Source organism: Sphingobacterium sp. SRCM116780, assembly GCF_021442025.1.
GTDB lineage: Bacteria > Bacteroidota > Bacteroidia > Sphingobacteriales > Sphingobacteriaceae > Sphingobacterium.
The window spans coordinates 634,385-692,055 of sequence record NZ_CP090446.1 but is presented as its reverse complement, the minus strand read 5'-3'; the positions used below and the strand labels follow the sequence as shown (position 1 = coordinate 692,055).

Sequence of the window (57,671 nt, the reverse complement as noted above, 5' to 3'; positions counted from 1 at the left end):
TTACAGCTAAAATAATAAAGAAAATAGCTCAAAATTATGCTAAAAAAATATGACAATTCAAACACAAAAAAGTCTTTGTTTATTTTATAAACAAAGACTTTAAATTATTTCTCTATATCTAACAATTTTTACATTAAAAATTATCTACAGGTACTTCTTTCCTAAATAGTTTATATTTTTTTATTTCCTCTGAAAGTTTAGAGATGGCGTACCCCACAATTGTAACATCGTCCATCCATCCCAATACAGGTATAACATCTGGTATTGCATCTAGAGGAGATATGACATAAACAATCGTTCCTATAATGACTGATAAATTCCATTTATTCATTTTATACTTACCTGAGAACGTATCTCTACACATAGCAAGCAGAAGTTGAAAGTCTTCTTTTCTTCCATCTAAATCTTTAACCTTTTCTTCTGCCTTATCCAAATCCTCAGCAGTAATTTTTTGTGTTTTAAATCTTTCAAATAAAGCCAAAGCTTTACTCAGAAAATGTTTCTTCATTTGATAAAATTTATAAAATTCAGTACTAGGACTACGCTACTTCAGTAAAGTTTAATCTTTAAAGCAATATACCTATTTTATTACATATGTCATTTATTTTCAGTAGCTTTATATGGAAACATTATTTTCACTTAAAGACAACTACCATGGCAAAAGAACAAAATGCGGTAAAAAATGATAAAAAGAAAGCTGAAAAAACATTAAAAGAAAAAAGAGCTGAAAAAAAATCAAAAAAAGCAAGTAAGAGCAAATCAGAATAAAAAGAAAAATCCCCTTTATTTGATAAAGGGGATTTTTCTTTTCAAGAATTTATTAAAGATATTTTTTCATGGCTAATTTTAATCGTTGGTCATACCCATAAATATCTGGAAATTGTTGAATTTCTTTATTTTCATTTAGCCAGGTCGTATAATACGATAGATAAACGGGTATCCCCTCCTTCATTTTAACCCATCTCGAATCGTTAGAAGAGCCTTTTATTTCACTAGCAATCTTAGCCGCCTCCTTTTCATTATTTACTAAAAATGAAGCTAAGTCAGTTGGATTTTCGACACGAACACATCCATGACTTACTGCCCGATTGCTCGCCTTAAATTTTCCTTTAGCAGGTGTATCATGTAAATAAATCGCATAAGGATTAGCAAAGATAAATTTAATATTCCCCAATGAGTTATCATAACCTGGATTTTGTTTGAATTTAAAATTCTTAACAGAATCAGCTTGCCAATTGATGTTATAAGGATTCACAAGTTGTCCTTTTAAGTTATAAACCACCATATTTCGGCTTTCAAGGTAACCTGGATTAGCCCTAACGCTTGCTAGTAATTCTTTTTTAACGATACTTTGTGGAATATTCCAAACAGGATTTACCTGCATTCTATCGAGTATTCCACTCATTATTGGGGTTTCATGATTTTCACTATTTGTTGTATAAGCTTTATTCTCCGTTTCGCCTACACATACATTCATGCTATTAAATAAAGTCCCCTCATCAATCATTTGCAATTTCATCTCAGGAATATTTACAAAAACATATTTTTCAGGAAAATCTTTACCCATCCACCGCAATCGTTCCATGGTTAACAGTACCTTCGTACGATCGTCCTTGGTCAGATTTCCTTTCGCAAGTAATTGCTGAAACTTTTTGTAAAAAGAATTTTTTGGTTGTGCATGTTGAAGTACCTCAGACACGTTCAACGTACTATCTAATAGTTTCCTTACTTTTGGCAACGTATAGCGACTATGCGCAACAAAATATCTTCCATAAAGTCGTTTAGGGTTTACAATGCCATTTTCAAGCATGTTCACATAAGCAACCATAGCATCTGAAGAAAGTATTTCTACCTTAGCCAATAAGGTATATGCTTCATTTAAATCTGCTACTTGCTTACTTTTTAATTGATCTAATGCTTGCTGGATTTTTGCTGTATGGAAAAAAGAAGGATTGATTCCATGCTCATCCGCACGGTTCAAATAATTCAACAAACTATCTGTCCCTCCTGTTAATAGCTGATGTTGTATCCAATTAAATCCTTTAGCAGAATCTGCTATTTCGATCATCCATTTTGGATTAAACAAATTCGCATTTTCGTTTTTAAGTTCTTTTTGAATAGCGACAAAATAAGCAGCACTATCGAAATCTTGATACAATTTTTGGTCAAAAGATGCGGATAACACATCTCCATACGTAGGAGCTTTTGATTGACAAGATGTCAAAAATAATATGGAAGAAAATAAAATAAGCGCTAAATATCGCATAGTATGATTAAAAAATTGCTCAAAAATTCAAAGATAGCAATGTTTCAAACTATATTAAAATTAGTTATTAGAACCTCGTATATTGTCGCGATATAGCCACAATTATTCCATCTAGATAGTACGTTCACTTATTGACTATAATACCTATCTTTTGTGTATTCCGGTCGATAACACTATCGTGGCATCTGTTTAGAAAACTCTTTTGTATATTGTATTAGTTCCTCGCGAATGTTCATATTTCCAGAGAACCTAGTCAAGAAACAACAAAGCCTAAAATAAAATTATTTTAGGCTTTGTCAAAGATTATAGAATTACTTAAATTGATTGCAAATATTGTGCATAACAATATCCTTCTTCATTATCATTTGTGCGAACCAACCACCATTGGTCATTTGCTTTACTAATCAATGTGATTATTTCGTCTTTAGCTGCTTTACCAACAATAGGTTGATCAGTACCTGGTCCTTTACGAATATTAAGATTTGAACTTTCAGTCACCACTTTCACTTGACTGCTTGGAACTTCAGTTGCTACTTCAACGTCCATGACAACATCACCTGTCGCGAAGTTTGGATCGATATTACCATAGGTTTCCCATAGTTTATTTTTAACATCCGCTGTAGGAGCAGTACCTCTAATTTGCAAAACACCATTTTGCTCTGCATAATTTAAATCATTAATACCTGATGATTTAGCTGTATCTAATAATACTTTATATTTTTCTTCTAAAGCCATAATATTCTATTTTTGAAATGATTATTTAGTTGTAACCGCGCTTAAATCCACTTTCTTAGGATGTAAGTTATCCAAAGCTTGTTTTAACGTAACTAGTTTAGCTTTTTCGATTGATCCTGTTACCGAGATAATACCATCTTTTACAGTAGCTTTTACAGTAGGGAAATCTTTTGTTGCATCTACAATACCTTTTGCTAACGATTCATCAACTGTATTCACAGTAATCTGAGCTGGGGCAACTGTTTCTACAACGATGTTATTGACAACAGATTTGATAGACTTGTCTGCTGCTTTTACATCAGTCTCAATTTGAGTTTTCTCTGTATCAGAAGATGCAAAACCCTCCAATGTCACAACGCCATCTTTAACTGAAGTCGTAATACCTTGATGACTACTAATAATTGTTTCAACTTTTGCTTTTAAATCAGCATCCGAAACTTTTGAATTACATGAAGGCATTGCTACAGCCAAAGTGCCTGCCATCATTAACATAGGAAATACTCTTTTTAATTTCATAATTACCGCTTTTTTTTATAAATCTACATAATTCAATAGACAACTCATAGTTAACAATAAAAACACCAAATAGTTTCAAAACACATGATTAATTTATAGAAAGTAGCTTTTGTTCTACAGAATTAAACATAAAGGACTCATCAACTTTCTTTTTCAACAACAATTTTCCTATTGGCGATTGATTGGAGATAACAAATACTTTTCCGTAAGGTGTTTGGACAATCCCTATACTTATAGCGATAAAATAAATTCCTTTGTTTGTTTCTACTATACTTCCATCTTGAACAAAATCGGATTGATAAGGTTCAACTAGACCATTCAATGTTGATTCATCTTTTTTTGCTTCAGCCAATTGCATCTGACATCTTGCGATATCTTGTTGCATCATCTCCCTTGTGGTTTCATATTTATCCCCTGCACTACTTTTAGTATCATCTGTACTGGCTTCATGAGCTGATTTTAAGGCCAATATTAAATTTGCAATTCGATCTTCGACATGTTGTTTACATGCTTCCATTAATGTAGATCGTAATAACGTATAATCCTTCTCCATGATTGCAAACTAGGGATAAAGATTTAAAGAAAAAAATCAAAATTAAAGTAACTAAAAAACAGGCATGTACAATTTAAACAAGGAAAATGAGGTGATAAATCCAAAATAAATTTGGCAGGAAGGCTAAAATTCGTACTTTTGTCGCGGAGAGCTGGCAGAGTGGTCGAATGCGGCAGTCTTGAAAACTGTTGACTGTCACAGGTCCGGGGGTTCGAATCCCTCGCTCTCCGCCAAGCGATAGAAAGTCCAACTGTAAAGTTGGACTTTTTTTGTTTATACTTTTTGTAAGCTTGCTTTAACAAAATAGTATAAACAAAAAAAGAATGAACGAAGTGAATGACTTTCTATAGCTTGAAGCCTCCCCCATTTGGGATCATGTAAATAATCCTCGCTCTCCACCAAACCATATTTCGAATTATAATGATAATAGTATTATATTTCCGAGTTACCTCTTGAAATAGATTGTGTCTATACTGTGGACAGATTAATAAGCCTAATTAATGGAAAATACTCATTATTTTACATCTTTCCTCCTAGTCAATCTTCTTTTTTCCTTCCATCAAATTATATTCTGTTATTAATTTAATATCTTTATGTAAAATAATTTAACATGAAATTATATAAAATAACCATTTTACTCTTTTGTTTATTTGGGACGATTAGCTTTGTTCGAGCGCAAGAAGAAGACAGAAGGAATGTAATTGATACCATAAAGTTATTTGCAAAAACACCTTTCGATGCAGATGCTGCAAAAGTAGCATTGAAAGAAGGCAATAGTACCATAAAAGGAAAAGCATATCTTTCAGCCAGTTCCGGAGAAACAATTACAGGTAATCAAGTCACTGTAATACTTTTCCCTGTTACACCCTACTTAGAAGAATATTTAAAGTTGAAGAAGCAAGAAAATCCTCAAAAATTAAAGTTCGCCTATATAAATCCCGATGCATGGAAAAACAGATTAGAAGTTAAAACTAATGAATATGGAGACTTTGTTTTTACTAAAATGAAACCTGGTGACTACTATTTGGAATGCTATATACCTTGGCAGGTTAATGGTTATAAAGATAATTATACAGGTTCTGACTACAACACAGATTACTACCAACGTGGATATTATACTCACAACTATAATGATTTAATACATGAATATGTCTCAATAAAAAAAGATGGCAGTATCAAAAAAGTATCACTGAGTAAAAGAGTATATAGTAAATAAAGTTTTCTTAAATTAAACTATGTTGATTTTTTAATTAGCCTATACAAACAGCATTAATTAAAAAACACATTCAACAACTATTATCAGTATCAAATTAAATAATATTACATTTGTAGAAAATCAAAGTAAATGAAAAATATAATTATTTTACTATTTGTCACCTTTTCATTAATGAGTTGTAATGATTACACAATAAAAGACAATAAAGTATATTTTACCTCCTGGAATGAAGGCTCTGGGAAAAACAAAAAGTTGATAGAAGGAGCTGATTTTTCTACTTTTGAAGAGCTAAAATATGGTTTTGGAAAAGATAAGAGCAACGTTTTCATTGGTGGAAATATGATTGTGGGGGCAGATCCTCAGACTTTTGAAATTATAAATGAAATTTTCAGTAAGGATAAAAATTATGCTTACTATAGTGGAGAGATCATAAAAAATGCTGTTGGTAAAAATTTCAAACCAATTGATGAATATTTTTCTACGGATGGAAAAGATGTTTTCCTGAAGACAGAAGCTTTACATGTTTGTTCAGTAAAAAATTTCAAGTTTGTTTTCAATGATGAAGAAAGCTATACCAACAGATGGATAACAGATGGGTGCAATTATTATTTTGGTACTGAAAAAATTCCTTCTAATGATTACAAAAGCATTAAAATTTATCGTCACTTGTTAGGATTAGCAAAAGACAAAAATTGGGTTTATTTAGGAAATAGAAAGTTAAATTTTGATTTAAAAGGTGACAAACTTATTGATACTATAGATGCCCAAAGTTTTGAAGTGGTCGATAAAAAAACACTTACTCCTCTGAAATATTTGGCAAAAAATGAAAAAGGAGAAAATATTGATTTTACCCTAAAGGATAAATTTGGCTGTATTGACAATAATGGAAATGGCCTAGATGGATTCAAACGAGTAAACTGTACTACTAAATAAGAATAATATGTAGGCTAAAATTAGCTCTAATATAGAATGTATAAGAAATCTTTATTTGAATCTATATATTCTTTTCAAGACATTCCACTAAATTTGACACTTTTCTTTCAAATCCTTTTCACCCCATTTTTGAATATCTAAAATGACAGACATCATTGAATTGCCGTATTCGGTAAGCGCATATTCAACGCGAGGGGGCACTTCTGCAAAAATTTGACGCTCTAACAATCCATCATCTTCCAACTCACGCAATTGGTTGATGAGCATTTGCTTACTGATATGTGGAATGGTTTTTTGTAACAAACTAAAACGGTTACATTTTTTACTAACTGCATAAATCACCAATACCTTCCATTTACCGCCAACAATATTTAGAAAGTGAACGACTCCGCAATTAAATGGATTAAAATCTTTGTTTTTTCTTTTATTTTCCAATCGTCTATAATTTTGTACTAAGCAAACTAATACGTACTAATGAAGTAATTGAGACAATTATAGTAATTTTAGATTATAAAATTAATTTAACTCAAAAAAAATGACGAATTCAGAATTAGTAAAAACAGCAATCACCGCAGTCTTTAAAAATAAGGACATCACCGCATTCGACAAATATTTTAGTGAAAATTACATCCAACACAATCCACAATTACCGAATGGTACAGCGGTATTGAAACAGTTCATCCCTACGCTTAGCGATACATTCAGTTACGAACCAGGGATAGTTACTGAAGCTGGAAATATAGTAATGATACACGGGCGTTATGAAGATTGGAACGGTAAAAATATGATTGCCGTAGATATTTTTCGAATAGAAAATGGAAAAATTGTGGAACATTGGGATGTAATGCAAGAAGAAGTTACCGCCGACAAATCAGCAAATGGCAATGCAATGTTTCCTATTTTAGGGAATTAAGAAAATAAGTCTATTACAATTGGACAAAGAAAAATGAATTGGAATTTAAAAATATTAACCGTATAAATTGCAATTGGAATTAACAATGATTCATTTGCCCAAACAAAAACTAATCCTAAAAAATTATAGACAATGACAATAGAACAAACGAAACAAAAATCATTAGGAAACTGGGAAAGTATAACAACAGAAATTCGCCCAAGCAATTCTAAAAATCCGGACGGAACGCTGAAGCCATTTTACTTAACCAGAGCATTTACATTTCTGCCCCATGATAAATTCGAATTGACGGTAACCAATTTTGCTGATCCTTACGGAAAAATGCCTTTGGCAAAAATGGAAATTAAAGGACACACTGAATGGAAAGGCGAACATCTTATTACAGCTGGAGCTCAAAAAATAGATTTCATAGCGGATGAAAAATATGCTGTAACACCTTTATTGCAAGGTTTTGCAGATGTACTGAACAAATATACCCAAGGTTTTAACGAATGGAAAGTAGGCGAAACACAAAATATTTTGGGTAAAGCTTTTGCACCATTTGGTTTGGCGACAGGGCAGATATTTAAAGAGTATGATTAATTTACTTGAATAATGATATGATGTTTTGGGGAGCTCGAAATATAGATGGGCGTGGCTTTGACACCGAAGAAAATCGCCCTACTAATTTACAAATACCTATGATAAGACGAAAATAGTATTAACCATAAGAAGAATGTTTCATAGAAGTACTTCAGAATACTACCGATCACCATACGAGTCTCAACGGTTTGATAAATTGATCCAATTTTATTTAAGAACTGAACCCTGCACCAAATAAAATTTGAGCCTTACACCAAATAAAACCCCTCAATAAATATTCATCTTTGCTATATAGAAACTTAAAAAAAACAAGATGAACAAGACAGTTTTAATTACAGGTACTTCGAGAGGAATAGGTTATATCACAGCAAAACTATTTGCCGAAAATGGTTGGAATGTAGTCGCTACAATGCGTAACACAGATAGTAAAAACAATCTAAATAATTACAAGAATATATTTGTAACAACATTAGATATCACACAACCCGAAACAATAGCGCAATCCATTAACCAGGGAATTGAACGTTTTGGAAAGATTGATGTACTAATAAACAATGCAGCATTCGGACAGTTTGGGTTGTTTGAAGCCACTACAGTAAAACAAATAGAGGAACAATTTCAGGTTAATGTTTTTGGAACAATGCATGTGACCCAAGCGATTCTACCTCATTTCAGAAAAAACAAACAAGGAACAATTATAAACATCTCATCGGCGGCAGGAAGAATAGGAATGCCTATGGTTTCTTTGTACTCATCGTCAAAATTTGCCATCGAAGGCTTCTCGGAATCTCTTTATTATGAATTAATATCTCAAAACATTAAAGTAAAGCTCATCGAACCTGGAGGTGTCGACACAACTTTTCATAAAACCGCAGAAGAAAAATTTGCTTTTAATGAAGACTTAGCAGATTATAACAATTTCACTCAGAAATTCTTACAAAAATTCGAAAAAATGCACGACGGCATTGCTACGCCTGAACAAGTAGCCAATCTTATTTACAATGCTGCTATTGATGACACAGATAATCTTCGATACATTGTAGGCAATGATGCAACCACCTGGATTGGAGCCAGAACCACACTTAAAGAGTTTGATTATATTGCGTATATGAAAAACCTTTATGAAGTATAAATTGTTAAAAATATTATGGGTGACAATTGGTCCATCTTAAAAAAAATAATAAAAAATGGATATTTTAAAAATGAGTATTGATTGGGCAAAAGCCGAAATGTTTTCTGCAAAAATAATTCTATTGCTTAGTTTATTGTTTTTCCTAGCCGCATTCGGTTTTTGGCAATTAGGTAAAACTGCTATGGCAAAAGCTTTTGTATTACCTATGCTGATTGCAGGCATATTAGTGGTAGTTGTTTCAGCAGGATTATATTTTGCTAATAAACCACGAATTGAACAATTTGAAATAGCTTTTAAAACTGATCCAAAAGCATTTGTTCAAAAAGAAATAGCGCGTACCGCAAAATCTCAAAATGATTTCATCATTGTTTTCAAAGTATTGCCAATCATTATTATAGTAGCAGCATTGTTAATTATGTTTTCTAATGCCCCACTTTGGAGAGCTGTTGGTATTACTACTATTGCTTTTATGACCATTTTGATGTTCATTGACAGTAATACAGAAACAAGAAATGCTGCTTATCAGCAACGTTTATTAACCGAAAAATGATGTCTGAAGAGATAGTACCTGTTACAAAGTTCTTAGAAGACAGCTTCGTCTATACCTGTACTTTTGAACACCAACGTGGTCATGAACAATTTATACCTCAACATGTTTTGGCATTTCAGTTTTCGGGAGAAACACATATTCAAAATGAGAACGGAAAATTGATTTTGAAGAAAAATCAAATCCTTTTAGCTCAAAAAAATCAATTGGCGAAAACCATAAAAATTCCTGATTCCAATGAAGTGTACAAAATTATTTCGGTAATTATTACTGATACTGTTTTGCAACAGTATGCAATGAATAATTCAATTTTAAAAGACAAAAATTATACAGGAGAAAAAACATTTTTGCTAAAACCAGATATTTTGCTGAAAAGTTATTTTCAATCCTTATTACCATACGTTGAGCAATCAGAAAAAATAAGCAAACAATTGGCAACCATAAAAACTTATGAAGCCATCGGATTATTATTAAATTTAAAACCCACTTTAAAATCTTTTTTGTTTGATTTTTCTGAACCCTATAAGATTGACCTTGAAAAATTTATGCTACAAAACTATCATTACAATGTACCCCTAGAACAATTTGCAAAACTCACAGGAAGAAGTTTGGCAGCATTTAAAAGAGATTTTACTCAAACATTTAAAACTTCACCACGCAAATGGTTACAGGAAAAAAGACTGACAAAGGCTTATCATCTCATTCAAGAAAAAAAACACAAGCCAACCGAAATATATTTAGAGGTAGGTTTTGAAAATCTTTCTCATTTTTATTCGGCCTTTAAAAAAATGTATGGGGTAACGCCGGCTTCCATTCAATCATCAAGTTAAAACAAAATACAATGAATATCGAACAAGAATTACAACAAAATGCAGATAGATTAGCTATTCGCGAACTGATAGACCAATACGCTTATTGTGCAGACACTCGTAACGCAAGAGGACAAATGGCACTGTTTACAGAAGACACTAATTTTGAAGTTTATTACGACCCAAAATCAGAAACCCCAAGTCAAGTAATTTCTAAAAATGAGGACTTATTCCCAGTTTTTGACAATCTCAATTCTTATGACGCAACAATGCATTTTAATGGGCAATCTACCATAAAAGTGACAGACAATACTGCTTTGGCAATTACCTATTGTATGGCTCATCATTTGAATGTGATTGATAGTAAACAAAAATTGATGATAGCTGCCATTCGATACCAAGACAAATTTGAAAAGCAAAATAACAAATGGCTTTTTGCCGAACGAAAATTATTGGTAGATTGGATTGAAAATAGAGAAACAATTTAATTGCGTAGCATGATATATGGAATTTAAAGGAAAGGAAACCAGACCTCTGATAGAAGTAGTGGTCAAAAAAAGACCAGATCTTTTTATTCGAAAATGAGGAATAAAGGCTTTCGTTACCAATATTGCACCGAGTAGATTGGTGTTCATCTGCTTTATAATTTGCTCTTCCGAATACGATTCCAACGGTTCTGTGAGCGCATAACCCGCACTATTGAAGACAATATCTACATGGCCATTAGAAGTAACTTGGGTTATTACACTTTGTATTTCCTGTGGGTTGGAGACATCCAACTGTAAAAGTGTTACATGAGGCAAATTAGAAAGTTCTGTTTCTTTGTCCAGATTTTGCATTGTTGCAATCACGTTCCAGTTGTTTGCTAAAAAAAACTTTACTGTTGCTTTCCCCAGTCCACTCGATGTTCCTGTGATAAAAATTGTTTTCATTTTATTATTTTTTGTAATTAAGTTTTAGAGAGATGTAGAATCTCTTAGTGCAAAGGTTCAAATATCTAAGACATAAAAGTTTTCGTGAGAAGCTCATTTTTTTAATCGTTAGATCGTTTAATTAGGAACAAACAAATTCAAAAAAATAAATATCCGTTCACAGGATTCTGAATGGATATTTATTCATCATAAGGATGACCGATTGTCTGGATTATTGTTTGAATGTGATTGGTGGCAAACAAAAATTGATAATAGCTGACATTTGGTAACAAGACAAATTTGAAAAGCAAATAACAAATGACTTTTGTCGAACGAAAATTATTGGTAGATTGAATAGAGAAACCAATGCTTAACATTGCATTGGAGGTATTGCGACCAACGCATATATGCAGAATTTTTGTTTTTTTTATCTTTATGTTTCGATTTGACTTCGTCGAACTTATGTTTTCTATTTGAAAACAAAACGATAAAATGTTAACGGCAACCCTACCCTATCCTACAAGATCAACACTTCAAAAATTTAACATTTTTTATAGATAACTTGTCAGACAGACAAAGTTTACCTTTCTTTGCATTTCATACTAATTAGTATCTTTTATGACAAAGGCATCTGCAACTCGACATGCAATTCTTGAAAAAGCTTTTGAGATAATCTACACCAAAGGTTATCAAACGGCAAGTATTGACGAAATTATAGCTACAACAAAAGTAACAAAAGGTGCATTTTACTATCATTTCAAGACTAAAGACGAAATGGGTTTGGCAATAATTAATGAAATTGTAAAACCAACAATGCAAAACGCTTTCATTAAACCTTTAAAAGACGCTAAAAATCCAATAAAGGAAATTTATGATATGACGAAAGCATTACTTCTCGACAATCCATTTTTAAAATTAGAATACGGTTGCCCAGTAGGAAATTTGACACAAGAAATGACACCTTGGAATATAGATTTTGGGAAAGCATTATCTGAACTTATTTTAGAATGGCAACAAACAATGGAGAATTGTATAAAAAGTGGTAAAGCAAATGGAACTGTAAGAAAAAATGTAAACCCACAACAAGTTGCGTATTTCATTATGTCGAGTTATTGGGGAATTAGAAATTTTGGCAAAGCATACAACAATGCAGATTGCTATCATGCTTACTTAAAGGAACTAAAAATCTACCTAAACAATTTAGCTTAAAATATTTTCAACAAAAACATACCAATTAGTATGTTTTTGTTATCTTTGCATCGTTAAGCAAAATTTACGATGTATCAGGCACTTATATTTTACCATTCAATAATGCGTTGGCTTGTTTTAACAAGTTTACTTTACGCTATTTATAGGGCATATAAAGGTTATACTTTAAACACTCAATTTTCCAAAACAGAAAATGCTATTCGTCATTGGACAGCAATAATTGCTCATGTTCAACTTATAATTGGGATCATACTATATACTCAAAGTCCGATAGTCCAATATTTTTGGCACAATTTCAATGAAGCAATTCAAAATTTAGACATAGCTTTCTTTGGTTTACTTCACATCATTTTAATGCTAACAGCGATCCTTTTAATTACCATTGGTTCTGCATTATCAAAAAGAAAAACAACCGACAAAGAAAAATTTAAAACAATGTTGGTTTGGTTTTTAGTTGCACTCATTATCATTTTAATAGCCATTCCTTGGCCATTTTCACCATTATCAAACCGACCTTATTTTAGATAATATGATAAATTTATTCAAAACAAAAATCGGAAGATTAAGAATTATTGGGTTTCTTGAAGGTATTTCATTATTAGTTCTCGTATTCCTGGCTGTTCCTATGAAATACTACTTTCATAATCCAAGTTTAAGCAGCGTATTAGGACCAATTCACGGAGCAATTTTTTTACTATTTCTCTTCCATACATTAAGTGTGGGTATTGAGCAGAATTGGAAATTTAAAGCCATAACTTGGAAAATTATTTTGGCTTGTTTTATTCCATTTGGAACATTTTATATTGACAATAAAATTTTAAGTAAACTATGAAAACAATATACATTATTTGTGGTATAGTTCTGTTAATTTACATTTCTTATCGAACATATCGCTTTGCTACGCTTGATAACGGACTTGATAAAAAAATAGAGAATGGTGCAATTCTTTTAGATGTTCGCACAGAGAAGGAATATAAAATGGGACATATTGATGGTTCAATAAATATTTCATTGGGAACAATTCGAGAAAGATATAAGGAACTCGACACAAGTAAGACTTATATAACTTGCTGTTCACACGGTGTAAGAAGTGTAAAAGTTGAGACAATATTAAAAGAAAAAGGTTTTAGACATGTATATAACGGAGGGGCTTGGACCGACCTTGAAAAAATAGTAAATGAACAAAAAAGCAAACAATGATTTTTTGTTTTAAAATCAATATTCCTTCAATTCAGCAACAAGAAATCTTCAATCGTTACTTGACAAGCATTTGCGTAATTCCAAATGGAATTTTGACCTCTAAGAACGTAACAAAATCTTATGCATTGAAAGTCAAATAGAAATTGCTGAAACAGTAATAACCCTGCTTCAAGACAACGACTTTGACTGTAAAGAACTTCGCTACGGAACCAAAAGAAAGGTGGTCGATAAAGAGATCTTGTAAAATTGCGATAGAAGTGATAAATTTAAAGGTCAATAATTCTAATCAGCATTTGTAGTTGATTGAACATTTGTGTCTTGAAAACCACAACTTCGTAAAGCAATAAAATGTTATGGGAATTAAAAAAAAGACCCTCCTTACAAAACGAACAGATAAAATTTATCAAATTTTCAACTAACAGATTTTATAAAATGAAGATAGAACACCTTGCCATTTGGGTTGACGACTTAGAAACAATGAGAGCTTTTTATTTAAAATATTTTGACACGAATTCGGGGGGAAAATACACGAATGAGAAGAATCAATATACTGCATATTTTATTTACTTCGGCGAGGAAAAAACTCGTTTAGAACTTATGAACAAACCTAACATTGCACCAAATATTGGACAAAGAGGGTTTACAAAAGGAATTGCTCATTTTACAATTTCGGTTGGTGGGAAGGAAAAAGTAAATGAACTTACTGAAATATTAAGAACTGACGGTTATACTATTTTTAGCGAACCGAGAACGACAGGCGACGGCTACTATGAAAGCGTAGTTTTAGACCCTGAAGGAAATTATTTGGAAATTTCAGCTTAAAAAATTCACTAATGAAAACGGAAAATATAATTTTTGACTTTGGTGGTGTTTTAGTTGATTGGAATCCAAGATACTTATATAAAGACCATTTTCAGAACAAAAACGAAATGGAGCACTTTCTTAAAAATATTTGTACAGACGAATGGAATTTAGAACAAGACAGAGGACGTTCACTTTCGGATGGCACAGTGTTATTACAAAAAAAATTTCCAGAATTTTATGCTATGATACAGCTTTTCTACGATAGATGGGAAACGATGCTTAGAAGCGACATCCCTGAAACGGTATCATTATTGTATAAATTAAAAGCAAAATACAAAATCTACGGCTTAACAAATTGGTCGGCAGAAACCATCTCAATTGCATACGATAGATTTTCGTTTTTTGAAGAATTTGACGGTATTGTTGTTTCAGGACAAGAAAAAATGATTAAGCCAGACAGACAAATTTATCATTTGTTGCTAGACAGGTACAATCTAAAAGCAGAGCATACTATTTTTATTGATGATAACATAAATAATGTCAAAACCGCTGAAGAAATTGGTTTGTATGGAATACATTTTGAAAGTCCAAGCCAGTTGGAAACAAGACTTTCTCTAATAAACGTAATCTAAAAACTGACGAGAAGAACAACGAACTGCTTACAAGCAATACATCAACTATATAGGCTACATTATAACAACTATTTGGAGCTTTTGAAGTAAGCTCTCCCCCCTTAGGGATCATGAGAATAATCTCCGCTCAAAAACTTTCCTCATTGTCGCTTTTATTGATGCACTACAACGATTTTCACTTTTTCTGTTCTTGAAATTATACGATCCTCAATTTTTGCTATTGATCACGATCATCATTACTAATGGGCCGTGTTATCGAGGAATTTTTCAATCAATGGCACTGCAAAAAGGTCGCTTTCTCTAAAATCAGATTTTAAGGTTGTTATTTCACCCATATATTCTCCATGTACACCAGGAATTATCGCTAATTCAGCATTGGCAATTTGCCTGTAAATTTCAACTGCATGTTCTGGAGTAATCAGATCTTTATCTCCAATGATGATTAAAGTTGGCACTTTAATGGATTGGATTTTATCGTCCGAGATATCTTTAAAATTAACCATTCTCTTCGCATCTCGGTTATGCATAACCTGTAAACCATTTGGATTTGTTGACACTTCAGTATAAGCTTCTTTTAGCTGTGAAGGCATATTTTCCAAGGTTGCTTGTTCCATAAATCCCCAAAATTGTTCAGGCACTCCACTACGTTTGGCAAGTACGGAACCTAAAATAATTTTATTCACGATTTGAGGGTGACGAATAGCGATCTGTAAAGTTGTTGTTGCCCCATTGCTAAATCCAAAAAAATCAGCTTTGTCAATCTTTAGATTTTCTAGAAGAGTGACGATATCGTCTGCATCTTGTTCAAAGGAGGAGTCTGTATTTCTGTCATTTGTACGCCCGTGAGCCTGTAACTCCACAGCGATTACTTTTCTATTTTTTGCAAATAACGGAATAACCTTTTCAAAAGAAGTTTGAATCGTTGAACCTCCTCCATGAATAAGCACCAAAGGTTTACCTTTTCCATAAATTTCGTAATACATGTTGAGTCCGTTTACTTCGGCATATCCATTTTGAAAACTTAAACTGTCAGTCACTATTGTTGCCATATCGTTATTTTTTATTACTGTTTTGTTATTATTGCCACTGAAAGTTAAGAACAAAATTACCATTATAAGATAGGTTATTATTTATTTTTTTAATGCCGTTAGGTCATTTATTATCTTGTTCCATAAAATCTTTAAACTTCTTTAATACAGAGTCCGTAAAATTTTGTTGTATCGCTAAAGGTGTTTCTGAATCTGGTTCAAAGGTCTCCCGGATAATTGTATGGTTGTCTACCGATTCAAATTCTACTCTATTTTTTCTTCCATCTCCACCTACACTTTCAATATACGTTAACGGAAGAATATGGCTATAAACACCTGAATAATCAAATCCTTCTTTTCCATCTTTGCTTTCCATTCTGAAAAAAAATGCTCCTCCATCTCTCACATCATTTTCAACTTTTGGACAGTGCCAATGATCAAATGGAATATTCCAAATTTTAATGGAATCAGAATTTATCCAATGTTGCCATATTTCATAGATGGGTTTTTCAATTAAAACAGTTGCTATCAGTGGATTTTTAAAAAAAATTTTCATAGTGTCCAATTTAAGTTTTTAATTACTCTTTCTTCTTGCATGAGATGGTAACGCATATACATATACGCAAATTGATATCTGTTCGTTGAAAACGGGTATTCGTATTAAATAGTATAACTAATATTCATTCTAACATTAGTTCGCAGGATTGGTTTGCAGATATAAGGAAAATGAGGGCCGAAAGGCTTTCATTTCTCTCATTTACCGTATATTCACAATAGTAATAGCATTTAAAATTTATTAAAATTATGTCAGCATTTATTAAGCAAGATTTTTACGAAACAGCTCTAACAAAACAGCAAATATTTGAAAAAATAGATTCTACTTCTATGAATGATTTATATATGCCTACATATAGAACCGAGTTCTTAAACCATTCATTTAAAATACATTTTTTTAGCTATAATCATGGAAGAGACGGTTCATTACTGGGTCACTTCCGAGAACGAACAAGATTAAGAAGTGTAAACGTTTATCTAAATGGAGAAATAAAAAGTGAGAATCCTACAATTATTCAAATTGGGATAAGACCAAACTATTTTTCGATAGCTCTTTTTATGATTTTTGCTTTTGGCATGTTTATTTTACCTGCAATATTTGTGGAAAAGATAGCTGTAAATGGAGTTGAGCAGGTATTTCAATTAAAATATAAATTGCTGTATGCCTCTATAAGTTTACCGATTTTCATCTTTTTTTATATAGATGCTATACGACCTCTGTATAAAGCAAAAAATGGATTATTAAAAATCTGAATTTAAAACTTATTGAACAAAAAAGATGAGATGAGTTCTGCTGTATCAAACTTTCATCAAGCAGCCTATCTAAAGGGATCAAGTAGGGACTAAGCAGGGATAAAGCGTACATAGTGCGTAGATAGTGCGTTAAAAGTATACCTTTAACGCACTTAGTACACACTTACCACGCTCTTACCATCTTCAAATACTGTGCTCTCTTGAATAACGCTCTTAGAACGCTTATACCCTGCAGTATCCCCGCTTAACGACAGGATCACTATTGCATTCTACCACACAGTTAGATAATACCATACAATGATCCGCCTTTTGCACCTAAGGCATCTACACGCTTCTCTACAGCAGGATCTTTAATTAGATCTGGAGCATGGTGTGGCTTACGTCTGGCGTCTATAATAACAGGTCCACGACATCCCCAATGTTTATATTGCGTAAAACTACGGACACCATAGATATCATATGCAGGATTTGAACGGGTAAAGGTTACCCAAACAAAGTTATTTTCATTTGCAGCAGTATAGGCTGCATCATCAGCCAACACAATCATTTGAATACCTTCAAAATTTATATCCTTCATCGCATCACACCAGTTTTTCAATATGATTTCCTCTTGTTCATAGGTTGTGAAAACTGCACCATCTACAATCAGAATTCCAGGTAATGCCATTTTAATATGATTAAAGGGCCTTGGAATAGATAACCCTAAAGGAATTTCAGTATTTAATACCCTTTTCTTTGAACCTGCAGCAGCAAAAACAACTTTAGATCCCGCGTTTAACCCATCTCCAGAATAATCCAATGTATCTATCGTCGTGTTGGTATGAAAATGTAGATCTCTAGAAAGATCAATCCGTTCTAACATATGTGTAAAGAAATCAGAAACATCATGAATATCAAGTTCTGGATTATCTTCCGTAGCAGCAATGAATACATATTTAGCCAAACTCAATTGGTTCTTTCCTAACGCTTGATTGGCAATTGTTAAAATCTCTTGAGGACGATCTACTTTTTGATAAGGAGTGTAGCTTTCTCTGCCAATGGCAAATAATAAGGGATGAACACCTGCTGCATCCACCGCATGCACAGCTTTTAAGCCATTGATTTCTTTTGGTATTGCTGCACCTGTGATTTCATGAATTAAATTTCCAAAGCTAGTATCCTCTTGTGGGGGACGTCCCACAACAGTAAACGACCAAATAGGATTTTTCTTATAATACACATTATGTACTTGCATCAATGGAAATGGGTGTGTCAAACTATAATAACCAATATGATCTCCAAAGGGCCCTTCAGGCTTCGTTTGGTTTGGGTAAACAGTTCCCGTAATAACAAAATCTGCATCTGCAGAAATGCAGAATCCTTCCTTGTCATAAAAATAACGAAACCTACGATTACCTAGTGCTCCTGCAAATATCATTTCTGACAACCCTTCAGGTAAGGGCATCACTGCAGAAAGTGGATGTGAAGGAGGCCCCCCAACAAAAATGCTCACTTTTAAAGGTCTTCCTAATTCATTCGCCTTTTGTTGATGAATACCAATTCCACGATGTAATTGATAATGTAAGCCAATTTCTTTATCTGGAATATAATCGTTTCCAGACAATTGAATACGATACATCCCTAAATTAGCTTGCATAATTCCAGGTTTTGTGATGTCTTCCGTATATACTTGAGGCATGGTCACAAAAGCCCCCCCATCCATTGGCCAATTCACAATTTGAGGCAATTTGCTTATTGTTGTTTTCCCATATAATATAGGAGCATTGCCCTGCTTCTTCCAAGGTAAAGCACCTAAAGCTACGGCAGAAGAACTGATATATTTCAACGGATTTTTTAAAACTGCGGAAGGATCCATTTTAACGTCAACCAATTTTTTAATATGATCCAAGGTATCTCTAAACATAAACTTAGCGCGATCCAATGTTCCGAAAAGATTAGAGACTGCAGGAAAGTTCGAACCTTTTATATTTTCAAAATAGAGAGCAGGGCCTTCTACATCAAATACACGCATATGAATGGCTGCCATTTCCAGATAAGGATCTACTTCTTCCTTGATCCGAATCAGATGTCCATGTTGTTCTAAATCTACAACACATTCCGTTAAACTTTTATATCCCATATACCTGCATTCAAATTGTTCCATTACAAATTTAGCAGAATAATCGGCAGGAAAAAGTGTAAAACCGCTTAATTGTCTTATTGATCAATCAACAAACTCTGATTCATGGCAGTAAAAGTAAAATCAGCTTTTTTAGACCAGGTCGTGTTATCCACATCTGATTCGTATCTCATAATACGTCTAAACTCATCAAAATTTTCTTTATGGATATTATAAAATCTGGTATACGCTAATTTCACCATCCATTTATTAATAGAGAATGTACGATATGCTCGATCAGGATGATACACTTGCATGTAACGGGAAAAAAGTTGTTTATAATCTAATGTCTCCTCTCCTCCCAGATAAATGACTTCACTAATGAAATTATCATTCCATGGCATTGTCTGAATCCACCGATATACATCCAATAAAGGTATAGGTCGAAATTTCAAATTGCCAATAAATCTCCAATAAGGAATAAATTTACTTTTAGCTAGTTTTTCAAAAATATCACTTAAAATAGTTCCCTTACCAACGGCACTACTTTTTAAAACAATCGTATATTTTATTCTGAATTCTTCAAATACGTTTTGAATAGCATTGATGTAAAAAGAATCAATTAACTGAGCAATATAAACAATTCGATTACAAGAATTTTGCTTACATATTTGAATAAAACTTCGAAGAGACATCAGCTCAATTTGCATATTGAGTTGATCATTGAGTTGCGGAACTTGTGTAAAGTAAATTCCCAGATCTAAATTTTTCAAAGAAAAATCATTGAACTGATTGTTCGCCTTTAATAAATCCATTTCAAACAAGCTAGCCGTTATTGGTTCTTTCAACCGCATATTGAAGAGATTCAAATTTCGAACTAATCCTGTTACCTTAAATTCGTTAGAATTAAGATGACTGACTGCTCTTCTTCCTAAATAAGTATTTAAGCCTGTTATTAATACTTCCATGAATATACCATTCAAATTTCTTCTTTCTCTATAATAAACAAATAAGTTGCATCAAGGTTTAATACTATTGTGTTTTTTATCGACTTATTTATTGTCCTTTTTTTGTCAATATATCAATAATCTCAACAAAGCAACTTATAAGCTTTATATTTGTAACTCCTATACGCTTATTTTAGCAAATAATATAAAAATTACACCTGTATGGAAAAAAGGGCCGCACTGATTTGGTTTAGAAATGACTTGAGACTTCATGATAATGAAGTATTTTTAGAAGCGTCCTCAAAAAGTTCTTTCATCATTCCTGTCTTTTGTTTTGACCCTAGATATTATGCTAAAAATCAATATGATTTCTTAAATACTAATGCGATAAGAGCAGCTTTCCAATTAGAAACAGTAAAAGCTTTAAAAGAAAAACTATTATCATTAGGAAGTGATTTAATGATCTATATTGGGCATCCTGAGGATATCATTCCTCGTATTGCCCAAAAGTATCAGGTAGATGAGGTGTACCACCATCGTGAAGTTGCTTATCGAGAAACCTCTATTTCTGAGCGTGTTGAAACCGAACTATGGAAAAGTAAGATTAATTTAAAGCACATTATCGGACACACACTGTATCATAAAGAAGATCTTCCTTTTCCCGTTCGTGATATTCCAAATTCATTTGCAATTTTCAAAAAGAAAATAGAAAGAGAAAGTTTTGTAAGATCTGTGGCTGCCTATCCAAACAATTTCATGACTCCTCCACATTTGGAGAAAACATCCCTTCCAACTTTAGAAGACTTGGGATACAGTCCTGAAGAAACAGCACGTGTAAAAAATAAATTCATTACAGGTGGAGAAGATTTAGCCCTTGAAATGATGCAAACTGTTCTAAATGATCCTCGTGGCTCTGAACATGATTATACCTTATTATCTCCTTTTATTGCACTAGGTTCTTTATCTCCCATAAGACTTTATCATGAAATTAAGAAGCTGGAGAATGGCAAAAAGAACAAACGCTTTGATAAGCTTATCGATATGTTACTTTGGAGAGATTATTTTAGATTTATGCTAAAAAAATATCCAAATGTATTTTTTAAAGAAAAAGGATTTAAAAAAGAACACATCATGAGTAAAAATGATCAATTACTTTTTGATAAGTGGAGATTTGGAGAAACGGAGAATGATTTTGTCAATCAGAGCATGTTATTACTTCAAAAAACAGGATATCTACCTTATTTTGCTCGGATTATTGTTTCCAGCTATCTTGTTCAAGAATATAATATAAATTGGCTGAAGGGTGCCTACTGGTTTGAACAAAATATCTTCGATTATACCCCTGCTTCTAATTATGGAAATTGGTCTCATATTGCAGGTGTTGGCACCAGTGAACGAGAAAATGCACCCATAGATTGGCAAAAATTAATTCAGACCCATTACCCACAAGGTATTCAAGTACCAGATGAATTTTTGAGTCAAATAAATTAATGTCCATTCTGGATAATTAAAAACCAAACAAAGTTATCTAGACATAAATTTTGCAGTTTATAAAACCACAAAGGAATTTATAAATTCGTGAAATTCGTCACTAAAATAATCAATTACAGTACCTAAAACTGTATTTTTATTCCTAACTTTGACGCATTCATATTTTTTTCAAATAGATGGACAAACTTACATATTTGAGTAACGCTGATTCGAGCTATATCGACGGGTTATATCAAGCGTACAAACAAGATCCAGAATCCGTAGATTTTGGCTGGCAAAAATTTTTTGAAGGTTTTGATTTTGGTCAAAACACAGGTGAAAGTGTTGGTATTTCTTCAGATGCAACACCAGACCATGTTCTAAAGGAAATAAATGTATTGAACATGATTAATGGCTACAGAGACCGTGGTCATTTATTTACACATACAAATCCAGTACGTGAGCGTCGCAAATATTACCCTGGAAAAGAATTAGAAACATTTGGCCTTTCTGAATCTGACATGAACACCATCTTTAACGCAGGTGTTGAAGTTGGTTTAGGTCCTGCCAAATTACAAGATATTAGACAATTAATTGAAGATACGTACTGCCGTTCTATTGGTGCAGAATTCAAATATATCCGTAACCCTGAAAAAATTAAATGGTTACAGGATCGTATGGAGGCTGACCGCAACAAACCGACATACTCTTTAGACATCAAGAAAAGAATCTTAGATAAATTAAACCATGCTGTTGCTTTTGAGAGTTTTTTAGGAACTAAATTTTTAGGTCAGAAACGCTTTTCTCTTGAAGGTGCAGAGAGTTTAATCCCTGCTTTAGATGCCGTTATCGAAAAAGGTTCGGAATTAGGAATTCAAGAGTTTGTTATCGGTATGGCTCACCGTGGTCGTTTAAACGTATTAACAAATATCATGGGCAAACCTTACAAAACGGTATTCTCAGAATTTGAAGGTAAAACCTATGCAGAAGATCCAGAAATAAACTTCGGTGGTGATGTGAAATATCACTTGGGTTATTCTACGGATGTAAAAACAAATGATGGAAAAACGATCCATTTAAGTTTAGCGCCTAACCCTTCTCACTTAGAAACAGTAGATCCAATTGTGGAAGGTTTAGTCCGTTCAAAAATTGACATGAAATACGAAGGAGATTCTTCTAAAATCGCTCCTATTGCTATTCATGGTGATGCTGCTATTGCTGGACAAGGTGTTGTGTATGAAGTAACACAAATGTCAAAATTGGATGGCTACAAAACTGGTGGTACAATCCATATTGTCATCAACAACCAAATTGGCTTTACAACAAATTATAAGGATGCACGTTCGGGTACTTACTGTACAGATGTGGCAAAAATTACTTCATCTCCAGTATTCCATGTGAATGGTGACGATGCTGAAGCTTTAGTATATGCGATCAAACTAGCAGTTGAATATCGTCAAAAATACAAAACTGATGTTTTCATTGACTTGCTATGTTATAGAAGATTTGGTCACAATGAGGCTGATGAACCTAAGTTCACGCAACCTTTATTGTATAAAATAATCGAAAAGCATCCTAATCCAAAAGAAGTTTATGCTAAAAAATTGATTGATGAAGGAAGTATTGATGAAGCTTATTCAAAAAAGATCGAGAAAGAATTCAAAGCTGTTCTTCAAGAAAAATTAGAAGAATCTAAAGAAGTAGTCAACTTAACAGAGGAAACTCCAATGTTTTCTGGTGCTTGGAAAGGTTTACGTCCTGCTAAAAAAGGTGAATCATTCACGCCAGTAAAAACAAATGTTTCGGATAAGCTATTTTTGCAATTAGCAAAAGAAATTACAACACTTCCTAAAGATAAAGCGTTCTTCCGTAAAATATCACGCTTGTTTGAAGATCGTGCAAAGATGATTGAAAAAGATTCTTACGATTGGGCAATGGGCGAATTAATGGCTTATGCTACTTTATTAAACGAAGGTGGTCGTGTTCGTATCTCTGGTCAAGATGTACAACGTGGTACATTTTCCCACAGACATGCGGTTCTAACGTTAGAAAATTCAGAAGAGACTTATACACCTTTAGCAAATATTACTGGTGGAGACAAATTCTCGATCTTTAATTCATTGTTATCTGAATATGCTGTATTAGGTTTTGAATATGGTTACGCATCTGCTAACCCACATGCTTTGACTATTTGGGAAGCACAATTCGGAGATTTCTACAATGGTGCACAAATTATAGTGGATCAATACTTATCTTCTGCTGAAACGAAATGGAAACGTTCGAATGGTCTAGTGATGTTATTACCTCACGGTATGGAAGGTCAAGGTCCAGAACATTCTTCTGCTCGTATCGAAAGATTCTTAGAATTGTGTGCGAATGAAAACTTAATCTTAGCGAATTGTACAACACCAGCAAACTATTTTCACTTATTACGTCGTCAACAAGTTCGTGAATTCCGTAAACCATTAGTTGCTTTTACACCAAAATCATTATTACGTCATCCAAGAGTAGTATCACCTTTAAAAGATTTTACATCAAAAACTTTCCAAGAGGTAATCGACGATGCAAATGTAAGCGCGAAAGATGTAAAACGTGTATTATTCTGCTCTGGTAAAGTATATTACGATTTATTAGAAAAACAAGAGACGGATAAACGCAAAGATATCGCTCTAGTGAGATTGGAGCAATTGTTCCCTATTCCAGAAGAGCAATTGAAAACAATCCGTAAAAAATACAACAAAGCAACCGAATTTCTTTGGGTACAAGAAGAAAACGAGAACATGGGTGCTTGGCCTTTCTACTGTCGCAAATTAATGAATACAACAATTGCATTCACTGGAGTTGTTTCTCGCAAAGAGAGTGGAAGTACCGCTACAGGTTACATGAAACAACACGTAGCACAACAAGCTGAAATTTTAAATAAATCATTCGAATAAAAACAATTTTTATCCAATTGCGTCTTCTACAAAAAGACGCAATTGTCTGTAAAGAACATTATATATGAGCTTAGAAATTAAAGTACCAACCGTAGGTGAATCCATTACTGAGGTAACTCTTTCACAATGGTTGAAACAAGATGGCGATTACGTTGAAATGGACGAGAATATCGCTGAATTGGAATCTGATAAAGCAACTTTTGAATTGCCAGCTGAAAAAGCGGGTATCTTAAGAATTATTGCTCAAGAAGGTGATACTTTAGAAATCGGTGCTGTAGTATGTACTATCGAAGAAGGTGGTGCTCCTGCAGGTGATGCAAAACCTGCTGCCGTTGCTTCTGAAGAGAAAACTGCTGCTCCTGCAGCAAATAGTGCTGCTGATGAAAACCCAGATTCTTATGCTGCTGGTACAGCATCTCCTGCTGCCGCAAAAATTTTAAGAGAAAAAGGAATTGATCCTACTTCCATCAAAGGAACTGGAAAAGAAGGTCGTATTACAAAAGAAGATGCTGAAAAAGCTCAGGTAGTTGCAAAAGTAGCTGCTCCAGTAAAAGAGGCTCCAAAAGCAGAAGCTCCAGTTGCTGTAGCTGGTGCACGCAACGAACGTCGTGAAAAAATGACTTCTTTACGTAAAACAATTGCTAAACGTTTAGTTGCTGTAAAAAATGAAACAGCTATGTTAACAACGTTTAACGAAGTAAACATGCAACCAATCATGGATTTACGTGCTAAATACAAAGATTCGTTCAAAGAGAAACATGGTGTAGGTCTTGGATTCATGTCATTTTTCACAAAAGCAGTGACAACAGCATTAAAAGAATGGCCTGCTGTAAATGCTCGAATTGAAGAAAATGAGTTGGTATATTCTGATTTTGCAGATATTTCAATCGCAGTTTCTGCTCCTAAAGGATTGGTTGTTCCTGTTCTTCGTAATGCGGAATCAATGTCATTACACGAAATCGAAAAAGGAATTGGCGCTTTAGCTGTTAAAGCTCGTGATAATAAATTAACGATTGATGAAATGACTGGTGGTACATTTACAATCACCAATGGTGGTGTATTTGGTTCGATGATGTCAACTCCAATTATCAATGCACCTCAGTCAGCAATCTTAGGGATGCACAATATCATTCAACGCCCAATCGCTGAGAATGGTCAAGTAGTTATCCGCCCAATGATGTACATCGCTTTATCTTATGATCACCGTATCATCGATGGTCGCGAGTCAGTAAGCTTCTTGGTACGTGTTAAACAATTACTAGAAGATCCTGCTCGTTTATTATTAGAAGTATAATAACAACAGATATAAAAACAAAAATCCCAATCTGAATTATTCAGATTGGGATTTTTGTTTTATAACGGTTAACAAGTTCTTTCTAACCAATTAACCTTTCTAACAATCTAACCTTCCTACCCCCTCGCCTGTAACGCTAGTGCATATAATTTCATTTGCTTGATCATGGACAACAATCCATTTGCTCGAGTTGGAGAAAGATGTTCATTGAGTCCAATTTTATCGATAAAATATAAATTAGCATCCACAATTTCTTTCGCTGTATGACCAGACAATACCTTTACCATTAAGCTAACCAGTCCTTTTGTAATAATCGCATCACTGTCTGCTGTGAAATACACTTTTCCTTCTTTTACCTCAGGAAACAACCAAACTTTCGATTGGCATCCTTTGATAATATAATCATCTTTTTTATGTTCTTCGTCTATTAATGGAACTTCTTTTCCCAGTTGAATGATGTATTCATATTTTTCCATCCAATCTGTAAAGAAAGAGAAATCATCAATTAATTCATCTTGTATTTCGTTAATCGTCATTCCTATTTTATAATTTTTTAAACTAACATACTTGTAGCTCTTTTCAAGCCAGCAACTAATATATCTACTTCCTCTTTTGTATTGTACATAGCCAAAGAAGCGCGAATTGTTCCTGGAATTCCAAACTGATCCATGACAGGTTGTGCACAATGATGTCCTGTACGAACAGCAATCCCCAACTTGTCTAATATGACACCAACATCATAGGGATGAGTGCCATCAATTAGAAAAGAAATAACAGAGCTTTTATACGCCGCAGTACCAATAAAACGAATGCCTGGTACAGTAGCCAACTGTTCTTGAGCATAGGCTAACAACTCCTCTTCATAAGCAGCAATTTGTTCAAGACCAATTTCATTGATATAAGAAATGGCGGCATTCAAACAAATACCAGCTTCAATATTAGGTGTACCTGCTTCAAATTTGAACGGTAAGTCGTTATAAATTGTTTTTTCAAAAGTCACCTCCTTAATCATGTCACCCCCTCCTTGATAAGGTGGGATTGCATTTAGGGCCGCTTCTTTTCCATATAAAACACCAACACCTGTAGGTCCATACATTTTATGACCAGAGAAGGCTAGGAAATCAACATCCAGATCCTGAACATCTATTTTAATATGTTGAATAGCTTGAGCTGCATCTAATAAAACAGGTACTTGATGCATATGTGCGATTGCAATCATCTCTTTAACCGGATTGATTGTCCCTAAAGAATTCGAAACATAGGTAAGGGCAACAATTTTCGTCTTGTCAGAAAACAAAGTCTTATAAGCTTCTATATCCAATTCTCCTTTTTCATTCATAGGAATCACCTTCAATTTAGCCTCTTTTTCTTCACAAATCATTTGCCAAGGGACGATATTTGAGTGGTGTTCCATTGCAGAAATAATGATCTCATCACCAGCAGAAATATTTTGCTTTCCAAAACAAGTCGCAATAATGTTAATACTGTGGGTTGTTCCCGTGGTGATGATAATTTCATGATCATATTTCGCATGTATAAATGCTTGAACATTGCGTCTTGTCTCCTCAAAAGCATCCGTAGAAATCTGGCTTAAATAATGAACACCGCGGTGCACATTACTATTCATATCTGAATAATAATGGCTAATGGCATCGATCACAGACTGTGGTTTATGCGTTGTTGCTCCATTATCAAAATACACTAAGGGCTTGCCATTGACTTCTCTTTTTAAGATTGGGAAATCTGCTCTAATTTTGTTTATATCGAAATTTTTCAATTTTTCTTTTGCTCAATGATTTAAACAAAGTTAACAGTAATTTAGCAAAAGTTTGTCTTCATTATCTACTTTTTAAGTATAGATCTAAATTTGAAACTACTTTTTCAAATATGGTCTATACATGATATTTATTCTGCATGTGATATTCTTTATTTTAATACAATTTTTATTGAACCTATTTAATTATCTTTGTATTGATATGCAAGAATTACCTCTAAATTTACCCGAAGGCTCACGTAAAGAAGTCATGAGCTATTTGGAACCGTTCATGTTAAACGAAATGAGCGATTACCTAAAGCCTGTAGAAGAAATGTGGCAACCCGCAGATTTTCTACCGGATGCTTCTAGAGATACATTTTTTGAAGAAGTTAGAGATTTACAGGAGAGTGCAAGGGAACTTCCATATGATTTAGTTGCTGTTCTAGTTGGAGATACCGTTACAGAAGAAGCTTTACCAACCTATGAATCCTGGTTAGCTATGGTTGAAGATGTGGATAAGAATGAGCAAGGTGGTTGGATGAAATGGGTACGCGCTTGGACTGCTGAGGAAAATCGCCATGGAGATCTTTTGAATAAGTATCTCTATTTATCTGGAAGAATTGATATGCGTCAATTCGAAATATCAACACAATATTTGATTAAAGATGGTTTTGATATCGGTACTGGAGCCGACCCTTACCGTAACTTTATCTATACCTCTTTTCAAGAGCTGGCTACTAACGTATCGCACAGACGTGTAGCAGGACTTTCTAAAAAAAGTGGCGATAAGCTTCTAGCAAAAATGTGTGGGGTAATTGCTTCAGATGAGGCACGCCATGCGAAAGCATATATGTCTTTTATTTCACAAGCTTTAGTTGTAGACCCTAGTGAGGTAATGATTGCTTTTGAAGATATGATGCGTAAAAAAATTGTAATGCCAGCACAATTCTTAAGAGAGGCTGGTGAACCTCAAGGTGAAGCCTTTGCACACTTCTCTGATGCGGCACAACGTCTTGGTGTATATACCGCATTAGATTATGTCGAAATCTTACAAGAACTCAATACAGACTGGAAAATTGATCAGGTAACAGGTTTGAATGAAAAAGGAGAAAAAGCAAGAGATTATTTGTTAAAACTTCCAGATCGCTTGGCTCGCTTAGCCGATCGGATGAAAATTCCAGAAAAAGAATACAAATTTAAATGGATCTACGATCAGAAATAAATAACAAAAAAGTTCGATAATGATTATCGAACTTTTTTGTTAAAGGAAGAATTGAAAATTTATTCAAGTTTTCAACTGCGTTTTATTTCACACCTCCCATTAGCTTTTTCACAAGTGGCGACAATGCGATTAAAATTACACCCGCAATGAGTGAATAAATACCTAATTGCTTATAGCTATCGGTATACGTAATCAATTTATCCATTAAGGAATCGCCTTCTCTTGCTTCAGCCATATGGGCACCAATAAGTCCTGCTACATATTGTCCATAAGCACTCGCTAAAAACCACATCCCCATCATAATACCTTGTAATCTCGCAGGCGATAATTTTGTCATGATCGATAAACCAATAGGCGATAAACATAACTCACCAACGGTAATCACTAAAAGTGCCAGTGTGAATATATCCAATGAAGCAACCCCGTCCTGCGCAAAGAATTTAGTACCAAATAAGACATAATAGCCTAATCCTAAGAAAATAAAACCTAAGCCAAATTTTATAAGTGTGTTTGGTTCTAATTTTCTTTTTGATAACCAAATCCATAATAAACCAAAAACGGGTGCTAAAATGATAATGAAGAATGCTCCTCCTGAGTTATTAACGCCATTGGGATCTAAATGTAACAGGCCACCTAGCATGGAATCATTTAAATTCTTGGCAGCAAAAATGCTTAAAGAACCTCCACTTTGTTCATAAATACCCCAAAAGATAATGGAAAATAAGATAAATACTAGTGCAGCAATCAGTTTATTTCTTTCTACTTTAGAAACTTGTGTCATTTCATAGAAGAGATAGATCAATGTTAATGGACCTATGAGGTACATAAAATAATCGGTATACTGTGTTTTAGATACCATTATCTGAATCAATGGTATTAATAACAAAGTTCCTATATATACCGCATATTCTACCCATTTTGGTAATGGTTTTGTTTTAATAGTAGCATCTGCATTTCCTGGTTGTAGACCAATTGGCCCTAACTGACGCTGTGTGAAATAGAAATTGATCAAACTGATCAACATACCCACCGCAGCCAAACCAAAAGCTACATTCCAACGATGCGCCTCATCAATAAAGGAAGCCAACATATAACCTTTTCCAATGGCAACACAAATGTAACCACCTAAAAATGCACCCAAATTAATACCAGCATAAAACAAAGAGAAACCTGCATCGCGACGATTGTCATCTGCACGATACAACTCGCCTACCATTGTTGAAATGTTCGGTTTGAAGAAACCTGTACCAATAATGATAAAGGCTAAACCGAAAAAGAAAAATTGATGTGGATCTGTTGCCAATAAGGCACTTCCAACAATCATCAAAACTCCTCCCCAAAAAAGAGATTTTCTAAATCCTAAAATTTTATCGGCAAATAATCCTCCAATAAAAGTAAAAGCATACACAAATGCTTGTGTTGCACCGTACTGCAAATTTGCTTCTTTTTCTGCAAAATTGAGCTGGGTTGTCATAAAGAAAACCAGCATGCCTCGCATACCGTAAAAGCAAAACCGTTCCCACATTTCTGAGAAAAATAAACTCCAAATCTGTTTTGGATATTTTCCTTCAAATTGTTGAACTTCCTCTAATGTTTGTTGTCCCTGTTTTGACATTTCTATTGTTATTAAAAAAGCTTCCTTAATAGGAAGCTCTATCTGATTTTTTATTTTATACCGTGCATTAATTTTTTAATAATTGGGTTTAAGACCATAACCAATAAACCTGCTGCAGCTGGAATTGCTGTAAACAAAAAGAAGAAATGGCTTAAAGAATATTCCTGTTGAATCGTTTCTACTTGTCCTCCTAACACCGCAGCGACTTTTTGTGCAATTGCAATCGCTAGATACCAGATTCCAAACATAAAAGCTAACATGCGCGCTGGAACCAATTTTGAAACATACGAAAGACCTACTGGAGAAATAAATAGCTCTCCCAAGGTGTGAAACAAATATGTTAATACTAAAAATATCATCGATATTTTAACACCTTCTGCAATTCCCCAAGACCCTAATCCAATAATTAAGTAACCAATGGCAACCAGTATCAATCCATAACCATACTTCATGGCTGCAGATGGGTTATATTTCGATTCCCATAATTTGGAAACCGTCGATGCTAAAGCGATAATGAAGAATGAGTTTAAAGTAGAGAACCAAGAAACTTTAATTTCTGATGTTTCCTTAGAAAACTCATTTTTCAACATCCAAATGACTGCCCCCCATATCAAAGCAAAACAAATGATTAAAATAACATTTGATAACGCTATTTTTTTCCAGGTAGCTTGTGCGAGTTTAATCAATACATAGGATATAAGCGCTAAAGGAACAACGGTTAATAATGCATTCAGCACGTTGAAAATAGTAAGTGTTCCACCCGTTAAACTTCTATCAATGTTATCACGTGCTACAAGTACTAATGATGTAGCACCTTGCTCGAAACTCATAAAGAAGAAAATCAAGAAGAATCCCAGAAAAACAACAGCAAACATCCGGTCCCGCACTACTTTATCATAGCGTAAAATACGTGATATAATCAGGTAAATAAAAAGAATCAACGCGATAATAATCATGAGATATTGACCCCTTAAGAAGGGTAAATCTAATGCACTAAACATGTCTACAATGCCATTTTTAGACAAAGGATCGTTAAAGGCATACAAAAATCCAATGACGGAAATAATTGCTATTAATAGATAATCAAGTGACGTAAATGGATTTCGTGTATCAGACTCTTCTAAGGATTTAATTTCTTTATGTTCTTTTGATTTATTTAAAACGCCTAAATTTCCCATTAAAGGTTTTGCAAAAACAAACTGCAATGTTCCTAAAAACATAAAGATTCCTGCCAAACCAAATCCCCAATGCCATCCTTGAGTTTCGGCGATATAACCACAAAGCATCATTCCAAAGAATGCACCCGCATTCACGCCCATGTAAAAGATTGTATATGCTCCATCCTTCTTTTCGGGTAAGTCTTTATACATCTCTCCTAAGATGGAGGGCATATTTGGTTTGAAAAAGCCAGTACCAATAACTAAACAGACTAAACCAATAAAGAACATCGTTGGCGTATCGAATGCCATAGCCCCATGGCCGATCGTCATAATGATGGCTCCAATTATTACCGCTTGTCGAGATCCGATGTATTTATCGGCAATAATCCCACCTAGTATTGGGGTAAGGTACAGCATCATCGCATAAGTTCCATATAATGCTCCTGCTTGTTCGGCACTCCATGCCCATCCTCCTTTTAATACCGTTGCTGTTAAAAATTGGATTAATAAAACACGCATTCCGTAGAATGAAAAACGCTCCCACATTTCAGTAAAGAAAAGTACAAATAATCCGGAGCGTTGTCCTAAAATAGTTGATTTATAAAAATCTGTGGATGCACCTTCTGAAAATGCAGCATTAGATGCTTGACTCATATCTATAATTTAAATCTAATTTATGTATATAAAGGAATTTTATATCAGTTTACAAAGAAACAAAAAACAATCGCATTTTTTATGCAATAATTGTATTATATCTAATATATGCTACTGTTTTTTGTGAAAATAAAAAAGAAGCTATCCAAAACGGTTTATTTATAACCCCAGCGGTATTTTTCAAATATAGTCATGATAATGCAGTGCCCTTTTCCTAACCTGCTTCGTACTTTCTTCTAACCAACTTCTAAGTTTCATTATAGTTGGACCGCTCTTTTACCGCTGTTGCTACACCTTTTTCCCGAGTCAACTGTGGTAAAAAGGCGGAGAAAGTATGGTAGAAGAGTACTGGAAGTTAGAAGAAAGTCCGAAGTTGGTTCGAAGTTGATATAGACTTGATTAGTGAAAAACTAAATCCTTGGACTCTGCTTTAGTTATATTCTTGGTAGTAGTTCTTTATGACTAAATATATAAATACAAAAGACCAAGATTCAGTTGAATGGTGGTCTTTTGTATTATAACAAGCGATATTACCGAATATTATTTTGAATCAAATGTCCAAAAATGATTTGTGATACAGCTTCTTTTTGTTTTTATAGTTTTTCTGTTAATTGATGCCGTGCATCATTTTTTTCAGGATAGGGTTTAAAATGATTAATATCAAAGCTGTAGCTGCTGGAACTATGGCAAAAATCATAAAGAAATAAGACATCGAATGTTGCTCCGTAATGCGATCAATATAGGAACCTAAAAAACCACCAATAAAATTGGCAATTGCTGATGCACAAAACCAAAATCCGAATAATAGTCCTAACAATTTCTTAGGCGATAATTTACTTACATAGGATAATCCAACTGGAGATAGACACAATTCACCTGCAGAATGAAAGAAATAAGCAACGATCAACCAGATCATGCTAACTGTAGCAGTTTTTGCACCTTGTGGAATATCACTTGCTCCATAAGCTAATGCTGCAAATCCAACACCTACCAAGAAAAGTCCTAAAGCAAATTTTACTGGTCCTGATGGATTCCATATCTTCTCCCAAAATTTACTAAACGAATTGGCTAATGAAATAATGAAAAAGGCATTTAATATCTGGAACCAAGAAGCACCTACTTCTGTTCCTGTTGCACCGAACTCTCTAAAAACTTTCCATAATCCTAAACACCAAATAATGACAAATGATAAGCCCGTGAAAATAATGGTCAAAGGATATTGCTTATAAATACGTTTAGCTAAGGCAAGTAAAACAATACTCACAATAACCATTGGTGCAATTGTTAAAATGGTATCTATCCATTTAAAAGTTGTTGCTGCACTTCCAGAAAGAACACGCTGGGTATAATTTTTAGCAAAAATAGACATCGAACCTCCCGCTTGTTCAAATGCTAAAAAGAAGACGATACTGGCAATCATAAAAATAGCAACGACAATCAGACGGTCTCTCACAACATTCGCCGGAATTACTTCTTCTGTTGCTTCTTCATGATTTTTTATTTTTTCATCATGAAAAGCTTTTACTGCTTTGGGAGATTCTCCGATAACTCCAAAGATTTTTTGACCAAAATAGAATTGAAGCATACCAAAGAACATGAAAACACCTGCTAGTCCAAAACCATAATGCCACCCGATTTTCTCTCCAATATACCCACACAAGAGCATACCTAAGAATGACCCTGCATTGATTCCCATATAGAAAATCGTATAGCCAGCATCTTTCTTTGCGCTTGTGTCAGGATAAAGATTCCCCACCATTGAAGAGATATTGGGTTTAAACATACCATTACCCAAGATCATTAAACCTAATCCGATATAAAAGAAGTTTTCATTTATTCCCTCAAAAGCCATAGATAAATGACCCATTGTCATAATCAATGCGCCTATTAAAATTGCTTTTTTAAAACCTGTCAATTTATCAGCAATCATCCCTCCAATTAATGGGGTTAGATAAACCAAGCCTGTATAGAGCCCATATAATTCCATTGCTTCTTTATTGCTCCATCCCCAACCCTTATCTGCGATTGAACTAATGAGGAATAAGGTAAGCAAAGCACGCATACCGTAGTAGCTGAAGCGCTCCCACATTTCGGTAAAAAATAGTACAAATAACCCCGCAGGATGTCCAATTACCATCTTATCGTCCACACCTTGTTTTTTCAGATGGGAAATAAGTAACTCGTCTTTTTCTAGATTCATATAAGTTTTAAATAGGATTATTTATGTTTAAAATTTTAGCAAATTAATAAAATTTTAGCAAAAAAAAATAAAAAGATATGATTAATGAATGCCATGCATCATTTTCTTAATGCCAGAACTGCTTAGCGCTAAAATAATGGCAAATATAAAAGAAACTACCGTAAACATGCCAAAGAAGTAAGACATGGAATAACTAGCTGTTATATCGTCAATGTAAGAACCGATAAGACCTCCAATGAAATTGGCAATTGCATTTCCACAATACCAGATTCCGAATAGGAGCCCAATTACTTTTTTAGGTGATAATTTACTAACATATGAGAGTCCTACTGGTGATAAACAAAGTTCACCAACTGTTTGAAGAAAATAAGCCAATATTAACCAGATCATACTGACGGATGCTGTTTTTGCACCTTGTGGAATAGCTAAACTTCCATATGAAAGTACAGCGAAACTCAAACCAACGATGGCCAAACCCAAAGCTAATTTTATTGGTCCCGAAGGGTTCCACACTTTCTCCCAAATACGACTAAAAGAAGTGGCGAGTGTGATAATAAAAAAGGAATTTAACATGGGGAACCAGGAAACTGTTACTTCAGACGATAAGGAATTAAATTCTCTCTGCAATTTCCAACCACAAAGGATCCAAATAATAACAAACGAGATTCCTGAACAGATAACAATCATCGGATATTTAGACCATATCTTTTTTGCTAAAGCAAACAAGACAGTCGTGACAACCAGGATTGGAAATACGGTCAAAGCTGCATCTATCCATTTAAAAATAATTGCTGTATGACCATCTAGTACACGTTGGGTATAGTTTTTTGCAAAAATGGTCATTGACCCTCCTGCTTGTTCGAAAGCCAAGTGAAAGATGACACTTGCAAACATAAAAATACCGATGACAATTAAACGATCACGATTAACATGGGACGATGTATTTACCTCTTCTTGATTTTGATCTTTAATCTTATCGGTTTCAACTGCCTTTGGAGATTCACCAATGGTGCCAAAGATGCGTTGTGCAAAATAAAACTGTAACATGCCCAAAAACATAAAAAGACCTGCTAAACCAAAACCATAATGCCAGCCAACCTTCTCGCCAATGTAACCACAGAGCATCATCCCTAGAAATGCTCCGCCATTGATCCCCATATAAAAGATTGTATATCCTGCATCTTTTTTACTACTGGAGTCTGGATATAATTTCCCAACCATAGAAGCAATATTAGGCTTAAATAATCCATTTCCCAAAATCATCAAAATTAAACCTAGGAAGAAAAAATTAGCATGAATACCTTCTAAAGCCATAGCAGCATGGCCACAAGTCATAATCAATGCGCCAATTAAAATAGCCTTTTTATAACCTGTTAAACGATCCGCGATCATTCCTCCGATGAGTGGTGTTAAAAATACAAATCCAGTATAAAGACCATATAGCTTCACGGCTTCCGCATTTGTCCAGCCCCACCCTCCATTCGTAATTTCACTGATTAAGAAAATAGTAAGCAACGCACGCATACCATAATAACTGAAACGCTCCCACATTTCAGTAAAAAATAAGACGAATAACCCTGCAGGATGCCCTTTCACCAGAATATTATCCACCTGCAGTGTTTGCAAATGTGAGGTAAGTGCGTCATCTTTTAACTGGCTCATATATGTGTTGTATTTTTATTGTACAAAATTTTGCTTTCCAAATAGGCGTTGCAAAATACTATTTTTAATTGATTTGTTAAATCAAACCAATTTTTTCCTTTTTTTATAGGCTCAAGAAATTAGCATCCGACTCTTTCTATGGGTGTTAATTTCCAAAAAAGTTCTGAGCAGTATAAAAATTTTGTTCTAAAAAACCTGATTCATTGATTTATCACTTGACATAATGATAAGACATCATATTAAAAAGCGGGGTATAATTATTAAAAATTTGCGGAATTTTTAATATACATTTTCTACTGGGGATAGTATACCTATTTAGGAAGTTATTTTCTTCTTTGTGTACTGATTTACTCAAAAGTAATTAAGGTAAGCTTTATACTTTACCTTAATTACTTCAATTGTTATGCTAAATTGTTGGACGTAAACGTTCCAATAATTTTTTAGTAGCAAAGATACCTTCTTCTTCACTGATACTATCTCCTTCGTATTCAATACCAATGTAACCTTTGAATTTAGCGTCTTTTACGATTTTAAGCATTCTTGCGTAATCGATTTGGGTTTCATTACCATCTGCATCAAAATTGTGTGTTTTAGCACTCACACCTTTTGCATAAGGCATTAAATCTGTTACTCCTTGGTAACGATCATATTCGTAAAAATTACCTAAATCTGGTAAGCTTCCACAGTTCTTTTTCCCAACTGTTTTTAACGTATCTGCTAACCAATCTCCATGTGAAGAAATACCACCATGATTTTCAACAATAATACTGATTTTAGATTTTTTACCGTATTCAGCCAATGTTGACAAACTATCTACGACAGCTTTTTTAACTTCTTCTGGTGTACCTTTACCAGCTGCATTCACACGAATTGCATGGCATCCTAAGAAGCTTGCCGCATCAATCCATTTATAGTGGTTATCCACAGCTTGTTTACGTTTCGTTGCATCTTCATCTCCTAAATTTCCTTCTCCATCGATCATAATCAAAACGTTGCGAACACCATTATCTTTAGCACGATGATTCAAATCTTTCAAATACGTCATATCTTTTGCTTTATCTTTAAAGAAAGCATTTACATATTCTACTCCATAAATTCCATATTTTTTTGCTGCTAATTCAGGAAAATCTATATTTTTCAAATCACCTTTAAAAAGCGTTTTGTGCAAGGACCACTCTGCTAAGGAAATATCAAACCATTGCTTAGGTGCAGCCAATAAATCTAAGTTTGGTAGTAATGCTACACCAGCAGCAGTTAAACCCAAATTTTTGAGAAAATCTCTTCTTGAATTCATAATTGTAGTATTTAGTTTAAGTTATTGTTTTTTTAAATATTTCCCCAGCCAGTTGTTAATACATCCACAAGATGTATGGTTTTAATTGGTAATTTATGCTGGTCAATATACGCCTGTAATTGAAGTAGACAAGATGCATCTGTTGAAATAATATATTCAGCATGCATGTCCAACGCATTTGTGACCTTTTGTTCTGCCATTGCAGACGAAATACCTTCAAATTTCACTGAAAAAGTTCCTCCAAAACCACAACAGACTTCACTATCTTTTACTTCAACCAACTCTAGTCCAAGCACTTTACTTAGTAAATGTCTTGGTTCGTCTTTGATTTTACATTCGCGCAATGCAGAGCATGAATCATGATACACGGCAATTCCTTCTAGTTCTGCACCAAAATAATCCTTCTTAACGACATTGACCAAGAAATCGGATATTTCAAAAATATTTTTCTGAATCGCAGCACACTGCTTTTGCTCTGCAGCTCCTTTGAATAAATCATTATAGCTATGTTTCACCATGCCTGTACAAGATGCTGAGGGAGATACAATATAATGATCTGCAGTAAAATCATTTAAAAATTTTTGTCCAACTTGTTTTGCATCATCCCAAAAACCGGCATTATAAGCAGGCTGACCACAGCAGGTTTGCTCCGAGTTATAAGCAACCTCACATCCAGCTTTTTCTAACAAACGAATCGTATTAAATGCTGTTTCTGGATATAATTGATCAATAAAACAAGGAACAAAAAGTTCAACTTTCATAGTATAATAATGTAAAATTTAAATTTAGGATTTATTGTACCTCAACATACGTATTAACAGTAACAATCCAATTACAAAAAATAAAGATAAGGATAATGTCGAATATCTAATATTGTGTGTTATCTGTTCAATCATTCCGAAAGAAAACAAGCCCACAACAATTGCCAGTTTTTCAGTGACATCATAAAAAGAGAAAAAAGCAGTTGTATCTTGAATATCTTCGGGAATTAATTTCGAAAAAGTCGATCTTGAAAGAGATTGAATCCCTCCCATGACTAAACCAACCAAAGCCGCCAAAATGTAAAATTGTATTTCGGTTTTTAGGAAATAAGCCGATATACAAATGCCAATCCAAATGCAAACCACCATCATCAATACTTTAATATTCCCGATTCGAGCAGAAATAGCGGACATAATAAAAGCACCTGCTATCGCCACTAATTGAATCAATAAAATTGTACCGATTAATTTTGTAGCACCTAGATTCAAAATTTTCTCACCAAAAGCTGATGCGACGATCATTAAGGTTTGTACGCCTATACCATAAAAGAAATAGGCTGGTAAGAATTTCTTAATCTCGGGTATCTTTTGAATGTGTTTCCAAACGGAAGCAATTTCAGACTTTACTTTTTCAACTAAAGATAAACCATCACCTTTATTTGTAGCAGGGATATTTGGCAGATATCGAAATGGAATCAAGGAAAATCCTAACCACCAAATTCCGACCATCAAAAATGAAATTCTAGCGGGTAATGAGGGATCCACGATGCCAAACCACTCTGGTTTCAATACCACAATAAAGCATAAGATCTGTAAGGTCACACAGCCAACATAACCATAAGAAAAACCCTGTGCGCTCACTTTATCTTGCTGATCTACGGAGGCTAGAAGAGGAAGGTAAGAGTTATTGAAAAGAACACCTCCAATATACCCCATCGCAGCCAAAACAAAACAAACAATTCCAATTTCTAACGTCTCCAGTTTAAAGAAAAAAAGTCCCATACAGGCTGTTGCTCCAATGGTAGTAAAAATCTTCATGATCCGTTTTTTCTTTCCATTTGCATCTGCATAAGAGGAAATAAAAGGTAACGTTAGTGCCATCACCAGATACGCAACTGCTAACGCAAAATTGGATAATGCTGTATTGACCAATTCAAATCCAAAGAAACGAACGACATCTCCATGTTCTTTTGTATTTGTAATCGTTGTATAGTAGACGGGAAAGATTGTTGATGTAATGACCAAATTATAAGCTGAATTAGCCCAATCAAACATCGCCCAAGAGCGAATGAGTTTCTTGTTATTCTTTTCAATTATTGACATATCATGGATTAGTGGACTAAAAGTAATGAATATGCATCGTATACTCAAATATTAATAATTTTGTCTAATATAGGTGACAATGTCAACCATTTCTTTTCTTATTGTACTTGCCTTTTCATCAATAAAATTATTATTTAAAAACGAAAACGCCATCTTTCGCCCTGATCTTGTTATCAAATATCCACTTTGACAGTAAACAGATGTAACGGTTCCTGTCTTCGCAAATACAAATGGAACACCCTGATCCAAACTATAGGAACGTTTTAATGTTCCATCAACGCCTCCTGTAGAGAATAGTTTAAATCTTCTAGATTCATCAGGAAGTTTATTTTTGATACTGACCAGAACATCAACCATACTTTGAGGAGTGATTTTATTATAAGAAGAAAGGCCTGACCCATCATGTATAACAACTTCATCTGAGAAATACTTATAATGGGTTTGTTGCATCCAATTTCGAACCAAATAAGTATCAAATGTTTCAAATTTTTGTAATGAACTCATCATGAGTATCTGTTCTGCTAAATAATTGTCACTTGGTAACATCATTTCTCGTAGTACATAACTCGTTGCATTTGAGTAAATAGTTTTTACTTGGTTAGGTTTAGTATACCCTATTATTTGAATATTTTTATGTAAGGTATCTGACAATAATTTAATAGCAAGTGAATCATCGTATTTAAAGGGAATTTCATTCACATAATTATTGGGTATCGTCTCTCGAGATTTCCAAAATTCATTTTTAGTAAATGCTCGACTTAATGAAAATTCTCCATGGTCAATGGCAGGATTGAGTGTCAATTTATTTTGAAAAAATGAAGGAACAATGCTCATCTTATTATTTGCCTGTTCTCTAAATGTTACTACATTACCATAAACGGGAAAAGTTGCGATTTCAGGTTGATAATAGGCATCAAAATCATCCATTGCCCAACCTGCTGCAAAAAATCTATTTTGCATTTTAGTTGGAACAAAAAATAATTTTTTGTCTGTATTCTTTAAAAAGTTATAAACAATATGAGAATCCATTTTACTGTGCAAAAAAGTGGGATCCCCTGTCCCCCAAAACAGCAAAGAGTCTCCCCTTTCTACATATTGTAAACCTGGTATAGAATCTCCTAGTATTTCCAATGCTGTATAAAGTGTAAAAACCTTTGTATTGGAAGCAGGTGTAAAGTGCTTATGGCCATTAATATCGACAACAAACCGATTACTGTCTAAATCATACAAGGAAAATCCAAAAAAATGGTCGTTAAGAATTTGAGATTGTTGTAATTTAGCATAAACATCCGTAAATTGCTGAGCATAAACAATATAGCTATTTAAGAATAAAATAAAAATAGGGAGTATTTTCTTAAAACATTTCATCTTGGTAAAACTACGAAAATTGGGACATAAACCATTTCGTAGTCTTGTACAATTTTAGCTACAAGCATTACAATCAATGTCATAAGGCTTTAAGTGTACATTTTTTTAAATAACCTGGTATCAAGACCTTAGTGTTGATATCCCTGCAAGTTGTTCAAAATAATAGTGCTTTGAATAAACAATATGGTATTTTAATTCTATAGACTTCGTATAACGAAAACTTACAGTTAATCAATAAATATAAGGTAAAAGGTGCTTATATTTGTTCTAATGAATATAAGCAGTTTATTAGAAAAAGCCTTAAAATTTGAGTTCTTAACCAAAGAAGAGGGCATGTATTTATATCATCATGCTGCCACAGCAGATTTGAGCTATGTAGCAAATGAATTACGTAAAATTCAAGTTCCTCATGGTAAGGTCACTTGGCAAATAGATCGTAATGTAAATACGACTAATGTTTGTATTGCAAACTGTAAATTTTGTAATTTTTTCCGTAGACCTGGTCATGACGAAAGTTACATTACAGATATTGAAACTTACAAGCAAAAGATTGAGGAGACATTTTTATATGGAGGAGACCAGTTATTGTTACAGGGTGGACACCATCCTGATCTCGGTTTAGCCTTTTATACTGATCTTTTCAGAAAGTTGAAAGAACTTTACCCAACATTAAAACTTCACTCTTTAGGTCCTCCAGAAATTGCTCATGTTTCTAAATTAGAGAACATGAGTCATATTGAGGTTTTAAAAGCCATGAAAGAAGCGGGACTAGATTCACTACCTGGAGCTGGAGCCGAAATTTTAAATGATCGAGTTAGACGTCTGATATCGAAAGGAAAATGTGGTGGTAAAGAGTGGTTAGATGTTATGCGTGCTGCGCATCAAATTAATCTCCCTACTTCAGCAACGATGATGTTTGGACATATCGAAACCATTGAGGAACGTTTTGAACATTTAGTTTGGATTAGAGAAGTGCAAGCTGAAAAATCAGAAGGCAATTATGGTTTTATCGCCTTTATTCCTTGGCCATTCCAGGATGATGGAACGCTATTAAAAAGATTAAGGGGCATCACGAATGATGTGACTGGAGAAGAATATATACGTATGATTGCTTTGAGTAGGATTATGCTTCCAAATATTAAAAATATTCAAGCTTCTTGGTTAACCGTTGGAAAAAGAACTGCTCAACTCTGCTTACATGCAGGAGCCAATGATTTTGGATCCATTATGATTGAGGAAAATGTTGTTTCTGCCGCAGGAGCCCCGCATCGGTTTACGGCTAATTCTATTCAAGAAGCAATAAAAGAGGCTGGTTTTGAACCGCAGTTGAGAACTCAACGTTATGATTTCCGTGAGCTACCGGAGCATATGGTCGAACAAGTTATCAATTATTAAAATCGGTGAAAGATATTATTCATAACATAGAAGCGATTATTTATGCTTCGGAAGAGGGTATTACAGTTCAGGATATCAAGCTAGTGCTTCAAGAAGCTTTAGCTATTGAGGTTTCAAAAGATGAAATACAAAATTTAATCGATAGAATAGTTGAAAAACATCTGTCTGAAGACCAAGTGCTCGAATTAAAAGTAATTAATAATGCTTATCAATTCTTGACAAAATCTACTTATCATGAAGCGATCAATCAATTACAGATCCATCGAGACAAGAAAAAACTAAGTCAAGCTGCATTGGAGACTTTAGCTATTATCGCTTATAGACAACCGGTTACCAAGCTTGAGGTGGAACAAATAAGGGGTGTTAGCTGTGATTACTCTATTCAACGGTTATTAGAAAAAAGATTGATTCAAATTGCAGGAAAATCAGATGCAATAGGTAAACCTTTGCTTTATAGTACTAGTGCTCAATTTATGAATCATTTTGGTATTAATGGTGTGAGAGATTTACCACAATTGAAAGATATTGTTTCAGAAGAAAATACAATAGGTGAAGTTGTTGAATAGTTACAATAGTCATTTTTTTCTTTAGAAACAAATCAACCAACACAATTAATAATCAATCTTTTAGATTGGTTATTTTTTTTAAAAAAAAGTTTTAAGTTCGAATTTTGTTATATAATTTTACATTATTAAATAAGCAATATTAAAGCATAATTTTATGAACACGGCAATGATGAAAAGTGAGTCTATGCATGTAGAAGATGATGAGAAATTCGGTTCGTTCAATGGACCTGATGATGATTCTGATGACATCTTAGAAGATGACTTTAATTTAGATGACATTGATTCTATTGGTGAATTTGATGATTTCGACGACGAAGACGAATTTTAATCATAATAAATCTACCTCGGAATAAAAGCAGCTCAATGTTGTCCATTAAAAACGTAAGAAGGCTTGCAGAGATAATCTGCAAGCCTTTTCTTTATTCATTCCCAAATTGAATAAAATCCTATTTCTTATGTAATTGTTCGTAAAGATCGATTACTTTCTTTTGCAAGTCAATAACTTCTGTTTCACGCAATTGCAATTTTTTGTTTAAATCTGCTAATTCATTCAAAGATTCTCTATCTTCCTCAGTATCGGAGGTGGATAATAATTGAACTACAGACAAATTAAATAGTTTTGAAATCTGATTTAGACGAGAAAGATTAACATCTGTAATTCCTGTCTCAATTTTAGAAAAAGCTGGAATTGAAATATCTAATCTCTTCGCAACATCTTCTTGGCTCCACCCTTTTTGGTGTCTCAATAAACGAATTTTTTTTCCTAGTGCATTCATTTGGTAGATTTTTTTATTTACAAAAACAAATATAATACAAATAACATTCTAACCAAATAAATAACGCAACTTTATTAATAATTTTTAAAAAAATGATCAGCGAGTTCAGTTAAATTAACCCCGCTGTAATTGCCCGAACTCATCAGCAATAAATTATTTCCTTTTGATTTAAAGTTCTCTAAAAAAGCTGATAAGTCTACTAAATTGGTTACAATTTCTAAATCTGAACGATTAAAAGCGGTTCTGATATCCTCTAATAAGTAGGTTGTACATTTATTCACTTCTTTGATAGACTCCATATTAACAAAGGCAACTGGTAAGTCAGCTTCATTCATGGTATCTTTATATTGATTGACAAATTTTTCGTCCAAACTATCATAAGCATTTAGCTCTATTATAGCGACTAGTTTTTGGCTTGGGAACTGTTCTTTAATAGCATGAATACTTGCTTTCAATTTTTCTGGTGTATGTGCAAAATCCTGATAAACGACAGATCCTTTAAAGCTTGAAACAAATTCTAAATATCGAATCGAACTTTTAAATGTTTTAATCGCCTCAAAAAAGTCTTCTTTTTTAATACCCAACCACTCACAGACTGTATAAGCCCCCGCAATATTAGAAAGATTATGCTTACCAAATACTTGCAGTGGAATATCACCTTTAACGGATTTGATATACGTCGTTCCTTTGTTAATCGTATATTCAGGCATTTGATAACCATGTCGATTAATTTTACAAGATTTAGTCTCTGAAATAATTGTTTGTAAATACTTATCTTCCTTATTATAAATCAAAGTACCTTTTGGCTCTATCGTATTGATAAAATCCTCAAATTGTTTTAAATAGTTTTCAAAAGTAATTGCTGTACTATGCTCATTCCAATTAATTCCGCTGATCAAAGCAATATTAGGTTTATAGAACATAAACTTAGACTTATTATCCAAACTAGATGCTACATTTTCATCACCTTCTATTAGAATAATTTTATTTGTCTTTGTAATTTCAATTAAATTCTCAAAACCTTCCAATTGAGCTCCAACTAAATAGTCGAAAGGTCTATTAAAAGTTTTTAGAACATGCATCACCATACTGGTGATTGTTGTTTTCCCGTAGCTTCCGGCAATGACTACCCGTATTTTATCTTGTGAAAGCTCTTGAATAAATTCTGGAAATGAATAGATTTTTAATCCTAATTCTTGAGCTTTTACTAATTCTGGATTATCAATAAGCGCATGAGCTCCCAAAATAACAGCATCGATATCACTCGTAATCTTTTCTTCAAACCATCCTAATTGTTCAGGAAGCAAACCCGCTTCAATAAGATGGCTGCGTGAGGGTTCTACAATTTGATCATCAGATCCGGAGACTTGATGTCCTTGCCGCTCCAAGGAGATAGCAAGATTATGCATAATACTTCCTCCTACCGCAATAAAATGTATACGCATATTATTATTTTACTTTCACAAACTTAGCAGAGCACCAATTATCTAATACCTTATTAGAAATAGGCTCAAAACCCAGCGCTCTCGCACGCGCTGTCAAAATTTTAATATCCTGGCCTACTAAAAAACCACTGATATATAACTCTCCTTTGAGTCGAAGAGATTTACTATATTGTGGAAAATGTTCGATCAAAATATTACGATTAATGTTGGCTAAAATAGTATCGAATTCACGACCAACAATTGTTTCAAAAGAGCCTAATTTTGATTCGATATTTGTGAGGTTATTCAAAATTTTATTTTCCTCCACACTAGCGATACAAACATCGTCAAAATCAACAGCAAGTATATGTTTAGCATTTTTTTGAGCGGCTAAAATAGCTAGGATACCTGTTCCACAGCCCATATCCAATACTTCTTTATCTTGAAATTCATTCTCAAGAATATATTGAATCATCATAGTTGTCGTTTGATGATGTCCTGTTCCAAATGACATTTTTGGATCGATGACAATCTCATATTGAATTTCTGGTCTAGCGGGATGAAATGTTGCTCTTACATAGCATTGATCACCAACTAGAATAGGGTTAAAATTACTTTCCCATAATTTATTCCAATTCTGGTCCTCTATATCTACGACTTCATAATTAACCTCAAAACCATCTTCTTGTTGAAGCAGCTTAGTTTCTAAAGCTTGAATATCAAGATTTGCAGTAGGAACAAAAGCTGCAAATCCTGATTCAATGTCTTCAAAAGTATCAAAACCTATATCAGCTAGCTCAGCAATAAACAAATCCTGTTGCCACTCCTCCCCTGCTATTCTTGTAAATATTACCTTGCTATACTTCATAATAGATTACTTATTAAAAACTTTTACAATATCTAAGAAATCTCTTGATTTAAGAGATGCTCCTCCAATTAATCCACCATCAATATCTCCTTGAGCAAATAATTCTCCAGCATTTTTAGGATTACAGCTACCTCCATATAGAATACTTGTTTGATCAGCTACGGCTTCATCATAATGAGCTGCAACTGTATTGCGAATAAAAGCATGCACTTCTTGTGCTTGTGCTGGTGATGCTGTTAAACCAGTACCAATTGCCCAAACAGGTTCGTATGCCAACACTACCTTTGAAAATTCATCTTTCGATAAATGAAATACAGCCTCTTCCAATTGGGTTTTTATGATATCAAAAAACTTACCAGACTCTCTTTCTTCTTTTGTTTCACCAATACAAAAAATTGGTAACAAGCCATGCTTTAATGCTGCATCTACTTTTTCGCTCAATAGCGCATTTGTCTCTCCAAAATAAGCTCTACGTTCGGAATGTCCTAGTATAACATATTCAACGCCGATAGACTTAATTTGGGTTGCAGAAATTTCACCTGTATACGCACCTGATTCTGCTTGATGAATATTTTGAGCACCAACAGCTACATGTGATGCTGTTTTTGCCAATTGCGCAATACTAGGTAAATGAATAAATGGGCTACATACGACCACTTGTTGATCGCCTATAATCTCATCCTTAGCCATGTTAACGACTTCAGAGAATAAACTCACTCCTTCTTGATAATCCAAATTCATTTTCCAGTTTCCTGCTACAATTTTTTTACGCATAATAGTTTAGTTTTAAAATGTTGATTGATTAATTTCTATAATTCTTTGAATCAGATTTTGATGTAATTTTTTATTTTTTGACAAAAATACAACTTCTAAATCAGAAACAAATTTTTGTAATTCATAAGCTTCCTGTTTACCTCCATATAACCAGCTAAAGGAGGGAACAAATTTCGGATAAAATTCTGTTTCAGACAACATACAGGCCATTCCAATAACAGTACCTGTATTAAATGCCGATTGTATACCTGATCGACTAAAATCTCCCATAAATAATCCACATTTCATCAAACCTGTATCTCGAAGTTCATATTGTTTATAATCGAACAATTTGACAGCAGAAAGATTGTTTTTAAGATTAGAATTTGTGGTACCTGCCCCCAGGTTACACCAATCACCAATCACCGAACAGCCTAAATATCCATAATGTCCCTTTGCACTAAAATCACCTATACTTGAGTTTCCGATCTCACCTCCTACAACAGTTCCTTCACCCAATGAAACATTGCTGTAGATGGTTGTTCCCATCTTCACAACTGCATTTTTTCCTATATACAAAGGCCCTCTTAAATTAGCTCCCTCCATAACAACAGCACCTTCATCAATATAAATGGGGCCTGTCAACGTATTTAAGGTGGCACACTCCATCTCAACAGCATCACAAATAAACAGTTGGTCACCCAATATGGTATTGGTAGTCGAATAACTGGCGGAATGCCTTTCTTTTGTTAAAGTGGCAAAATCTTCAATAATTTCATTCCCGATATTTAAATATAAATCTTCTATAAATTGTATTCGAGAAATCTTTCCCTCAAAAGGGACACGTACTTGTTCCCCTTCAGTAGAAAAATTAAGTTCTGCCCTTACGGCAAGTAAATCATCTCCAGATTGCAAACATTGTCCTTCAGATAAGGATTTCAATGCTTCGATAAAAGTGGCATTTGGGATAATATTTGAAGAAACAAAGTATAGGGAATCATTATTGGAAAATAAAGCAATTTGATCATCAATCGTTAACGGATTGTCGTAGGAATCATATAAAATTATAGCGTCTACTAACAGTTTCCATTTTTCAAAGATAGAAAGAATCCCTACACGCAATAAAGCAGTAGACTTGACACACGTAAATGGCCATAAGGAATCAGAGTTAAATAGATTCCCTAATCTATTAAAACACGGTGAATAACTTGATTCCGTAGATTGATCAAATAAGACAACTATCACTCGATAAAAATAACAAAAAAACTCGATAATATGAATTATCGAGTTTTAATATTGTGATATCCTTAGGATAACAAAAATTATTTTTTGTTATAACGGCTACGGAATTTATCGATACGACCAGCTGTATCAACCAATTTCATTTTTCCAGTATAGAAAGGGTGTGAAGTATGAGAAATCTCTAATTTCACAACTGGATATTCATTACCATCTTCCCAAGTGATTGTCTCTTTTGTATCAACACATGATTTTGTGATGAAAGAATAGTCATTTGACATATCTTTAAACACAACTAATCTGTAATTTGAAGGATGCAAATCTTTTTTCATTTTTATCTTATGATTACGTATATTCAATAATTGAGGTGCAAAGATAATTTATTAAAACATTATTTCCAAGAATATTTCGTAACAAATATTCTGAATAAGTCATTTATCAAGCATCCTCTACATTTATGCAAAGATAATCTTTTTTAACCTTAAAAAAGATAATATTTTTCTTTATTTTAAGTTATAATGTTTAATTTAAACATGAATTAGGAATTATTAAATTTTAACAATATCACATTATGAGTAAACTAGATGAAAAAATAGCTGCATATATTGCAGAAGGAAAAAAGTTAAACTTATCATTAGAAGATTCTTTAATTGAGGCCGTAACAAAGGGCTTAGGGCCATCTATCTACAAAGCGGATGCAGAGACAGTTGCAGCATCTGATCCCGAAGAGATTAAAAGACTGAAAACAAACTTTTTAATTAAAAAATTAGGTCTTGCTGATGATGCAAAACTTGATGCAGCAATTGAAGAAGTATTGACTCAAATTGGCAAATCAAATCGTAATAAGTATCGTGCATTAGTATATGCTTTACTTGTTAAAAAATTCAAAAAAGAAAGTGTATATAAGTAATTTTGAATAATTATCATCCAACTCTTATTCAAACAGCAATTCACCAAAGAATTCTGGTAAATGAAAATTAGGAGTTGGATGATCTATTTTGTTCCAAGATAAAAAATGTGGTCTTGGTAAATGATCTCCACATTTATAGAAATTCGCAAAAATAGTATTTTCTTTTAAAAATGAATACGTGATCGTGTGATGTACGAATGTCTCAAATGGAATGTATTGTATTAAGCTCCATTTAGAACCTAAATGAGACCGCTCAATACAACTGAATACCTCTACTTGATTAATTTGTTGTGCTGTTAGTCTGGCGCGTTCTGTCTTTATTTTTGGCCCATAACCAATCAGACCAGCTCCTATAGGATTAAATTCAAAGTTATAATAGTTTTCTCTATTATCGAACGAGATAAAAAATTCAACGCAACTATCCTCCCAGATCGGATCATTATGAATATGATACTGTGCTTTAATCACCTCTTCTTCTATTTGATACTGAATAAGTATAGCGCTATTTGTATAGCCTATTCTAAATTTAGCTTGAGGTGCATAAGGATAATCTTGGTCCCAATTTGCAATAGCAATTCCATTCCAAGAAACATCAGATAGTGTTTCGTTTAAAAATTGGTAACTTCTTAAATCATCATTTTTAAGGGAGATTGATGATATACGGATTGAATTTATCATATACAATAATACTAATTTTTGATAACAAAAGGAGCATGATTAAAAACCATGCTCCTTTTGTTATCCTATGATGTGATTGGATTAGTCTTGTAAAACTGAGCTTATAGCTACTTTCAATTCTTGTTCCTGTTTTTCCATTTCTTCCACAAGCTTTAATTGTGTCTTCGTTCTCACTAAATTATGATTATCATATTTTGTTTTAAAATAATGATCACCTTCTATATAATCCGTTAAAAAACGTACTCCTTGCATATAAGGTAATAAAAATACACCTTCTAATAAGGATTGAACTTCTACATCTGTTAAGAATTCCTTTGCTTCATTTAAATATCCTTCTGCATATGCTGCATATAATGGTATATTCAAAACAATTTTGGACAAATCCTTTTCATCTTCTTCTACAGGATTGATGATGGTACGGATAGCATCACCAAAATCGTATGCTACATAACCTGGCATTACAGTATCTAAATCAATTACACATTGTGCTTGATCGTTTTGATCCAATAATACATTATTAAACTTAGTATCATTATGCGTGATACGTAAAGGAAGTTCTCCTTTGGCAGCAAGATTGAGAATTGTTTTCATTCGCTCTTCTCGATCAAAAATGAAATCCAAAACATCTTTGACATCTTTGACACGATTTTGGGTATCTGCTGCAATTGCCCGATTCAAATTATCCAGTCGAAATTGGATATTATGAAAATTAGGTAATACTTCAACAATTTTTGTCGCATCTAAGTCTGCTAATTGCATTTGAAACTTACCAAAAGCCTTTCCTCCTTCCGAAGCCTGCTTTGGTGTCTCCACAACATCATAACTTTTCGTACCTTCTATAAGAACAAACATGCGCCAATAATTCCCATCTTCGTCTAAAAAATATAAATCATTTGATTTTGTAGGAATTATCGTTAACACTTGGGATTCTTGATTCAAGATGGGCAAATGAGCAACTTTTGATTTCAAATGATCCGTAACATGTTTAATATTTTGCATGAGTCCTTCAACATTTTGAAAAATATGATGATTTATCCTCTGTAATAAAAAAGATTTACCGTTTGCATTTTTTGTTGTTACACGGAATGTATCGTTGATATGTCCTGAACCAAAAGCATCTACACTAATGATATCTTCACCTAAAGAAAACGCAGCAGCAGCTTTCAGACCATTTATTTGATTCGAGTTTGACATTAATAATTACACTTACTATAAATAATTAAGTTATTAACTGGACTGCAATATCCCAAATAGTTGTGAAAAGTACTAATAAAATATCAACACAAACGATTGTTCTTTTTTTTCATTTTAAACAAACGTTTGCACGTCAAGTTTGTATTACCAATTTTATATATTTGTTTTATAACCCATTAAGGTATATCTCATTAAACTCACAATGTAATTCAAAATAGGGTATTTAATATCCTGATTATAAAGAACAAAAATTATGGACAGAAGAAATTTCATAAAATCTACAGCACTTACGACAGCTGGACTAGGCATCCTTTCTAGTACAGATTTATTTGCAAAAGATGGTAAAGTAAGATTAGCATTTATAGGTGTCGGACTTAGAGGCCGTAATCATGTTGCAATAGCTTTAAACCGTGAGGATGTAGAAATTGTTGCAATTTGCGATATACAAGAGGAGTCTTTATCCCAATGTCGTAAGCAATTTGATAAAAAAGGAGCAAAACAACCGAAAGAATATACCGGAAGTATCGATGCTTATAAAAAGATGTTAAGTAAAGAAAAACTAGATGCAGTTATCATTGCTACTCCTTGGGAATTTCACAAAGATCAAGCAATTGATTCGATGAAAGCTGGTCTATACGTAGGCTGTGAAGTGATCGCAGGCTTAACATTACAGGATCATTGGGACGTTGTAAAAGCATCAGAGCAAACTGGCAAACCTTACATGACCTTAGAGAATGTTGCGTATCGTCGTGATGTATTAGCGGTATTAAATATGCATCGTCAAGGCTTATTTGGAGAATTATTACATCTAGAGGGCGGCTATCAACACGATTTGCGTGAAGTTCTTTTCAATGATGGGGTAAGTTATTATGGTAAAGGTGTGGAATTTGGCCCTAAAGCTATTTCTGAAGCACAATGGCGTACAAAATATAATGTTGAACAAGATGGGGATTTATATCCAACACATGGATTAGGTCCTATCCTTCCCTTTGTTGATATCAATGCAGGAAATCGTTTTACACACTTAACGTCATATTCAAGTAAGGCAAGAGGTCTGGCTGCTTATGTAGAAAACAAATCTCCAGGTCATCCAAATGCAAAATTGAATTATAAAAATGGTGATATCACGCAAACAATGATTCAATGTCAAAATGGAGAAACGATTATGTTGACACATGATACCCATTTACCAAGGCCTTATTCCATTGGATTCCGTGTACAAGGTACTAAAGGAATTTGGATGGATGTCGCTCAAGGAATTCATATTGAAGGAACATCAAAACCTCACACTTGGGATCCTGCAAAAGAATGGGTAGATAAATATGATCATCCAATATGGAAAAAATACGAAGCTTTAGCTACAGGATCAGGACATGGTGGAATGGATTGGTTTGTATTTAACTCTTTCATTCAAGCAGCAAAACAAGGTAAACAAACTCCTTTTGATGTATATGATTCCGTTACAATGAGTGCTGTATTTCCATTGTCGGCAGAATCTATTAAACAAGGTAATCAAACGGTAGAATTTCCAGATTTTACTTCAGGAAAATGGAAAACGAAGAAAAACACCTTTATGCTTGATGATAACGGTTTATAAAATATAAGAATAAAAAGGCTTCTAAATTTAGAAGCCTTTCTTATTTTAGAGTTGAATAAATCAATAGTAACTTCCTCTCTCTTATGATCTTTTACTGTTAAGCTTCGAAAAAATTATTACATTAGCTTAAGTAGAAAAAAATATGCTCACGGAAATCCTCATTATATTAGCGCTTATCATCCTCAATGGAATATTATCTGCGTCAGAAATAGCAATTGTATCCAGTAGAAAAGCTCGACTACAAGCTGAATCTGATAAAAAGAATCCCGCAGCAAAGATAGCCTTAGCCTTAAAAGAGTCTCCAAACAATTTTCTATCAACAGTTCAAATTGGAATTACATTAATTGGTATTTTAACTGGTTTCTTTAGCGGTGGTAGTATTGCTGTTTACTTAAGACAAATATTTGAAAAAATCTCTTTTTTAGCTTCCTATAGTGAGCAGTTATCTGTATTGATTGTTGTATTTATTATCACTTTCTTTTCCCTTGTTTTGGGGGAGTTAGTACCGAAACGAATAGGAATGGCAATTCCTGAAAAATATGCAATGATCATTGCTTATCCGATGAATCTTTTGAGTAAAGTAGTCCGTCCATTTGTCTGGTTATTGAGTGTCTCTACAGACTTTATCGTCAAACTTTTCAATATAAAAACGACTCAAAATTCAGTAACAGAAGAAGAAATAAAAGCTTTGGTCGATGAAGGTGTTGATAGTGGAGCTATTGAAGGAATAGAGCACGATATCGTAGATCGGTTGCTGAATCTTGGCGATAAAAAAGCAATTAATTTAATGACTCATAGAAGCAATATTGCTTTTTTAGACTTGGAAGATAGCTTTGAAGAACACCGCCAGGTTATCATGAATACAGAACATACCATGTATCCAGTATGTGAAGGTAGCTTAGACAATGTAAAGGGTGTAGTACATGTAAAAGCATTATTATCGCAATATCTGAAAGAAAAACCAATAGATTTATATCAATTAATAGAACCCATCAAGTTCGTTAATGAATATAGTTCTGCTTATAGCATTTTGAAAACACTTCGGAGTTCTCATATCCATCAAGCGATCGTAATTGATGAATATGGCTCCCCACAGGGAGTTATTACATTGCGAGATATTTTATCAGATTTAGTTGGTAACTTATCTGAAGATCAATCATCGGACAAGCCTCATATCCGATATCGGGAAGATGGTTCTTATATTGCCGATGGTCAATACCAGTTGGATGAATTTCTAGAAAAATTTGAAATTGGTCTTTCCGAAACAGATGAAGAAGAAATTAACAATATAACAACATTGGGGGGACTTGTATTTTTATTACTTGACCATGTACCTATTGAAGGAGAAAAAGTCAACTATAAAAATCTAGAATTTGAAGTATTAGATATGGATGGTAATCGAATTGATAAAATTCTATTTAGAAAAAAAGGAGATGGATAGATCATCTCCTTTTTTATTTGTTTGCATCAATAAGTTTATGCAGATCAGCTTTTGTTACCATCCCACTCTGTCTCCAAACTTGAATACCATTTTTAAATAGCACAAAAGTAGGTACACCACTGACTTTATAAACTGAAGCTATTTTAGGATTTTTGTCCACGTCAATTTTGATAATTGACAACGCTTCTTCATAAAACTCTTTTACATCTTGTAAAATTGGAGCCATAGTCTGACATGGGCCACACCAAGTGGCAAAAAAATCTACCAATACTACTTCATTTGATTTAATAATTTCATCGAATGTAGCCATTATTTATCCTCCTTTAATTTTTTCAATGATTGATAGCCACCTTGAATATTAATCACATTATGAATATTCTTTGCTTTTAGAATGGATAAAGCAATCATACTGCGATATCCAGAAAGGCATTGAACATAATAATCTATATCCATTGGTAAATCCAGGTTAAAATTAGTCAAATCTTTCAATGGAAAATTCATTGCATTGTCAATATGCTCTGTATCAAACTCTTTTTGAGACCTTACATCTATTATTTGACCTTGATTTGATAAAGCCAAGTATGATGCTGCAGAAATTTCAAGAATTGAATCTAATTGATTGCTTTGTTGATAAGTAGCAATTCCACCATTAAGATACCCTAAAACATGGGTATACCCTAATTCTAACAGTGTCTTTGATACGTCTGATACCGATTCCAGATCTGCAATCACAAGAATAGATTGTGTTTTATCCAAAAATACTTTAGGTATCCATATTTTAAATGGCCCTTTCCACCCCACATGAATGGATTTAGGAATATAACCCAATGCAAAATCGCTTTCAGATCGTGTATCCAAAATAATAGCATCGGTAGTCTGCAAAGCTTTGAACTGATTTAAATCCAAGGCTGAAATTGATATACTATCCTTTGTCGTAATATGATCAGGCTTATCAACAATTTGATCCAAAGGTGTACTGAAACCAGCATGAACAAACAACAGGAGAAAGCCAATTGTTAATAATTGAATTGTTCTTTTCATATATGTGTCTTTCATTGCTAATTTTTAAAAGGAATCGTCAATTCCTCCAGTTCCTCAATATCTCCGTTAAAGATATTCAAATCTACATTTCCTTTAATTCCCCTTACTGTTCCTTTTTCTGAAAATTGCCAGAAGTCCCAATGATCTTTTAAATCCTCAACCCAAAAATTATAATTGGCAATCCAAATCACATAATCACTAAATTCTTTTTGCAGAAAATCAGTAAAGAATTTATCTCCAGAATATAAAATTGGTTTAACTTTATAATGTGTCTCTACTTCATCCAACCAACGTTTTAATCCCACTTTCAAACTATCCATGGGTTGGTGTTTTGGCATTTCCTCAATATCTAAGACTGGAGGTAAATCTCCTGGCTTAAGTTTAACTGTTTTAATAAAATTCTTTGCCTGTTTAACTGAATTTTCATTCGGTCTAAAATAATGATATGCTCCTCGTAAATTAGCTCTAGTAGCTATAGATTTCCAATTTTCATCAAAATTGTCATCAACCTTCCGCTCTCCCATCGTTGCTCTCACAAATATAAAATCAATTGGAAATTGATCATTTATCGTATTTACTTCAACCCAGTTAATTTTATCTTGATATTGTGAGATATCGATTCCAAAAATTTTATCTGCATGTGCAGTCATGATCTCCACATTTCGTATATCATACTTGGCATCTTTATAAGCTACACCGTCAAGAGATTTACCCCATGTATGGATATAGTATTTGATACCAACACGATAGTGCCAGGCTAAGCCTAACACAATCAACAACATAAAAGCTCCGGCTACTTTTATATAGGTCCACTTCTTATTTTTGAAAGCTGTAATATGGTCTAATTTCCTACTCGGAACTTTCTTTTTTGTCATTTAGCAATGAATTTAACCTATCTTTTACAAAGAATCAAAATTAAAATAAACATTTTGTATTTTTGTATATGATTGTTTACAACCCCAAAGATTGGTTCACATCAACTATCAAACTTCACAAAACGGACACTTTCCGAAAATTATTTCCATATTTGATCTTAGCAGGTTTATATTCCTGGGGAATTGCATACCTAGAGCTTGAATATCTCAAATTATCTGAAAAAAGTTGGATTAAGAATATCACGATCGTCCATAACTTACTTGGATTTGTACTCTCCTTATTACTTGTGTTTAGAACCAATACCGCTTATGATCGTTGGTGGGAAGCTCGAAAACAATGGGGGTCTTTAACAAACATCAGCAGAAGTTTAGCGTATAAAGTGAATGCATTTTTAGTGTCTGACGATAAAGTAAACCGCAGCTTTTATAGAAAGGCCATTCCATTGTATGCAGAAACCTTATTCACCTTTCTTCATTCTGATTATACTAAATTTATGCTGGATGAGATACAACATCCGGAATTAGAAAATTTAGACGATCAAAAACATGGTCCAAATCAAGTCGCTGCATTAATTTTTAAAAAAACAAACTGGCTTTATAAAGAAGGAAAAATCACAGGTGATCAGTTTATCATCATCAATGACGAACTACAGTCTTTGACGAATGTATGTGGAGCATGTGAACGTATCAAAAATACACCTATTCCTTTGTCCTACAATGCATTTATAAAAAAGTTCATTATCCTTTATACGGCCTCGTTACCCATTGGATATGTTTTCTCTATTGGTTACTTTGTAATTGCAGCGGTACCTTTTATTTTTTATGTACTTGCTTCATTGGAACTGATTGGAGAATCTATTGAAGAACCATTTGGGACAGATTCAGATGATTTACCTATTGATAAAATTGCACAAAATATTAAAAAGCATAGTCATGAAGTGCTACATCCATAAGCTTTAAATGCTTTTTTTGAATAAAAAATAGTATATAAATTAATCTTCCTCATTTTCAATGGAGTAAAAAATAAGTTTTGGTGACTAAATGGATTTTTCTACTTTTGTGGCGGAGAGCTGGCAGAGTGGTCGAATGCGGCAGTCTTGAAAACTGTTGACTGTCAAAGGTCCGGGGGTTCGAATCCCTCGCTCTCCGCATCCTAACAAGGAAAATGTATCAAAACCCTACAAATTCAAAGATTTGTAGGGTTTTCTGTTTATAGACCAATCCCGTTTTTTTCAATACTTCTCGTTTTCAGCGAGACCCTATCGAGACCCTAAAATATGGTTAGCTAGGGTCTCGCTAAAATGAACTGCTAGAATCAGCGTCAAATAGTCGTCACAAGACCAAAAGCTGAACATCTTGACAGTTTCATGCATAAGGAATAAATTGATTATTGAAATAAAACGCCACCACCATGAACAATCAAGTCACCGTCTACATCTATGCACGTGCAGCAAAAGCCAACGCAGCAGGACTGCCTCCCATTTACGTTCGTATCACAATCCAAGGCAAGCGCACCGAATTTTCCACCAAGAAATTCGTCAACCCAACCAAGTGGGACCAAAAAACGATGAAACTGAAAGGTAACAACGAAGAAGCCCGTTCAATAAATAACTATCTCGACAGCATCAAAAACAAGCTTACCCAAACCCAAGTCATTCTCGAGTATCAGTCAACAACACTAACACTTGACAACTTTATGAATGCCTATCAAGGCAAAAGTAGCAAACGCGAACGCACATTAATCTCCATCTTCCAGGAACACAACAAAAAACTAAAGGCTCTAATAGGCATAGACTATTCCGAAGGAACCTATGAGCGTTACGAAACATCCCTCAGGCACACCCAAAGCTATATCAAGCA

Annotated in this window: 59 protein-coding genes and 2 tRNA genes (1 of these 61 cut by a window edge); 29 read left to right on the top strand and 32 right to left on the bottom strand. The window is 33.7% G+C overall.

Annotated features, from left to right (window positions below):
* Positions 1 to 133: 133 nt before the first annotated feature.
* The 5 genes from LZQ00_RS02930 to LZQ00_RS02910 form a co-directional block, all read right to left on the bottom strand.
* Positions 134 to 508, bottom strand: coding sequence for a YkvA family protein (locus LZQ00_RS02930; protein WP_234511785.1), 375 nt, complete (start codon positions 506 to 508; stop codon positions 134 to 136).
* Between the two features lie 312 nt (positions 509 to 820).
* Positions 821 to 2,266 carry a L,D-transpeptidase family protein gene (locus LZQ00_RS02925; protein WP_234511783.1) on the bottom strand — a complete coding sequence of 482 codons (1,446 nt, stop codon included), beginning with the start codon at positions 2,264 to 2,266 and terminating at the stop codon, positions 821 to 823.
* 315 nt (positions 2,267 to 2,581) lie between these two features.
* Positions 2,582 to 3,001, bottom strand: coding sequence for an SH3 domain-containing protein (locus LZQ00_RS02920; RefSeq protein ID WP_234511781.1), 420 nt, complete (start codon positions 2,999 to 3,001; stop codon positions 2,582 to 2,584).
* 21 nt (positions 3,002 to 3,022) lie between these two features.
* Positions 3,023 to 3,517 (bottom strand): BON domain-containing protein, encoded by a 495-nt coding sequence (locus tag LZQ00_RS02915; protein WP_234511780.1) that lies wholly within the window; start codon positions 3,515 to 3,517, stop codon positions 3,023 to 3,025.
* 88 nt (positions 3,518 to 3,605) lie between these two features.
* Positions 3,606 to 4,070, bottom strand: a complete 465-nt coding sequence (locus LZQ00_RS02910) for a GreA/GreB family elongation factor (RefSeq protein ID WP_234511778.1) — start codon at positions 4,068 to 4,070, stop codon at positions 3,606 to 3,608.
* A gap of 145 nt (positions 4,071 to 4,215) precedes the next feature.
* Between LZQ00_RS02910 and LZQ00_RS02905 the strand changes: the two genes are divergently transcribed.
* The 3 genes from LZQ00_RS02905 (at position 4,216) to LZQ00_RS02895 (ending at position 6,219) form a co-directional block, all read left to right on the top strand.
* Positions 4,216 to 4,303 (top strand) — tRNA-Ser (locus tag LZQ00_RS02905).
* Between the two features lie 377 nt (positions 4,304 to 4,680).
* Complete coding sequence (locus tag LZQ00_RS02900; RefSeq protein ID WP_234511776.1) at positions 4,681 to 5,286, top strand: hypothetical protein; 606 nt, start codon at positions 4,681 to 4,683, stop codon at positions 5,284 to 5,286.
* Positions 5,287 to 5,415: 129 nt separating this feature from the next.
* Positions 5,416 to 6,219, top strand: a complete 804-nt coding sequence (locus tag LZQ00_RS02895) for a DKNYY domain-containing protein (RefSeq protein WP_234511774.1) — start codon at positions 5,416 to 5,418, stop codon at positions 6,217 to 6,219.
* Positions 6,220 to 6,306: 87 nt separating this feature from the next.
* Here LZQ00_RS02895 and LZQ00_RS02890 read toward each other — a convergent pair whose 3' ends face one another.
* Complete coding sequence (locus LZQ00_RS02890; RefSeq protein ID WP_234511772.1) at positions 6,307 to 6,654, bottom strand: winged helix-turn-helix transcriptional regulator; 348 nt, start codon at positions 6,652 to 6,654, stop codon at positions 6,307 to 6,309.
* Positions 6,655 to 6,754: 100 nt separating this feature from the next.
* Between LZQ00_RS02890 and LZQ00_RS02885 the strand changes: the two genes are divergently transcribed.
* From LZQ00_RS02885 to LZQ00_RS02860, 6 genes are all read left to right on the top strand, one after another.
* The gene (locus tag LZQ00_RS02885; protein WP_234511770.1) at positions 6,755 to 7,132 is read left to right on the top strand and encodes a nuclear transport factor 2 family protein; all 378 of its coding nucleotides are present in this window, start codon (positions 6,755 to 6,757) and stop codon (positions 7,130 to 7,132) included.
* A gap of 132 nt (positions 7,133 to 7,264) precedes the next feature.
* On the top strand, positions 7,265 to 7,714 hold the full coding sequence (locus LZQ00_RS02880; protein ID WP_234511769.1) for a hypothetical protein: 450 nt from the start codon (positions 7,265 to 7,267) through the stop codon (positions 7,712 to 7,714).
* A 313-nt stretch (positions 7,715 to 8,027) separates the two neighbouring features.
* Positions 8,028 to 8,846 carry an SDR family oxidoreductase gene (locus LZQ00_RS02875; RefSeq protein ID WP_234511767.1) on the top strand — a complete coding sequence of 273 codons (819 nt, stop codon included), beginning with the start codon at positions 8,028 to 8,030 and terminating at the stop codon, positions 8,844 to 8,846.
* Positions 8,847 to 8,901: 55 nt separating this feature from the next.
* Positions 8,902 to 9,396 (top strand): hypothetical protein, encoded by a 495-nt coding sequence (locus LZQ00_RS02870; protein WP_234511765.1) that lies wholly within the window; start codon positions 8,902 to 8,904, stop codon positions 9,394 to 9,396.
* On the top strand, positions 9,396 to 10,223 hold the full coding sequence (locus LZQ00_RS02865) for a helix-turn-helix domain-containing protein (protein ID WP_234511763.1): 828 nt from the start codon (positions 9,396 to 9,398) through the stop codon (positions 10,221 to 10,223). The genes LZQ00_RS02870 and LZQ00_RS02865 overlap by 1 nt, the downstream gene beginning before the upstream one ends.
* Positions 10,224 to 10,234: 11 nt before the next feature.
* Positions 10,235 to 10,690 (top strand): nuclear transport factor 2 family protein, encoded by a 456-nt coding sequence (locus LZQ00_RS02860; protein ID WP_234511761.1) that lies wholly within the window; start codon positions 10,235 to 10,237, stop codon positions 10,688 to 10,690.
* Here the strand turns inward: LZQ00_RS02860 and LZQ00_RS02855 are convergent.
* Positions 10,652 to 11,134 carry an SDR family NAD(P)-dependent oxidoreductase gene (locus LZQ00_RS02855; protein WP_234511759.1) on the bottom strand — a complete coding sequence of 161 codons (483 nt, stop codon included), beginning with the start codon at positions 11,132 to 11,134 and terminating at the stop codon, positions 10,652 to 10,654. The two genes, LZQ00_RS02860 and LZQ00_RS02855, sit on opposite strands and share 39 nt — an antisense overlap.
* Before the next feature lie 597 nt (positions 11,135 to 11,731).
* Here LZQ00_RS02855 and LZQ00_RS02850 point away from each other — a divergent pair.
* The 6 genes from LZQ00_RS02850 to LZQ00_RS02825 all read left to right on the top strand — a co-directional run bounded on the left by LZQ00_RS02850 (position 11,732) and on the right by LZQ00_RS02825 (position 14,958).
* Complete coding sequence (locus LZQ00_RS02850) at positions 11,732 to 12,322, top strand: TetR/AcrR family transcriptional regulator (RefSeq protein ID WP_234511757.1); 591 nt, start codon at positions 11,732 to 11,734, stop codon at positions 12,320 to 12,322.
* Between the two features lie 102 nt (positions 12,323 to 12,424).
* On the top strand, positions 12,425 to 12,850 hold the full coding sequence (locus LZQ00_RS02845; protein ID WP_234511755.1) for a hypothetical protein: 426 nt from the start codon (positions 12,425 to 12,427) through the stop codon (positions 12,848 to 12,850).
* Between the two features lies 1 nt (position 12,851).
* Positions 12,852 to 13,154, top strand: a complete 303-nt coding sequence (locus LZQ00_RS02840) for a DUF3817 domain-containing protein (RefSeq protein ID WP_234511754.1) — start codon at positions 12,852 to 12,854, stop codon at positions 13,152 to 13,154.
* A complete protein-coding gene (locus LZQ00_RS02835; protein ID WP_234511752.1) occupies positions 13,151 to 13,522 on the top strand; it encodes a rhodanese-like domain-containing protein in 372 nt (123 codons plus the stop codon). The genes LZQ00_RS02840 and LZQ00_RS02835 overlap by 4 nt, the downstream gene beginning before the upstream one ends.
* Before the next feature lie 432 nt (positions 13,523 to 13,954).
* Complete coding sequence (locus tag LZQ00_RS02830; protein WP_234511750.1) at positions 13,955 to 14,344, top strand: VOC family protein; 390 nt, start codon at positions 13,955 to 13,957, stop codon at positions 14,342 to 14,344.
* Between the two features lie 11 nt (positions 14,345 to 14,355).
* Entirely contained in the window at positions 14,356 to 14,958 is a 603-nt protein-coding gene (locus tag LZQ00_RS02825) for an HAD family hydrolase (RefSeq protein ID WP_234511748.1), read from the top strand.
* A 239-nt stretch (positions 14,959 to 15,197) separates the two neighbouring features.
* On the opposite strand, the gene LZQ00_RS02820 is transcribed toward LZQ00_RS02825, so the two are convergent.
* Both LZQ00_RS02820 and LZQ00_RS02815 read right to left on the bottom strand, forming a co-directional pair.
* Positions 15,198 to 16,007: an alpha/beta fold hydrolase gene (locus LZQ00_RS02820; protein ID WP_234511746.1), complete on the bottom strand. Its 810-nt coding sequence runs from the start codon at positions 16,005 to 16,007 to the stop codon at positions 15,198 to 15,200.
* Between the two features lie 103 nt (positions 16,008 to 16,110).
* Entirely contained in the window at positions 16,111 to 16,542 is a 432-nt protein-coding gene (locus tag LZQ00_RS02815) for an SRPBCC domain-containing protein (protein WP_234511745.1), read from the bottom strand.
* Between the two features lie 248 nt (positions 16,543 to 16,790).
* Here LZQ00_RS02815 and LZQ00_RS02810 point away from each other — a divergent pair, with 248 nt between their 5' ends.
* A complete protein-coding gene (locus LZQ00_RS02810; protein WP_234511743.1) occupies positions 16,791 to 17,294 on the top strand; it encodes a hypothetical protein in 504 nt (167 codons plus the stop codon).
* A gap of 280 nt (positions 17,295 to 17,574) precedes the next feature.
* Here LZQ00_RS02810 and LZQ00_RS02805 read toward each other — a convergent pair whose 3' ends face one another.
* Together LZQ00_RS02805 and LZQ00_RS02800 are read right to left on the bottom strand one after the other, a co-directional pair.
* Complete coding sequence (locus LZQ00_RS02805) at positions 17,575 to 19,413, bottom strand: UbiD family decarboxylase (protein WP_234511741.1); 1,839 nt, start codon at positions 19,411 to 19,413, stop codon at positions 17,575 to 17,577.
* A gap of 77 nt (positions 19,414 to 19,490) precedes the next feature.
* Positions 19,491 to 20,360 (bottom strand): hypothetical protein, encoded by an 870-nt coding sequence (locus tag LZQ00_RS02800; RefSeq protein WP_234511739.1) that lies wholly within the window; start codon positions 20,358 to 20,360, stop codon positions 19,491 to 19,493.
* A gap of 201 nt (positions 20,361 to 20,561) precedes the next feature.
* Here LZQ00_RS02800 and LZQ00_RS02795 point away from each other — a divergent pair, with 201 nt between their 5' ends.
* The 3 genes from LZQ00_RS02795 (at position 20,562) to odhB (ending at position 26,039) form a co-directional block, all read left to right on the top strand.
* Positions 20,562 to 21,830: a deoxyribodipyrimidine photo-lyase gene (locus LZQ00_RS02795; RefSeq protein ID WP_234511738.1), complete on the top strand. Its 1,269-nt coding sequence runs from the start codon at positions 20,562 to 20,564 to the stop codon at positions 21,828 to 21,830.
* A gap of 176 nt (positions 21,831 to 22,006) precedes the next feature.
* Positions 22,007 to 24,745 carry a 2-oxoglutarate dehydrogenase E1 component gene (locus LZQ00_RS02790; RefSeq protein WP_234511736.1) on the top strand — a complete coding sequence of 913 codons (2,739 nt, stop codon included), beginning with the start codon at positions 22,007 to 22,009 and terminating at the stop codon, positions 24,743 to 24,745.
* A gap of 64 nt (positions 24,746 to 24,809) precedes the next feature.
* Complete coding sequence (odhB, locus tag LZQ00_RS02785; protein WP_234511734.1) at positions 24,810 to 26,039, top strand: 2-oxoglutarate dehydrogenase complex dihydrolipoyllysine-residue succinyltransferase; 1,230 nt, start codon at positions 24,810 to 24,812, stop codon at positions 26,037 to 26,039.
* Positions 26,040 to 26,155: 116 nt separating this feature from the next.
* On the opposite strand, the gene LZQ00_RS02780 is transcribed toward odhB, so the two are convergent.
* Positions 26,156 to 26,575: a SufE family protein gene (locus LZQ00_RS02780; RefSeq protein WP_234511732.1), complete on the bottom strand. Its 420-nt coding sequence runs from the start codon at positions 26,573 to 26,575 to the stop codon at positions 26,156 to 26,158.
* A gap of 17 nt (positions 26,576 to 26,592) precedes the next feature.
* Positions 26,593 to 27,816: a cysteine desulfurase gene (locus LZQ00_RS02775; protein WP_234511730.1), complete on the bottom strand. Its 1,224-nt coding sequence runs from the start codon at positions 27,814 to 27,816 to the stop codon at positions 26,593 to 26,595.
* A gap of 199 nt (positions 27,817 to 28,015) precedes the next feature.
* On the opposite strand from LZQ00_RS02775, the gene LZQ00_RS02770 reads away from it, so the two are divergent.
* Positions 28,016 to 29,017 carry an acyl-ACP desaturase gene (locus tag LZQ00_RS02770; RefSeq protein WP_234511728.1) on the top strand — a complete coding sequence of 334 codons (1,002 nt, stop codon included), beginning with the start codon at positions 28,016 to 28,018 and terminating at the stop codon, positions 29,015 to 29,017.
* Positions 29,018 to 29,099: 82 nt separating this feature from the next.
* On the opposite strand, the gene LZQ00_RS02765 is transcribed toward LZQ00_RS02770, so the two are convergent.
* The 8 genes from LZQ00_RS02765 to LZQ00_RS02730 all read right to left on the bottom strand — a co-directional run bounded on the left by LZQ00_RS02765 (position 29,100) and on the right by LZQ00_RS02730 (position 41,054).
* Positions 29,100 to 30,632 (bottom strand): peptide MFS transporter, encoded by a 1,533-nt coding sequence (locus LZQ00_RS02765; protein ID WP_234511726.1) that lies wholly within the window; start codon positions 30,630 to 30,632, stop codon positions 29,100 to 29,102.
* A gap of 50 nt (positions 30,633 to 30,682) precedes the next feature.
* Positions 30,683 to 32,446, bottom strand: coding sequence for a peptide MFS transporter (locus tag LZQ00_RS02760; protein ID WP_234511724.1), 1,764 nt, complete (start codon positions 32,444 to 32,446; stop codon positions 30,683 to 30,685).
* Positions 32,447 to 33,053: 607 nt separating this feature from the next.
* A complete protein-coding gene (locus LZQ00_RS02755) occupies positions 33,054 to 34,646 on the bottom strand; it encodes a peptide MFS transporter (protein WP_234511723.1) in 1,593 nt (530 codons plus the stop codon).
* Between the two features lie 81 nt (positions 34,647 to 34,727).
* Positions 34,728 to 36,308, bottom strand: coding sequence for a peptide MFS transporter (locus LZQ00_RS02750; RefSeq protein ID WP_234511721.1), 1,581 nt, complete (start codon positions 36,306 to 36,308; stop codon positions 34,728 to 34,730).
* Between the two features lie 406 nt (positions 36,309 to 36,714).
* The gene (locus LZQ00_RS02745; RefSeq protein ID WP_234511719.1) at positions 36,715 to 37,602 is read right to left on the bottom strand and encodes a sugar phosphate isomerase/epimerase family protein; all 888 of its coding nucleotides are present in this window, start codon (positions 37,600 to 37,602) and stop codon (positions 36,715 to 36,717) included.
* 32 nt (positions 37,603 to 37,634) lie between these two features.
* Positions 37,635 to 38,363, bottom strand: a complete 729-nt coding sequence (locus LZQ00_RS02740; RefSeq protein ID WP_234511718.1) for a (Fe-S)-binding protein — start codon at positions 38,361 to 38,363, stop codon at positions 37,635 to 37,637.
* Positions 38,364 to 38,387: 24 nt separating this feature from the next.
* Positions 38,388 to 39,686: an MFS transporter gene (locus LZQ00_RS02735; protein ID WP_234511716.1), complete on the bottom strand. Its 1,299-nt coding sequence runs from the start codon at positions 39,684 to 39,686 to the stop codon at positions 38,388 to 38,390.
* Between the two features lie 51 nt (positions 39,687 to 39,737).
* On the bottom strand, positions 39,738 to 41,054 hold the full coding sequence (locus LZQ00_RS02730; RefSeq protein WP_234511714.1) for a D-alanyl-D-alanine carboxypeptidase: 1,317 nt from the start codon (positions 41,052 to 41,054) through the stop codon (positions 39,738 to 39,740).
* A gap of 270 nt (positions 41,055 to 41,324) precedes the next feature.
* Between LZQ00_RS02730 and mqnC the strand changes: the two genes are divergently transcribed.
* The 3 genes from mqnC (at position 41,325) to LZQ00_RS02715 (ending at position 43,343) form a co-directional block, all read left to right on the top strand.
* On the top strand, positions 41,325 to 42,449 hold the full coding sequence (mqnC, locus tag LZQ00_RS02725) for a cyclic dehypoxanthinyl futalosine synthase (protein WP_234511712.1): 1,125 nt from the start codon (positions 41,325 to 41,327) through the stop codon (positions 42,447 to 42,449).
* Between the two features lie 5 nt (positions 42,450 to 42,454).
* Positions 42,455 to 43,015, top strand: a complete 561-nt coding sequence (scpB, locus tag LZQ00_RS02720) for an SMC-Scp complex subunit ScpB (protein WP_234511710.1) — start codon at positions 42,455 to 42,457, stop codon at positions 43,013 to 43,015.
* A gap of 154 nt (positions 43,016 to 43,169) precedes the next feature.
* Entirely contained in the window at positions 43,170 to 43,343 is a 174-nt protein-coding gene (locus tag LZQ00_RS02715; protein ID WP_234511709.1) for a hypothetical protein, read from the top strand.
* A 118-nt stretch (positions 43,344 to 43,461) separates the two neighbouring features.
* On the opposite strand, the gene LZQ00_RS02710 is transcribed toward LZQ00_RS02715, so the two are convergent.
* The 6 genes from LZQ00_RS02710 to LZQ00_RS02685 all read right to left on the bottom strand — a co-directional run bounded on the left by LZQ00_RS02710 (position 43,462) and on the right by LZQ00_RS02685 (position 48,407).
* Positions 43,462 to 43,791: a helix-turn-helix domain-containing protein gene (locus LZQ00_RS02710; RefSeq protein ID WP_234511707.1), complete on the bottom strand. Its 330-nt coding sequence runs from the start codon at positions 43,789 to 43,791 to the stop codon at positions 43,462 to 43,464.
* Between the two features lie 74 nt (positions 43,792 to 43,865).
* Positions 43,866 to 45,236, bottom strand: a complete 1,371-nt coding sequence (locus tag LZQ00_RS02705) for a Mur ligase family protein (protein WP_234511705.1) — start codon at positions 45,234 to 45,236, stop codon at positions 43,866 to 43,868.
* A gap of 4 nt (positions 45,237 to 45,240) precedes the next feature.
* Positions 45,241 to 46,083 carry a 50S ribosomal protein L11 methyltransferase gene (prmA, locus tag LZQ00_RS02700; protein WP_234511704.1) on the bottom strand — a complete coding sequence of 281 codons (843 nt, stop codon included), beginning with the start codon at positions 46,081 to 46,083 and terminating at the stop codon, positions 45,241 to 45,243.
* A 6-nt stretch (positions 46,084 to 46,089) separates the two neighbouring features.
* On the bottom strand, positions 46,090 to 46,857 hold the full coding sequence (gene tpiA, locus LZQ00_RS02695; RefSeq protein ID WP_234511702.1) for a triose-phosphate isomerase: 768 nt from the start codon (positions 46,855 to 46,857) through the stop codon (positions 46,090 to 46,092).
* Between the two features lie 12 nt (positions 46,858 to 46,869).
* Positions 46,870 to 48,081 carry a putative sugar nucleotidyl transferase gene (locus tag LZQ00_RS02690; protein ID WP_234511700.1) on the bottom strand — a complete coding sequence of 404 codons (1,212 nt, stop codon included), beginning with the start codon at positions 48,079 to 48,081 and terminating at the stop codon, positions 46,870 to 46,872.
* 77 nt (positions 48,082 to 48,158) lie between these two features.
* Entirely contained in the window at positions 48,159 to 48,407 is a 249-nt protein-coding gene (locus LZQ00_RS02685; protein WP_021189727.1) for a type B 50S ribosomal protein L31, read from the bottom strand.
* Between the two features lie 239 nt (positions 48,408 to 48,646).
* Here LZQ00_RS02685 and LZQ00_RS02680 point away from each other — a divergent pair, with 239 nt between their 5' ends.
* Positions 48,647 to 48,985, top strand: a complete 339-nt coding sequence (locus LZQ00_RS02680) for a DUF2853 family protein (RefSeq protein ID WP_234511699.1) — start codon at positions 48,647 to 48,649, stop codon at positions 48,983 to 48,985.
* Between the two features lie 24 nt (positions 48,986 to 49,009).
* On the opposite strand, the gene LZQ00_RS02675 is transcribed toward LZQ00_RS02680, so the two are convergent.
* Both LZQ00_RS02675 and LZQ00_RS02670 read right to left on the bottom strand, forming a co-directional pair.
* The gene (locus tag LZQ00_RS02675) at positions 49,010 to 49,663 is read right to left on the bottom strand and encodes a carbohydrate-binding family 9-like protein (protein WP_234511698.1); all 654 of its coding nucleotides are present in this window, start codon (positions 49,661 to 49,663) and stop codon (positions 49,010 to 49,012) included.
* A gap of 81 nt (positions 49,664 to 49,744) precedes the next feature.
* Positions 49,745 to 50,857, bottom strand: a complete 1,113-nt coding sequence (locus LZQ00_RS02670) for a phosphotransferase enzyme family protein (protein WP_234511696.1) — start codon at positions 50,855 to 50,857, stop codon at positions 49,745 to 49,747.
* Between the two features lie 253 nt (positions 50,858 to 51,110).
* Between LZQ00_RS02670 and LZQ00_RS02665 the strand changes: the two genes are divergently transcribed.
* Together LZQ00_RS02665 and LZQ00_RS02660 are read left to right on the top strand one after the other, a co-directional pair.
* Entirely contained in the window at positions 51,111 to 52,454 is a 1,344-nt protein-coding gene (locus tag LZQ00_RS02665) for a Gfo/Idh/MocA family protein (protein ID WP_234511694.1), read from the top strand.
* Positions 52,455 to 52,596: 142 nt separating this feature from the next.
* Positions 52,597 to 53,895 (top strand): hemolysin family protein, encoded by a 1,299-nt coding sequence (locus tag LZQ00_RS02660; RefSeq protein WP_234511692.1) that lies wholly within the window; start codon positions 52,597 to 52,599, stop codon positions 53,893 to 53,895.
* 13 nt (positions 53,896 to 53,908) lie between these two features.
* Here LZQ00_RS02660 and trxA read toward each other — a convergent pair whose 3' ends face one another.
* The 3 genes from trxA to LZQ00_RS02645 are packed head-to-tail and all read right to left on the bottom strand — an operon-like array spanning position 53,909 to position 55,811.
* Positions 53,909 to 54,205 (bottom strand): thioredoxin, encoded by a 297-nt coding sequence (trxA, locus tag LZQ00_RS02655; protein WP_234511690.1) that lies wholly within the window; start codon positions 54,203 to 54,205, stop codon positions 53,909 to 53,911.
* The gene (locus LZQ00_RS02650; RefSeq protein ID WP_234511689.1) at positions 54,205 to 54,936 is read right to left on the bottom strand and encodes a rhodanese-like domain-containing protein; all 732 of its coding nucleotides are present in this window, start codon (positions 54,934 to 54,936) and stop codon (positions 54,205 to 54,207) included. Before LZQ00_RS02650 ends, trxA begins: the two co-directional genes overlap by 1 nt.
* A 17-nt stretch (positions 54,937 to 54,953) precedes the next feature.
* The gene (locus LZQ00_RS02645; RefSeq protein WP_234511687.1) at positions 54,954 to 55,811 is read right to left on the bottom strand and encodes a glycoside hydrolase family 25 protein; all 858 of its coding nucleotides are present in this window, start codon (positions 55,809 to 55,811) and stop codon (positions 54,954 to 54,956) included.
* A gap of 68 nt (positions 55,812 to 55,879) precedes the next feature.
* On the opposite strand from LZQ00_RS02645, the gene LZQ00_RS02640 reads away from it, so the two are divergent.
* The 3 genes from LZQ00_RS02640 to LZQ00_RS02630 form a co-directional block, all read left to right on the top strand.
* Positions 55,880 to 56,764, top strand: a complete 885-nt coding sequence (locus LZQ00_RS02640) for a bestrophin family protein (protein WP_234511685.1) — start codon at positions 55,880 to 55,882, stop codon at positions 56,762 to 56,764.
* Positions 56,765 to 56,875: 111 nt separating this feature from the next.
* A tRNA-Ser gene (locus tag LZQ00_RS02635) sits at positions 56,876 to 56,960 on the top strand.
* Positions 56,961 to 57,222: 262 nt separating this feature from the next.
* Positions 57,223 to 57,671, top strand: partial view of a site-specific integrase gene (locus LZQ00_RS02630; protein ID WP_234511683.1) — the start only. Its footprint extends 799 nt past the window's final position; only the first 449 of its 1,248 coding nucleotides appear in the window; its start codon is at positions 57,223 to 57,225; the stop codon falls past the right edge of the window.

What these genes read in the sequence shown, in the direction of transcription:
- LZQ00_RS02915 (WP_234511780.1), bottom strand. Translation starts at nt 3,517, where the DNA reads ATGAAATTAAAAAGAGTATTTCCTATGTTAATGATGGCAGGCACTTTG.
- LZQ00_RS02870 (WP_234511765.1), top strand. Translation starts at nt 8,902, where the DNA reads ATGGATATTTTAAAAATGAGTATTGATTGGGCAAAAGCCGAAATGTTT.
- mqnC (WP_234511712.1), top strand. Translation starts at nt 41,325, where the DNA reads ATGAATATAAGCAGTTTATTAGAAAAAGCCTTAAAATTTGAGTTCTTA.
- LZQ00_RS02880 (WP_234511769.1), top strand. Translation starts at nt 7,265, where the DNA reads ATGACAATAGAACAAACGAAACAAAAATCATTAGGAAACTGGGAAAGT.
- LZQ00_RS02875 (WP_234511767.1), top strand. Translation starts at nt 8,028, where the DNA reads ATGAACAAGACAGTTTTAATTACAGGTACTTCGAGAGGAATAGGTTAT.
- prmA (WP_234511704.1), bottom strand. Translation starts at nt 46,083, where the DNA reads ATGAAGTATAGCAAGGTAATATTTACAAGAATAGCAGGGGAGGAGTGG.
- LZQ00_RS02660 (WP_234511692.1), top strand. Translation starts at nt 52,597, where the DNA reads ATGCTCACGGAAATCCTCATTATATTAGCGCTTATCATCCTCAATGGA.
- LZQ00_RS02780 (WP_234511732.1), bottom strand. Translation starts at nt 26,575, where the DNA reads ATGACGATTAACGAAATACAAGATGAATTAATTGATGATTTCTCTTTC.
- LZQ00_RS02740 (WP_234511718.1), bottom strand. Translation starts at nt 38,363, where the DNA reads ATGAAAGTTGAACTTTTTGTTCCTTGTTTTATTGATCAATTATATCCA.
- LZQ00_RS02850 (WP_234511757.1), top strand. Translation starts at nt 11,732, where the DNA reads ATGACAAAGGCATCTGCAACTCGACATGCAATTCTTGAAAAAGCTTTT.
- LZQ00_RS02735 (WP_234511716.1), bottom strand. Translation starts at nt 39,686, where the DNA reads ATGTCAATAATTGAAAAGAATAACAAGAAACTCATTCGCTCTTGGGCG.
- LZQ00_RS02830 (WP_234511750.1), top strand. Translation starts at nt 13,955, where the DNA reads ATGAAGATAGAACACCTTGCCATTTGGGTTGACGACTTAGAAACAATG.
- LZQ00_RS02715 (WP_234511709.1), top strand. Translation starts at nt 43,170, where the DNA reads ATGAACACGGCAATGATGAAAAGTGAGTCTATGCATGTAGAAGATGAT.
- LZQ00_RS02845 (WP_234511755.1), top strand. Translation starts at nt 12,425, where the DNA reads ATGCGTTGGCTTGTTTTAACAAGTTTACTTTACGCTATTTATAGGGCA.
- LZQ00_RS02800 (WP_234511739.1), bottom strand. Translation starts at nt 20,360, where the DNA reads ATGGAAGTATTAATAACAGGCTTAAATACTTATTTAGGAAGAAGAGCA.
- LZQ00_RS02810 (WP_234511743.1), top strand. Translation starts at nt 16,791, where the DNA reads ATGTCAGCATTTATTAAGCAAGATTTTTACGAAACAGCTCTAACAAAA.
- LZQ00_RS02930 (WP_234511785.1), bottom strand. Translation starts at nt 508, where the DNA reads ATGAAGAAACATTTTCTGAGTAAAGCTTTGGCTTTATTTGAAAGATTT.
- LZQ00_RS02885 (WP_234511770.1), top strand. Translation starts at nt 6,755, where the DNA reads ATGACGAATTCAGAATTAGTAAAAACAGCAATCACCGCAGTCTTTAAA.
- LZQ00_RS02825 (WP_234511748.1), top strand. Translation starts at nt 14,356, where the DNA reads ATGAAAACGGAAAATATAATTTTTGACTTTGGTGGTGTTTTAGTTGAT.
- LZQ00_RS02900 (WP_234511776.1), top strand. Translation starts at nt 4,681, where the DNA reads ATGAAATTATATAAAATAACCATTTTACTCTTTTGTTTATTTGGGACG.
- LZQ00_RS02865 (WP_234511763.1), top strand. Translation starts at nt 9,396, where the DNA reads ATGTCTGAAGAGATAGTACCTGTTACAAAGTTCTTAGAAGACAGCTTC.
- LZQ00_RS02710 (WP_234511707.1), bottom strand. Translation starts at nt 43,791, where the DNA reads ATGAATGCACTAGGAAAAAAAATTCGTTTATTGAGACACCAAAAAGGG.
- LZQ00_RS02820 (WP_234511746.1), bottom strand. Translation starts at nt 16,007, where the DNA reads ATGGCAACAATAGTGACTGACAGTTTAAGTTTTCAAAATGGATATGCC.
- LZQ00_RS02680 (WP_234511699.1), top strand. Translation starts at nt 48,647, where the DNA reads ATGAGTAAACTAGATGAAAAAATAGCTGCATATATTGCAGAAGGAAAA.
- trxA (WP_234511690.1), bottom strand. Translation starts at nt 54,205, where the DNA reads ATGGCTACATTCGATGAAATTATTAAATCAAATGAAGTAGTATTGGTA.
- LZQ00_RS02795 (WP_234511738.1), top strand. Translation starts at nt 20,562, where the DNA reads ATGGAAAAAAGGGCCGCACTGATTTGGTTTAGAAATGACTTGAGACTT.
- LZQ00_RS02895 (WP_234511774.1), top strand. Translation starts at nt 5,416, where the DNA reads ATGAAAAATATAATTATTTTACTATTTGTCACCTTTTCATTAATGAGT.
- tpiA (WP_234511702.1), bottom strand. Translation starts at nt 46,857, where the DNA reads ATGCGTAAAAAAATTGTAGCAGGAAACTGGAAAATGAATTTGGATTAT.
- LZQ00_RS02790 (WP_234511736.1), top strand. Translation starts at nt 22,007, where the DNA reads ATGGACAAACTTACATATTTGAGTAACGCTGATTCGAGCTATATCGAC.
- LZQ00_RS02770 (WP_234511728.1), top strand. Translation starts at nt 28,016, where the DNA reads ATGCAAGAATTACCTCTAAATTTACCCGAAGGCTCACGTAAAGAAGTC.
- LZQ00_RS02705 (WP_234511705.1), bottom strand. Translation starts at nt 45,236, where the DNA reads ATGCGTATACATTTTATTGCGGTAGGAGGAAGTATTATGCATAATCTT.
- LZQ00_RS02840 (WP_234511754.1), top strand. Translation starts at nt 12,852, where the DNA reads ATGATAAATTTATTCAAAACAAAAATCGGAAGATTAAGAATTATTGGG.
- LZQ00_RS02750 (WP_234511721.1), bottom strand. Translation starts at nt 36,308, where the DNA reads ATGAGCCAGTTAAAAGATGACGCACTTACCTCACATTTGCAAACACTG.
- LZQ00_RS02665 (WP_234511694.1), top strand. Translation starts at nt 51,111, where the DNA reads ATGGACAGAAGAAATTTCATAAAATCTACAGCACTTACGACAGCTGGA.
- LZQ00_RS02765 (WP_234511726.1), bottom strand. Translation starts at nt 30,632, where the DNA reads ATGTCAAAACAGGGACAACAAACATTAGAGGAAGTTCAACAATTTGAA.
- LZQ00_RS02860 (WP_234511761.1), top strand. Translation starts at nt 10,235, where the DNA reads ATGAATATCGAACAAGAATTACAACAAAATGCAGATAGATTAGCTATT.
- LZQ00_RS02645 (WP_234511687.1), bottom strand. Translation starts at nt 55,811, where the DNA reads ATGACAAAAAAGAAAGTTCCGAGTAGGAAATTAGACCATATTACAGCT.
- odhB (WP_234511734.1), top strand. Translation starts at nt 24,810, where the DNA reads ATGAGCTTAGAAATTAAAGTACCAACCGTAGGTGAATCCATTACTGAG.
- LZQ00_RS02910 (WP_234511778.1), bottom strand. Translation starts at nt 4,070, where the DNA reads ATGGAGAAGGATTATACGTTATTACGATCTACATTAATGGAAGCATGT.
- LZQ00_RS02640 (WP_234511685.1), top strand. Translation starts at nt 55,880, where the DNA reads ATGATTGTTTACAACCCCAAAGATTGGTTCACATCAACTATCAAACTT.
- LZQ00_RS02745 (WP_234511719.1), bottom strand. Translation starts at nt 37,602, where the DNA reads ATGAATTCAAGAAGAGATTTTCTCAAAAATTTGGGTTTAACTGCTGCT.
- LZQ00_RS02855 (WP_234511759.1), bottom strand. Translation starts at nt 11,134, where the DNA reads ATGAAAACAATTTTTATCACAGGAACATCGAGTGGACTGGGGAAAGCA.
- LZQ00_RS02760 (WP_234511724.1), bottom strand. Translation starts at nt 32,446, where the DNA reads ATGAGTCAAGCATCTAATGCTGCATTTTCAGAAGGTGCATCCACAGAT.
- LZQ00_RS02675 (WP_234511698.1), bottom strand. Translation starts at nt 49,663, where the DNA reads ATGATAAATTCAATCCGTATATCATCAATCTCCCTTAAAAATGATGAT.
- LZQ00_RS02805 (WP_234511741.1), bottom strand. Translation starts at nt 19,413, where the DNA reads ATGGGATATAAAAGTTTAACGGAATGTGTTGTAGATTTAGAACAACAT.
- LZQ00_RS02920 (WP_234511781.1), bottom strand. Translation starts at nt 3,001, where the DNA reads ATGGCTTTAGAAGAAAAATATAAAGTATTATTAGATACAGCTAAATCA.
- LZQ00_RS02650 (WP_234511689.1), bottom strand. Translation starts at nt 54,936, where the DNA reads ATGAAAAGAACAATTCAATTATTAACAATTGGCTTTCTCCTGTTGTTT.
- LZQ00_RS02670 (WP_234511696.1), bottom strand. Translation starts at nt 50,857, where the DNA reads ATGTCAAACTCGAATCAAATAAATGGTCTGAAAGCTGCTGCTGCGTTT.
- LZQ00_RS02925 (WP_234511783.1), bottom strand. Translation starts at nt 2,266, where the DNA reads ATGCGATATTTAGCGCTTATTTTATTTTCTTCCATATTATTTTTGACA.
- LZQ00_RS02730 (WP_234511714.1), bottom strand. Translation starts at nt 41,054, where the DNA reads ATGAAATGTTTTAAGAAAATACTCCCTATTTTTATTTTATTCTTAAAT.
- LZQ00_RS02755 (WP_234511723.1), bottom strand. Translation starts at nt 34,646, where the DNA reads ATGAATCTAGAAAAAGACGAGTTACTTATTTCCCATCTGAAAAAACAA.
- LZQ00_RS02685 (WP_021189727.1), bottom strand. Translation starts at nt 48,407, where the DNA reads ATGAAAAAAGATTTGCATCCTTCAAATTACAGATTAGTTGTGTTTAAA.
- LZQ00_RS02835 (WP_234511752.1), top strand. Translation starts at nt 13,151, where the DNA reads ATGAAAACAATATACATTATTTGTGGTATAGTTCTGTTAATTTACATT.
- LZQ00_RS02815 (WP_234511745.1), bottom strand. Translation starts at nt 16,542, where the DNA reads ATGAAAATTTTTTTTAAAAATCCACTGATAGCAACTGTTTTAATTGAA.